Genomic DNA, 56,473 nt, shown 5'->3' on the forward strand with positions numbered 1-56,473 from the left:
AGCATAAAGCAGGTTGATAACATAAATAACACAATACAGATTTATTTGATCGTTATGCAGCCGGTTATTTGACCGCTTTTTTTATTCCTTCCCGAGCGCCATTGAAATTAAGCGTTCAGGGCTCGCGAACATTAGCAATTCATTTACATGCCAACCTCTGCACCCGGATGATACTTATGCAACACATTGCATAACCGGTGAATAGTTATTTATCAAAACCGGCATTTATGTGATTCTCATCACGATTTTCAGCGAATCTTGCGCTAAAATAGCGCCATCTTTTCACTCAGCAAGGTGGATTAGAAAATGGAAAACAATAACCGAAAAATGGCACACATCAGGCGTACAACCCATATTATGATGATGGCTCATCGCAGCTGCTTTAGCTTCGCATTCTTCAACTACAGATAACCCTCCCCTTCGCTCTTACGCCGTTGATAAGAGTGTCTTTGCGTTTCACTTTATTCTCCGCACTCCGGTGATAATGTCTCTTTCTCGCTAACCGGGAAGGACACGCAATGCATTTTTAATTTCGGCCAAGCGCATCCAAGCCAAATAAAACAACGAACACAGTTAATGCCTTTCGGCATCACTGGGTTCTCGCACACCTTTATTTTCGTGAAGGCGTTAACGGCAAATGGAATTATTTGCCGGCGGACTGCCTTTACCTGAAGAATGAGAAAAATGAAAAAATTAAAAATTGCCGCCAACACCCAAACCCTCGGCTGCTTTGAAACTGAACGCGACATCGTCGATGTGCATCACAGCGATTTCAATGACGTCGCCGCCATCGTGCTGTCGGTAGACGACGTCGCGCAAGGCATGGTGACGCGCATCGAAGAACACGGCCTGAACATCCCGCTGTTCGTCGCCGTCTGCTGCGAAGAAGAGCTGGATAACGCCGTCTTGCCGGCGCTGCACGGCGTGTTTGAACTGTGCGGCAAGAATACCCAGTTCTACGGCAAACAGCTGGAGGCCGCCGCCGCCAAATATGAGAGCGAGCTGCTGCCGCCGTTCTTCAACACGCTGACGCAATACGTAGAAATGGGCAACGCCACCTTCGCCTGCCCCGGCCACCAGGGCGGCGAGTTCTTCCGCAAACACCCGGCGGGCCGCCAGTTCTTCGACTTCTACGGCGAAACGCTTTTCCGCTCCGACATGTGCAACGCCGACGTCAAACTGGGCGACCTGTTGATCCACGAAGGCGCGCCTTGCGCCGCGCAGCAGCACGCTGCCAAGGTGTTCAACGCCGACAAGACTTACTTCGTGCTCAACGGCACCTCGGCCTCGAACAAGGTGGCGACCAACGCCCTGCTGACGCGCGGCGACCTGGTGCTGTTCGACCGCAACAACCATAAATCCAACCACCACGGCGCGTTGATCCAGGCCGGTGCCACGCCGGTGTATCTGGAAACCGCCCGCAACCCGTTCGGCTTTATCGGCGGCATCGACGCGCACTGCTTCGACGAACGCTACCTGCGCCAGCAGATCCGCGAAGTGGCGCCGGAACGCGCCAACGAGGCTCGCCCGTTCCGCCTGGCGATCATCCAGCTCGGCACCTACGACGGCACCATCTACAACGCCCGTCAGGTGGTCGACAAGATTGGCCACCTGTGCGACTACATCCTGTTCGACTCCGCCTGGGTGGGCTATGAGCAGTTCATTCCGATGATGAAAGACTGCTCGCCGCTGCTGCTGGAACTGAACGAAAACGATCCCGGCATCATCGTCACCCAGTNCATCTACAACGCCCGTCAGGTGGTCGACAAGATTGGCCACCTGTGCGACTACATCCTGTTCGACTCCGCCTGGGTGGGCTATGAGCAGTTCATTCCGATGATGAAAGACTGCTCGCCGCTGCTGCTGGAACTGAACGAAAACGATCCCGGCATCATCGTCACCCAGTCGGTGCACAAACAGCAGGCCGGGTTCTCGCAGACCTCGCAGATCCACAAAAAAGACAAGCACATCAAGGGGCAGAGCCGCTACTGCAACCACAAGCGCTTCAACAACGCCTTTATGCTGCACGCCTCCACCAGCCCGTTCTACCCGCTGTTTGCCGCGCTGGACGTCAACGCCAAGATGCACGAGGGCAAAAGCGGCCAGCGCCTGTGGCAGGAGTGCGTGCGCGTGGGCATCGAAGCGCGCAAAATGCTGCTGGATACCTGCACGATGATCAAACCGTTCGTGCCGGATCAGATCGACGGCAAGCCGTGGCAGGCCTATGACACCGCGGCGATGGCCAACGATCTGCGCTTCTTCAACTTCGTGCCCGGCGAGAAATGGCACGCCTTTGAAGGCTATGCCGAATCGCAGTATTTCGTCGATCCGTGCAAACTGCTGCTCACCACGCCGGGCATCGATACCGCCACCGGCAGCTACAGCGAGTTCGGCATCCCGGCGACCATTCTGGCCAACTACCTGCGCGAAAACGGCATCGTGCCGGAAAAATGCGATCTCAACTCGATCCTGTTCCTGCTGACGCCGGCGGAAGACATCGCCAAGATGCAGCACCTGGTGGCCCTGATCGCCCGCTTCGAGAAGCACATCGAGCAAAACTCCCTGCTCAGCGAGGTGCTGCCTGCGGTCTATAAAAACCACCAGCAGCGCTACAAAAACTACACCATCCGCCAGCTGTGCCAGGAAATGCACGACCTTTACGTCAGCTACGACGTTAAAGAACTGCAAAAAGAGATGTTCCGCAAAAGCTATTTCCCACGCGTGGTGATGAACCCGCAGGACGCCAATACCGAGTTCGTGCGCGGCAATGTGGAATTGGTGTCGCTGGCCAAGGCCGAGGGCCGTATCGCCGCCGAAGGCGCCCTGCCTTACCCACCAGGCGTGCTGTGCGTGGTGCCCGGTGAAATTTGGGGCGGCGCCGCGCAGCGTTATTTCCTGGCACTGGAAGAAGGCATCAACTTATTGCCGGGATTCGCACCGGAATTGCAGGGCGTTTATATCCAACAGGATGAGGATGGCTGGAACCGCGCTTACGGCTACGTCATGAAAAATTAATCACCTTACGGGGCGGCGATTATTCTCGCCGCCCGGATCGCATCCTAAAAGAGAAAATGATCATGAGTAAGTCCAATAATAAAATGGGGGTCGTGCAATTAACGATCCTGACCGCCGTGAATATGATGGGTTCCGGCATAATTATGCTGCCGACCAAGCTGGCCGAAGTGGGCACGATTTCGATCGTTTCCTGGCTGGTGACCGCCGTCGGCTCGATGGCGCTGGCCTACGCCTTCGCCAAATGCGGCATGTTCAGCCGTAAATCCGGCGGCATGGGCGGCTACGCCGAGTATGCCTTCGGTAAATCAGGCAACTTTATGGCGAACTACACCTACGGCGTTTCGCTGCTGATCGCCAACATCGCCATCGCCATTTCCGCCGTCGGCTACGGCACCGAGCTGTTCGACACCACGCTCAGCCCGCTCGGGATCTGCATCGCCACCATCGGCGTGCTGTGGCTGGCGACCGTTGCCAACTTCGGTGGCGCGCGCATCACCGGCAAAATCAGCGGCATTACCGTCTGGGGCGTGATCATTCCGGTGGTGGGCATCTCGATCGTCGGCTGGTACTGGTTCAGCGGCAGCGCCTACGTCGCCGCCTGGAACCCGCATCAGGTGCCGACCTTCGAAGCCATCGGCGCCTCCATCTCAATGACCCTGTGGGCGTTCCTGGGGCTGGAATCCGCCTGCGCCAACACCGACGTGGTGGAAAACCCGGAGCGCAACGTGCCGATCGCCGTACTGGGCGGCACCCTCAGCGCGGCGGTGATCTATATCGTTTCGACCAACGTGATCGCCGGCATCGTGCCGAACATGGATCTGGCCAACTCCACCGCCCCGTTCGGGCTGGCGTTCTCCCACATGTTCAACCCGACGGTCGGCAAGATCATCATGGCGTTGATGGTGATGTCCTGCGTCGGCTCGCTGCTCGGCTGGCAGTTCACCATCGCGCAGGTGTTCAAATCCTCCGCCGACAGCGGCTTCTTCCCGAAAATCTTCTCCAAGCTGAGCAAGGCCGATGCGCCGGTTAAAGGCATGCTGACCATCGTCGTCATCCAGAGCGGTTTGTCGCTGATGACCATCAGCCCGTCGTTGAACAAGCAGTTCAACGTGCTGGTGAACCTGGCGGTGGTGACCAACATCATCCCGTACATCCTGTCGATGGCGGCGTTGGTCATTATTCAGAAAGTGGCGAAGGTGCCGGACAACAAGGCGCGCATCGCCAATATCATCGCCGGCATCGGCGCGCTGTACAGCTTCTACGCGCTCTACAGCTCCGGTGAAGAAGCGATGATGTGGGGCGCCATCGCCACCTTCCTCGGCTGGACGCTGTACGGCATCGTTTCGCCGCGCTTCGAGCTGGCGGGAAAAAAGGGGTAAAGCGGTAAGGCACCGGCGGCCGGGGATGGGATTGTGATGGCGAACATGCCATCATACGCCGACCCTGGCCACCAAAACGGCGTACGATGACCGACACCTCCCCCACTCCCTGGCACCTCTATATGCTGCGTTTACCGAGCGGCATGCTGTATACCGGCATCACCACCGACGTGGCGCGCCGCCTGGCGCAGCATCAGGCCGGCAAAGGCGCCAAGGCGCTGCGCGGCAAAGGGGAGCTGACGCTGGCGTTTCACTGCCAGGTGGGGGATCGCTCAACGGCGCTGAAGCTGGAATACCGCGTCAAACAGCTGAGCAAAATACAAAAAGAGCGGCTGGTGAATCACCCGCCGCTGTCGTTGGAGTATTTGTTGCCGGTGGTTAAAAGCGATTAAACGGCGCCGAAAAAGCCACTTCGCCGCTGACGCCATTCAGGGCGTCTTCCGCCAGCGGATACACCTGAAACGCGCTTTCCGTGCCCGGCCAGCGGCAGTTCAAGCCATAGGAGGCAGCCGGTTTAAAGCCGAAGCGGCCGTAGTAGGCCGGATCGCCCAGCACCACCACCGCGGCGTAGCTGAATTCGTTCAGCGAATCCAAGCCTTCGTACACCAGCTTTTCAGCCAGCCCCTGACGGCGCAGGCTTTCGTCTACCGCCAGCGGCGCCAGCGCCACCCATTGGCGATCTTCGCCGGCCACATCCACCGGGCTGAACGCGGCGTAACCCACTACCCCGCCTTCGTCGTCAGTGGCGACCACGCCCAGCGTCAGCAGGCCGTCTTCGCGCAGCTGCTGCACCAGATCGGCTTCGTCGTCGCGGCCAAAGGCGCGGCGCAGCAAGGCGTCGATGCCCGCTGCGTCTACCGGGATCTCTACGCGGATCAGCATGATACCGCCACACGGGAAGCCGACGCCGTGCCCTCCTGCAGCCCTGCTTCGACAAAATCAGCCAACTGCAGCAACCCCATGCGCAGCGGCGCAGGCATGCTTTCCAGCTCGATGGCGTCCATCAAATTTTTCACATACAGGCCCAATTCGGTATCCCCTTCAATCTGCAGCCGACGCTGAAAGAACAGCGTATCCGGATCTTGCTTGCGCGCCGCGATCAGGATCAGATCGTTGGCGTCGCCGCTGAAGCTGACGTCCGCTTCGGCGTGCTGGCTGACTACCAGTTTGTCGTTTTCTACCGTCATAAACCAGTGTAGTGCCAGATCGCGAACTTCGATCTTCAACCAGCGCGATTCGAGAAATTCCAGATCGCCATCCGCCAACGCCTGGCGGAACTGCCAGCTCAGCACCTGCTGCAGCAGTTGGCGCTGCAGAGCGAACGGCGTGAATTTCAGCGGGACGCGCAGCAGCGACGGCCCCTGGCGCACAAGGCGTGCTCGTAGTTGTTCCAACACGGTCATCCACTCCTTTCAATACGGACTACCGCTATTTTGCCACACTGGCGCGCGGCTTCAGCGGTCTATATCAACAAATAGTGCATTTCACCGCCATGTTTATCAATACGCCATAAGCTGCCCCAAATCAAAACCTGTGCGTGCCCCTTTGCCTAAAATGGCCTCCCCAAATCGCGTTTGCCGGCGGAACACCGCCGTCGGCAACCTTTAAAGACAGCGTGCGCCCGGCCGGGCGTACGGCTAAGCCAGGATAAATCTATGGAGCTGCTTTGTCCCGCCGGCAACCTGCCGGCCCTGAAGGCCGCGGTGGATAACGGCGCCGACGCCGTTTACATCGGTCTGAAAGACGATACCAACGCGCGCCACTTCGCCGGCCTCAACTTCACCGAGAAAAAGCTGCAGGAAGCGGTTGATTACGTGCATCGCCACGGCCGCAAATTGCATATCGCCATCAACACCTTCGCCCATCCCGACGGCTACGCCCGCTGGCAGCGCGCGGTGGATATGGCGGCCCAACTGGGCGCCGACGCGCTGATTCTGGCGGATCTGGCGATGCTGGAATACGCCGCCCAGCGCTACCCACAGCTGGAGCGCCACGTTTCGGTGCAGGCTTCCGCCACCAACGAGGAGGCGATCCGTTTTTATCAGCGCAACTTCGAGGTGGGCCGGGTGGTGCTGCCGCGCGTGCTGTCGATGCATCAGGTGAAACAGCTGTCGCGCACCAGCCCGGTGCCGCTGGAAGTGTTCGCCTTCGGCAGCCTGTGCATCATGGCCGAGGGGCGCTGCTATCTCTCTTCCTACCTGACCGGCGAGTCGCCGAACACCGTCGGCGCCTGTTCGCCGGCGCGTTTCGTGCGCTGGCAGCAAACCCCGCAGGGCATGGAGTCGCGCCTGAACGACGTGCTGATCGATCGCTACCAGGATCATGAAAACGCCGGTTACCCGACGCTGTGCAAGGGCCGCTATCTGGTGGACGACGTGCGCTACCACGCGCTGGAAGAGCCCACCAGCCTCAATACGCTGGAGCTGCTGCCGGAGCTGCTGGCCGCCAACATCGCCTCGGTGAAGATCGAAGGCCGCCAGCGCAGCCCGGCTTACGTCAGCCAGGTGGCGCGTGTCTGGCGCCAGGCGATCGATCGTTGCCAGGCCAATCCCGCCGCCTACCGTGCCGACGCCGCCTGGATGGAGACGCTGGGCGCGATGTCCGAAGGCACCCAGACCACGCTGGGCGCCTATCACCGCAAATGGCAGTAGCCGGAGGAAACATGAAATACGCACTGGGGCCGGTACTCTACTACTGGCCGAAAACCGACATCGCGGCGTTCTATCAACAGGCAGCGGAGAGCAGCGCCGACATCATTTACCTCGGCGAGAGCGTCTGCACCAAACGGCGCGAGATGAAGGTCGGCGATTGGCTGGCGCTGGCGCGCGAAATCGCCCGCAGCGGCAAACAGGTAGTGATCTCCACGCTGGCGCTGCTGCAGGCGCCGTCCGAGCTGAATGAGCTGAAACGCTATGTGGAGAACGGCGAGTTCCTGCTTGAAGCCAACGATCTGGGCGCGGTGAACATGGCAGCGGAACGCGGTTTGCCGTTCGTCGCCGGCCATGCGCTGAACTGCTACAACGCCTATACGCTGCGCCTGCTGCGCCGCCAGGGCATGGTGCGCTGGTGCATGCCGGTCGAGTTATCCCGCGACTGGCTGGCCAACCTGCTGACGCAGTGCGACGAGCTGGGCTTCCGCCACGACTTCGAGGTGGAGGTGCTGAGCTACGGCCATCTGCCGCTGGCCTATTCGGCGCGCTGCTTCACCGCCCGCTCGGAGAACCGCGGCAAGGACGAGTGCGAAACCTGCTGCATCAAATATCCGCAGGGCCGCATGATGCGCTCCCAGGAGCAACAGCAGGTGTTCGTGCTCAACGGCATCCAGACCATGAGCGGTTACTGCTACAACCTCGGCAACGAGCTGCCGAGCATGCAAGGGCTGGTGGACATCGTGCGGCTATCGCCGCAGGGCGCCGAGACGCTGGCGCAAATCGACGCCTTCCGCGCCAACGAACGCGGCGAGCAGCCGCTGGCCTTGACCGATCACGCCGACTGCAACGGTTACTGGCGCCGGGTGGCAGGGCTGGAGTTGGTATCTTAGCAAAGACAATGCCGGCAGCAGACGCTGCCGGCATGGTTTATTTATCAAGAGGAATGCGATTATTCCCACCGTGGAACCACTGGAATAAGCTTACCCCCATCAGACAGCAGCTTCTGATACCAAAATATGTGAAAACCGCAATGGCCGCATCTGCCAAATGTTCTCCGTATGAAATAATATGCAGTGAGGAGAACGAAATAAGCAATATGCTCAATGTTAAGGCCACCATATTGCAAAGCAGGTTGACCAGCCGTTTATTGGCCATCATTCTAACCTCTATTTTGATGCCCCAGAAACGACACTCACATCACCGGCGACACTGCCCATTAACACTATTGGCATTTTTATTGCCTCCCAAAGCACCATCGTTATTCTTATTGCTTCTTGCTGGGCTGTTATCTGCGCAAGAAACTGCCCCCATCAAGCCGCCGGCAACTGCCATGCCTATCATCCCTGGCGGGCCGCCGGAAAAACCGGTAAATGCGCCAATGATAATGCCCATTCCAACCTGATTGGCACAAGAGTTTGGTGCACCTCTGCTTGGGCTGTCACGATCGCCGCCGTTATGCCCATCGCCACAACCGCCAATCAGTTTCATCTCGTCAAATGTAAGCGTTCTTATTGTTGACATATTATTCCATCCTTTAAATAACACGTTACAGATAAAATTAACGCCGACCATTAATTCCATAAATCTATCGGCAATTATAATTACCAAAGGAAAGATAAAAAATCAAAAAAAACCAGCAACCAACTAAACAAAACAAAACAAATTAAATACATAGATAATATGAAATAATAAAGGCACCGAAAATGGCGCCTTTATTTATCCCCTACACTCGCCGCTTCCTGAACATCCCGCGCAGCGCCACGCTGTTGCGCAAGAAACCCACGCCGAAGCCCAGCAGGGTATAGACCACGCCGAGTATCAACATCATCACCACGTCGCCCCACACTTCATTCAGCGACAGCCCCATCTGGTTGACGCCGGCGATCGCCTTGGTGCCCCAGGTGGAGGGAATGCTGTACGAAATGGCGCGCACCCAGGCCGGCATCGACTGCAGCGGCCAGATGGTGCCGGACAGGTAGAAGATCGGCGTGGTGATGAACGCCAGCGTCAGGTAGATCATCTCGACGCTGCGCAGGCACTCGGTTACCAGCTTGCCCAGCCCCAATACCGCCAGCAGGAACGGGAAGGTCAGCAGCAGCAGTTCGGCGATGTTCGCCGTCTGCCGATAGCCCAAGACCCACGGCCACAGCACGAACAGCACGATCGACAGGAACAGCCAGATCGGCAGCAGCGCCGTCAGCCCGCCGAGGTGCGCCGCCAGCGGCGCCTTGCCGCCGGGCATGCTCTTCATGGCGATATTGACGCGGATACAGGCGATCAGCAGCGAGTGCTGCAACAGCATCACCAGCAGGCCGGGGAAGATGATCGCCGCGAAGCTGATGCCGGGGTTGAACACGTCCAGCGTTTGCCCCAGTATCGGCGTCAGCAATATCTGCGCCTGCCGTTCGCTGAATCCACTGCGCAGCAGCAGCCCGTTGTTGTACTCCGTCAACAACTGCTGGTAGGCCGCCACCACGTCCTGTTGGATCTGGCCGTTAGCCAGGCGGTTGGTGGCGTCACCGTACATCGGCACCACGATGTTCTGCCCGCTGAGAATTTTCTTCTCCAGATCCACCGGCATGATGAGCACCGCAAACAGCTTGCGCCAGCCGAGATCGCGCTGCGCCTGCTCCAGGCTGTCGTAAGTTTCAATGGCGATCTTGGAGGTGGCGTCCAGTTGGCGGATCAGCTGGCGGCTGGCGGTGCTGTGATCCTGATCGATCACCCCCACCGGCAGATCCCACACCGTGCGGTTGGCGTACACCAGGCTCATGATACACAGCGACAGGATCAGCATCAGCCACACCGGCCGCTCCAGCATGCCGAGCAGCACCTTAACGAAGGTTTGCCAATAGAGCTTCATCCGGCGTTCCCCTCTTTTGCCAGCCGCGCCGGCAGGCGGTTGCGCACCAGCAGCGCGGCCACCAGCGGATAGACCGCCAGCAGCGCGCACACGCTGAAGATGGCGCTAGCGTGCACCTGGCGCAGGAACACGTCGAACATCGCGTACAGCGCGTGGGTCAACGGTTCGATGTTGGAAATGATGCGCGCCGGCAGCGGCATCGACAGCTCAGGCACCGCCATGCCGGAGAAAGTCATTGCGATACTGACCAAAATACCGATCAGGCTGTACGCGGTGATGGTGCTGCCGGTAAAGGTATACAGCAGCAGGCCGATGCTCTGCGCCGCCATCACGTAGAACAGGCCGATCATAAGCATAAACAGCGGATTGCCGCTGACGCGGGCGTCAAAGATGCCCACCAGCGCCGCGATCTCCACCATCAGCAGGGTGGTGAAACACAGCGTGTAGGGCGCCAGCTTGCCGAGCAGCGCCAGGCTGAACGGCTTGGCCTGCAGCAGCGACTTGCTGCGCGCCAGCACGTAGATCATACAGGTCACCACGAACAGCTGCAGCAGGTGGATAGTGGCGGCGAACTGCTGGTAGTAGATATAGCTGCCGCTGGCGTTGAACAGGCTGCCGTAGGAGAGCGTCACGTCCGCCAGCGGCGGCAGCGATTTGCCCATCTCGGTGGCGATGATGCTGCGGGTGCTGGCGTTGATTTCGTTCATCAGGCCGCCGAAGTCCTGGGTGGAGTACAGCCCGGCGCCGTAGAACAGCGCGTTGTAGTACATCACCACGCTCGGCTGCTTGCCCGACAGCGCGTTGGCCTCAAAGTCCGGCGGGATGTACAGCAACGCGTAATCCTGCGCGCTGCGCAGGCGGTTCAGCGACTCCGGCAATCCGCCGCCGTAAGCCTCGACGTGGGCGTGCGAACCCGCATCCAGCCGGCGCGTCAGCGATTTGGACAGCGGGCTGTGATCGCTATCCACCACCGATACCGGCAGATCGAGCAGCGTGCCTTCGGAGAAGTTGCTGCTGATCAGCACAAACAGGATCAGCGGAAAGATCCAGCTCAGCCAGTGCACCACCGGGCTGCGAAAGGCGACGCGGCACTCTTTGTCGAACGCGTGACTGAAGCAGCGCCAGCCGGCCCTTACTCTTTCCATTGCCATAAGGTGCTCATCCCCGGACGCAGGCCGTCCACCGGCTGTGACGGATACAGGCGCACTTCGAAGGTTTTCAGGTCGAAGTCGCCGGTGGCGCGGGTGGCGCGTTTAGTGGCGTAATCCCCCAGCGGCGCGATGTAACGCACCTCGGTGTCGATCATTTTGTCCTTCAGCGCCGGCACCCGCAGCTTGACCTTGTCGCCTTTGCGCACGTGGGCCAGGATGTCTTCGCGCAGGTTAAACACGAAGTAAGCGTCCGGCACCCGGATCAGCGTCACCAGCGGGCTGCCGGCGTTCAGCAGTTCACCCACTTCGGCCGGGATCGGCCCCACTTCGCCATCCACCGGCGCTTTTACCTGCAGGTCGTCGGTCTGCGCCTGGATCTGCAGCAGGTTCTCTTCCGCCGCCCGCAGCGCCGCCGCATATTGTTGCCGTAGCTCGACGCGATCGCCGTTGATGCCCTCATCCAGATTGGCTTTGGCCGCCTGTACCTGTTGGAAGGCGGTGTCGCGCGCGCGGCGCGAAGCGTCCAGCTCGGACCTCGAGATATAGCCTTTGCCGGCCACGCTCAGGTTGCGGTTGTAGTCATTTTGCGCATTGCGGTACTGCGCTTCGGCCTGCGCCAGGTTGGCGCGCAGGTTGCGGATACTCTCTTCACGAGTGCCGTTCAGCGACTGGTCGAGCTGCGCCTTGGCTTCGTCGCGCGTCGCCTGTGCGGAACGCAGTTGCGCTATCAATTCAGGGCTGTCGAGCTGGATGATCAGCTGACCACTTTTCACGTCGTCGCCGCGCTCAATCAGGCGTTCAACCACCCGGCCTTTCGCTTTGGAAGCGACGATCACTTCAGGTGCATCCACTTCACCCTGCAGCAACAAATCCTGGTTGTGCGCACGGAACAGGATCGCCAATGCGATCGCCACCATCATCAGCAATAGGGTAAACAACGTCTTTTTTTTCATTATGTCAGTTCCCGGAACGGTAAGCGGCGGGCGAGTATCATCATTTCCATATTTCAAATTGCTCCAAAAAACACCATTGCTCTCATGAGGATATCACAAGCACATATCTCCTCTTTTATAACTATAAATTGGATTATGCTTTTAACACTAAAAAGCATCATTTTCGGCTTTTTGGTATGCAGACCTCTGCAATCGCCCTTTAAGCGATCCACTCTCTGATGGACGATGTCATGACTGAAAACACTGCCGTACCGCTGTCGGTACTGGATTTATCGCCAATCCCGCAAGGGGCCAAAGCGCGCGACGCTTTCCACTGTTCGCTGGATCTGGCGCAACACGCCGAACGCTGGGGCTACCAGCGCTACTGGCTGGCCGAGCACCACAACATGACCGGCATCGGCAGCGCCGCCACCTCGGTGCTGCTGGGCTATCTGGCCGCCGGCACCCAAAGCATTCGCCTCGGCTCCGGCGGCGTAATGCTGCCGAACCATGCGCCGCTGGTGATCGCCGAGCAGTTCGGCACGCTGGAATCGCTCTACCCCGGCCGCATCGATCTGGGGCTGGGCCGCGCGCCTGGCACCGATCAGCGCACCATGATGGCCTTGCGCCGCCACCTGTCCGGCGACGTGGATACCTTCCCGCGCGACGTGCAGGAACTGCAAAACTACTTCTGCGATGCGCAGCCCGGCCAGCCGGTGCAGGCGGTGCCGGGCCAGGGGCTGCATGTGCCGCTCTGGCTGCTCGGCTCCAGCCTCTACAGCGCGCAGCTGGCGGCACAGCTCGGCCTGCCGTTCGCCTTCGCTTCGCACTTTGCCCCGGATATGCTGTTCCAGGCGCTGCAGCTGTACCGCGAGAACTTCAAACCGTCCAAACAGCTGGCGCAGCCGCACGCCATGGTGTGCGTCAACGTGATCGCCGCCGACAGCGACCGCGACGCGCGCTTCCTGTTCAGCTCGATGCAACAGCAGTTCATCAATCTGCGCCGCGGTTCGCCCGGCCCGCTGCCGCCGCCGGTGGATAACATCCACGCGCTGTGGACCGCAGGTGAGCAATACGGCGTCGAGCAGGCGCTGCGGATGTCGATCGTCGGCGACGAAAATACGGTGCGCCACGGGCTGCAAACGCTGCTGCGTGAAACCGATGCCGACGAGATCATGGTCAACGGCCAGATCTTCGATCATCAGGCGCGGCTGCGTTCGTTCGAGATTGTCGCCGGGGTGAAAGGCGACATCGTGAAGGGCTAAAAAGCGAAAAGGCGGTGGAAACCCCACCGCCTTGGCGTTAACGCTGAATCAGATAGCGGATGGTCGGCCCGTCCTGTTGAATATCCAGCACCTTGTAGCCGTGGTTGCGCGCATCGAGCGGGATGTTGTTGATCGACTGCGGGCAATCGCTGATCACCTCCAGGATCTCCCCCGGCTTCAGCTGCGGCATCGCCTCCAGCGTCGCCACCGCCGGGTACGGGCAAGGTTCGCCCAGCATGTCCAGCCGGTAGTCCGGCACTATCGTCGTCTCTTTCATGGCATGCTCCTCAAATTCACCACCTGCGCCTCAGGCCGGGCGCGGAAAAAGCGTTTCTCCCACCACAGCATGGCAGCGAAGGCCAGCGCCAGCAGCAGGTAAGTCACCAGCAGGCCGCCGATCGGGCCGAAGGTATCGAGCAGGTTAATCTTGTCGTAGTCGGTCGCCAGCGCCGGCGCCAGGTCGTCCCAGTAATAGGCCAGCAGCGTAGCGCCGATGATGTTGCCCAGCCCCACCCACCAGTAGTGCACCTGCCCTTCCACGGCGCGGTACATCCAGCCGGTCTCGCAACCGCCGGCCAGCACGATGCCGAAGCCGAACAGCAAACCGCCGAGCACCGCATTCGGGCCGGCCCACATGATCTTCGGCGCCACGCCCAGCTGCACATAGCTGAAGATACCGATGGCGCTCACCGCCATGCCGATGATGATGGCTTTCGCCATGTGGGTGCGGCCGGTGATCCACAGATCGCGGAACGCCGAAGTGAAGCAGATCTGCGCGCGCTCGATCAGCAGGCCAAAGCCGATGCCGAACAGCATGGCGATGCCGAGCTTCGGCGCATCGAACAGCGTCCACAACGACCAGGCCACCGCCAGGCCGAAGATCGCCATGCCCAGCCGGAAACGGCGACGCGCCTGCTCAGGCTTCTGCGTCAGCGGCGCGGCGGCCTTCACCTTTTGCAACTTGACCGGAATGCGGAACATCGGCAGCAGCGTGAATTTGGCGCCGAAGTAGGAGCCGGCGGCGGTCGCCAGCGCGAAGAACCAGGCGTGTAACGAGAACTGCGGAATGCCGGTGAAAAACGCCGCCAGGTTGCAGCCCATCGCCAGGCGTGCGCCGAAGCCGGCGATGATGCCGCCCAGCAGCGCCTGCACGATGCGAATGCGGTGCTGCGGCTGACGCAGTTTGATGTTGTTGGCCCATAGCGCGGCGGCGATACAGCCGGCGAACATGCCGATGATCATCCGCCCGTCGATGCGCTCCAGCGGCGTGCCCTGCAGGCCGATGACCTTGAAATAGCCCCACTGCTCGGGGTGCAGGCCGAACCACTGCAGCACATGGCCGCCCCAGCGGGTGAACTCGCCGGTCACCGCCCAGAAGGTGCCGGTCATGCCGAAGTAGTAGGTAGAAAGGATCCCGGCGGCGATCACCGCCGGCAGCGGCGCCCAAAAGCGCACCAGGTATTGAGATTTAAACTGCTGCCAACTCATGGCATCTCCCGTGCATATCATCCGTAAGAAAAAACCTTATGAATGATACGCCATTCAGGGGCGTTTGACGGCAACTTTCAGGCATAAAAAAACCAGCCCGCAGGCTGGTTTTTCAGAGCGCTTCACCGCGAACGGCGAATCAGCGATTACGCGTCGCCGAAACGACGACGTGGTGCTGCCGGTGCGCCGTCATCACGGCGTGGCGCTGGCTTGCCGTCACGGTTGTAGTTACCGCCACGACGCTCGCCGCCGTTACCGCCTTCACGACGTTCGCCGAAGGAGCGACGCGGGCCGCCTTCGCGACGTTCGCCGTTGAACGGACGACCGTTGCCGCGACGCTCGCCACCGTTGCCACCGTCACGACGCTCGCGACGTTCGAACGGCTGTGCATCGCCCAGCAGCTGCATGTTCATCGGCTTGTTCAGGATGCGAGTGCGAGTGAAGTGATTCAGGATCTCGCCCGGCATGCCTTTTGGCAGCTCGATGGTGGAGTGGGAAGCGAACAGCTTGATGTTACCGATGTAACGGCTGCTGATGTCGCCTTCGTTAGCGATGGCGCCAACGATGTGACGAACTTCAACGCCATCGTCACGGCCCACTTCGATGCGGTACAGCTGCATCTCGCCAACGTCACGACGTTCGCGACGCGGACGATCGCCATCACGGCTGTCACGACGGTCGCCACGATCACCGCGACGATCGTCACGGTCGTTGAACTCGCGGCGCTGACGCGGCTTGAAGACCGGATCCGGCGGCAGGATCAGCGGACGTTCGCCCTGTGCCATTTTCAGCAGCGCTGCGGCCAGAGTTTCCATATCCAGCTCTTCTTCCGGCTGCAGTTTGGTCAGCAGTGCGCGGTACAGGTCCAGATCGCTGCTTTCCAGCTGCTGCTGAACTTTCGCGGCGAACTTGGCCAGACGACGCTCGCCCAGCAGTTCTGCGTTCGGCAGTTCCACTTCAGGGATGGTCAGCTTCATGGTGCGTTCGATGTTGCGCAGCAGGCGGCGTTCGCGGTTTTCCACGAACAGCAGCGCGCGGCCGGCGCGGCCCGCACGACCGGTACGGCCGATACGGTGAACGTAAGACTCGGAGTCCATCGGGATGTCGTAGTTGACAACCAGGCTGATGCGCTCAACGTCCAGGCCACGGGCCGCAACGTCGGTCGCGATCAGGATATCCAGACGACCGTCTTTCAGACGCTCCAGAGTCTGCTCACGCAGCGCCTGGTTCATGTCGCCGTTCAGCGCGGCGCTGCTGTAACCGCTGCGCTCCAGCGCTTCGGCCACTTCCAGGGTCGCGTTCTTGGTACGAACGAAGATGATCGCCGCGTCAAAGTCTTCGGCTTCCAGGAAACGCACCAGCGCTTCGTTTTTACGCATGCCGTAGACCGACCAGTAGCTCTGGCTGATGTCTGGACGGGTGGTCACGCTGGACTGGATGCGCACTTCCTGCGGCTCTTTCATGAAGCGGCGGGTGATGCGACGGATCGCTTCCGGCATGGTAGCAGAGAACAGCGCGGTCTGATGTTCAGCCGGGATCTCAGCCATGATGGTTTCTACGTCTTCGATAAAGCCCATGCGCAGCATTTCGTCGGCTTCATCCAGCACCAGGCCGCTCAGGTTAGAGAGGTTCAGGGTGCCGCGCTTCAGGTGGTCCAGCAGACGGCCTGGGGTACCCACAACGATTTGCGGGCCCTGGCGCAGAGCGCGCAGCTGCACGTCGTAACGCTGGCCGCCGTACAGGGCTACCACGTTGACGCCGTTCATGTGTTTGGAGAAATCGGTCATCGCTTCAGCAACCTGAACCGCCAGTTCGCGGGTCGGTGCCAGCACCAGGATCTGAGGTGCTTTCAGGTCTGCCTGCAGGTTGTGCAGCAGCGGCAGCGAGAACGCTGCAGTTTTACCACTACCGGTCTGTGCCATGCCCAGCACGTCGCGGCCGTTCAACAGGTGAGGAATACACTCAGCCTGGATCGGAGATGGTTTTTCATAGCCCAGATCGTTCAGGGCGGAAATGATTGGAGCAGACAGCCCCAGATCAGCAAAAGAGGTTTCAAACTCAGTCGTCATGTACACGTGCCTCATTAATAATGGCAGCCAGTCTACATAACTCGTCGAGAAAATTTTCAGTCATTTTCATTGAAAAGTGTGAACCGGCTCAAATTAGATTATAAAACGAACAAAAAAGCCCTCGCCCGTTAAGGCGATAACTTTGGTTAAAAACCAATGTCCATCAGGCTGATAGGTGTTCGTCAGCTATTGCTGGTCCGATTCCGATAGGTCGTCTTGTTCTTGGCCCAAAAGCGCCAATTCCAACAATGCATAGCGGTGCTCAACGAAGTTGTGAACGTTGTTAGACACCGTCAGTTTGAACAGCGCCGAAGCGGTGTCCTTGTCCCCCAGACTCAGGTAGTGTTTACCCAAATAGAAGTCAGTTTCACTGAGATGCTCAGCGAGCGAAGTGTTATCCGTTGCATCTGCCTTGAGGCGTTCCATCAGCGTTTTTTCGCTGATCTTGCCCAGGTAGAATTCGACAATATTCCATCCCCATTGCCCTCTGTCCGCTTTGTCATAGCGCTGCTGAAGCGCTACCTCGGCCTTCTTGGGATCGATTTCTCGCTCCACCAGATACAGCCATAACGAACGGAAGGGATCGTTTGGGTCGTCTTGATAAAACGCCTGCAGATCATCCTGCGCCAACGGGAAGCGGCCGCCATAATACAGTGCGATGCCCCGGTTTAAACGCGCGTAATTGTAAGTTGGATCAAGCTCTAGTACAGAATCAAACGCTTCATAGGCAGCATCAAAATTGCCTGCCTGCGTTAAGTAAATGCCCAGGTAGTTGAAAACTTCCGGCATGTCGGGACGTATCGCCAGCGCCTGCGAGAAATCATTGCGCGCTAATGCACGTAACCCGAGGCTATCATACAGCACACCGCGCTCATATAAAAGCTGTGCGCGTTCGTCATCCGTCAGTGCCCGGCTGGCAAGAATTTGTTCCATGCGCGCCAGGATCACTTCCTGCTGCAACGTTGGCTGCAACGGGATTGCCAAAACTTCGTCTTTACGCCAATCATGGTTGCTGCATCCTGCCAGCATGAGTGCTGTCGCAACGTAACACCAGCGCAAGAAAGGCTTCATTTCCCACTCCCGAAGACAAACATTGGATGAACGTCCTGTCCTCCGTTTGCTAAAACGCGGGCATCCTACCCGCGCGATACGAACAGCTCCCAACCCCATGGCGGGGAGCTGTAAAACTATCTATACAGTTATTCTGCTTCAGGCGCAGGTGAACCTGCTTCCGGCGCCATCGCTTCTTTGATGCTCAGACGCACGCGGCCCTGACGGTCAACTTCCAGTACCTTAACCGGCACTTCCTGACCCATCTGCAGATAGTCGGTCACTTTCTCGACGCGCTTGTCGGCGATCTGAGAAATGTGCACCAGACCTTCTTTACCACCGCCGATAGCGACGAACGCGCCGAAATCAACGATACGGGTCACTTTACCCTGGTAAATACGGCCCACTTCGATCTCTGCCGTGATCTCTTCGATACGACGGATAGCGAATTTCGCCTTCTCACCGTCGGTCGCTGCGATTTTAACTGTACCATCATCTTCAATTTCGATGGTAGTGCCAGTCTCTTCGGTCAGCGCGCGGATAACGGAACCGCCCTTACCGATCACGTCTTTAATCTTATCCGGGTTGATGCGGATAGTATGAATACGCGGTGCGAATTCGGAGATATCGCCGCGCGGGGTGCTGATAGCCTGTTCCATTACGCCCAGGATGTGCAGACGCGCGCCCTTGGCCTGGTTCAGAGCCACCTGCATGATTTCGCGGGTGATGCCTTCGATTTTGATGTCCATCTGCAGCGCGGTGATACCGTCGCGGCTACCGGCCACTTTGAAGTCCATGTCGCCCAGGTGATCTTCGTCACCCAGAATGTCGGACAGAACCACAAAGTTATCGGCCTCTTTCACCAGGCCCATCGCGATACCCGCAACGGCGGCCTTGATTGGCACACCGGCGTCCATCAGCGCCAGAGACGCGCCGCACACGGAAGCCATGGAAGAAGAACCGTTGGATTCGGTGATTTCAGACACCACGCGAACCGTGTACGGGAAATCTTCCGGTTTAGGCATCATAGCCAATACGCCGCGTTTCGCCAGGCGACCGTGACCGATTTCACGACGCTTAGGAGAACCGACCATGCCGGTTTCGCCTACGGAGTACGGAGGGAAGTTGTAGTGGAACAGGAAGCTGTCGGTCTTCTCGCCCATCAGCTCGTCCAGGTTCTGGGCGTCGCGCGCGGTGCCCAGGGTCGCGGTAACCAGCGCCTGAGTTTCGCCACGGGTGAACAGCGCGGAACCGTGGGTGCGCGGCAGTACGCCGGTGCGCACGTCCAGGCCACGGATCATGTCTTTTTCACGGCCGTCGATACGCGGCTCGCCACGCAGTACGCGGCTGCGCACCACGTTCTTCTCGACGTTGCCCAGGATGTCCTGGATTTCGCCGGCGTCCAGCGTTTCGTCCTGCGCCAGCAGGGTTTCAACTACGCTGTCTTTGATCGCGTCAACCTGAGCGTAACGCTCTTGTTTTTCGGTGATGTGGTAAGCGTCGCCCAGGCGAGCTTCGGCCAGTTCAGCCACGCGCGCGTGCAGCGCTTCGTTGACCGCTGGCGCCTGCCAATCCCACTTCGGTTTGCCGGCTTCGGCAACCAGAGCGTTGATGTTCTCGATAACCACTTGCTGCTGGTCGTGGCCGAATACCACGGCGCCCAGCATCTGATCTTCGCTCAGCACGTCCGCTTCGGATTCAACCATCAGCACCGCACCGGCAGTACCGGCAACCACCAGGTCCAGACGGCTTTCTTTCAGCTCGTCGGTCGTCGGGTTCAGCACGTACTGATCGTTGATGTAACCTACGCGCGCTGCGCCGATTGGGCCGTTGAACGGAATACCGGACAGGCTCAGGGCGGCAGAGGCACCGATCATCGCAACGATGTCCGGGTTCACCTGCGGGTTAACGGAAACCACGGTCGCGATCACCTGAACTTCGTTCAGGAAGTTGTCCGGGAACAGTGGACGGATCGGACGGTCAATCAGACGGGAAGTCAGGGTCTCGCCTTCGCTCGGACGGCCTTCGCGACGGAAGAAGCTGCCCGGGATACGACCAGCGGCGTAGGTACGCTCTTGGTAGTTAACGGTCAGCGGGAAGAAGCTCTGGCCCGGCTTGGCTTTTTTCTGGCCAACAACGGTAACGAAGACGGCGGTGTCATCCATGCTCACCATAACGGCGGCGGTGGCCTGACGAGCCATCATACCAGTTTCGATGGTGACGGTATGCTGGCCATACTGGAATTTGCGAATGATCGGTGTCAGCAAAATTATATCCTTGATTAGCGGCGCGCAATCGCATTGACGACTCGACACGCCTGTGACTCGATTTGCCTTCTCACTACATCCTCGCGACTAATGACAATCCTTATCTCAGGCGGGAGATAAAGCCTCTCATTAGCCGCGCGAACCTCTGTAACGGAAGAACCTGTTTGGAAACATCAGTAATACATTAACCTGATTTGCTTATGCTTCCTAGAAGAAAGGGGCCAAAATAGGCCCCTTTCCACTGAAACTTGCTAGATTAGCGACGCAGACCCAGACGCTCGATCAGGCTGGTGTAACGTGCTACATCTTTACGCTTCAGGTAGTCCAGCAGCTTACGACGCTGAGAAACCATACGCAGCAGACCACGACGGCTGTGGTGATCTTTTTTGTGCTCGGAGAAGTGGCCTTGCAGATGGTTGATCTGCGCAGTCAGCAGGGCAACCTGAACTTCGGTAGAACCGCTGTCGTTAGTACCACGACCGAAATCAGCTACGATTTGAGCTTTAGCTTCAACACTTAGAGACATTGTAATACTCCAGATTATAGATAATAAAAACAGGCGCCGATCTCTAATTCAGCAACCCAATGCATAAGCTGCGCCATTCTACTCTTAGCGCAGTGCGATCGCAAGGCGACGCAGTGCCCCGCCGTCAGTCGAAATGTTCGACCACCAGGCGGCGCGGCGCCACGCGACCATCCTCGGCGATGTCGCCAACGCCGATGAATTTCCGCTCTTCACCCTCGGTGATACGCACCATACCGGAGGCCGGCGCACCGGCCACCTGCACCGGCTGCCCCTGCTTGACGTAGCCCGCCACCACCGGCAGCAAATTCACTTCCGGATAGTTCTCAACCGGGCTGTCCATCGGCATCAGCAGCGGATCGAGCAGCTCGCCGGGGGCGATCGCTTGTTCCTGCGCCTGCGCCAGCAAGGCGTTCAGCTGTTCCAGCGTCACCATGCGCGCGATCGGGTAAGTCGCCACCTGCAGGCGACGCAGATAGATCACGTGCGCGCCGCAGCCCAGCAGCTCGCCGAGATCGTCGGTGATGGTGCGGATGTAAGTGCCTTTCGAGCAGTGAATCTCCAGCTCCAGCTCATCCCCTTCCCAACGGATAAACTGCAGCTCGTACACCGTGATGCTGCGCGCTTCGCGCGGCACTTCAATCCCCTGGCGCGCATACTCGTAGAGTTTCTTGCCCTGGTATTTCAGCGCCGAATACATCGACGGCACCTGCTGGATGTCGCCGCGGAAGGTGTCCAGCGCCGCGTCGAGCTGCGCCTGGGTGAAGTTCACCGGGCGCTCCTGCACGATCTGACCGTCGGCGTCCGAGGTATCGGTACGCTGCCCCAACTTGGCGATCACCCGATAGCGCTTGTCGGAATCGAGCAGATATTGCGAAAACTTGGTCGCTTCACCCAGGCAGATAGGCAGCATGCCGGTCGCCAGCGGATCGAGCGCGCCGGTGTGACCCGCCCGGTTGGCGTTGTACAGGCGCTTTACTTTTTGCAGCGCATCGTTGGACGACAAACCCTGCGGCTTGTCCAGCAACAGCACGCCGTGGATATCACGGCCGCGGCGACGAGGGCGACTCATCAGTCCTCCTTGTCATCGCCTGAGGCGGAACGGCGCTCGGCGTCGTTCTTCACCACGTTGGTCACCAGGTTGGACATGCGCATGCCTTCCACCAGGGAGTTATCGTAGGCGAAGGTCAGCTCCGGCACCACGCGCAGGCGCATCGCTTTGCCCAGCAGGGTGCGGATGTAACCGGAAGCGTCTTGCAACGCTTTGATGCCGTTGTTGACCAGATCCGGATCGTGGTTCTCGGTCAGCACGTTCAGGAAGGTGACGTAAACCTTGGCGTACGCCAGATCACGGGACACTTCCACGCCGGAAACGGTCGCCATGCCGACGCGCGGATCTTTCACTTCACGCTGCAGAATGATCGCAATCTCTTTCTGCATCTCTTGCGCCACGCGTTGACCGCGGCTGAATTCTTTTGCCATTTTGGATTCTCCAGACAAATCGGGGGGCACAAAGGCCCCCCGTAAACAGATATAAGCAGATGTGCAATCGTTAAGCGATGGTGCGTTGGATCTCAATGATCTCGAACACTTCGATCATGTCGCCGACGCGCACGTCGTTATAGTTCTTAACGCCGATACCACATTCCATGCCGTTACGGACTTCGTTAACGTCATCTTTGAAGCGGCGCAGGGATTCCAGCTCGCCTTCATAGATAACCACGTTGTCGCGCAGTACGCGGATTGGGTTGTGACGCTTGATGGTCCCTTCGGTAACCATACAGCCGGCGATAGCGCCGAACTTAGGCGATTTGAACACGTCGCGCACTTCGGCCAGGCCGATGATCTGCTGCTTGTATTCCGGCGCCAGCATACCGCTCATCGCCTGCTTCACTTCGTCGATCAGGTTATAGATCACGGAGTAGTAACGCAGATCCAGGCTTTCCGCTTCGATCACGCGGCGCGCAGAAGCGTCGGCACGCACGTTGAAGCCCAGGATGATGGCGTTGGAAGCCGCAGCCAGCGTCGCGTCGGTTTCGGTGATACCACCTACGCCGGAGCCGACAATCTTCACCTTCACTTCGTCGGTGGAGAGTTTCAGCAGCGAGTCGCTGATCGCTTCGCAAGAACCCTGAACGTCGGATTTCAGTACGATGTTCAGCTCGGACACTTCGCCGTCGGTCATGTTGGCGAACATGTTTTCCAACTTGGACTTCTGCTGACGCGCCAGTTTGACTTCGCGGAACTTGCCCTGACGATACAGCGCCACTTCACGCGCTTTCTTCTCGTCACGCACTACGGTCGCTTCGTCACCCGCTGCAGGCACGCTGGACAGACCCAGGATTTCCACAGGGATAGACGGACCGGCGGAGGTCACTTCACGGCCCAATTCGTCGCGCATCGCACGCACACGGCCGTATTCGAAGCCACACAGGACGATGTCGCCCTTGTTCAGCGTACCTTCCTGAACCAGCACGGTAGCCACTGGGCCACGGCCTTTATCCAGGAAGGACTCGATCACTACGCCGCTCGCCATGCCGCTGCGTACCGCTTTCAGTTCCAGAACTTCGGCCTGCAGCAGGATAGCCTGCAGCAGTTCGTCGATACCGGTACCGGCTTTCGCGGATACGTGGACGAACTGCGCTTCGCCGCCCCACTCTTCCGGCATAACGCCGTACTGAGACAGTTCCTGCTTAACGCGGTCCGGATCGGCTTCCGGTTTGTCGATTTTGTTAACCGCAACCACCAATGGCACCTGCGCCGCTTTCGCGTGCTGGATAGCTTCGATGGTCTGTGGCATCACGCCGTCATCAGCCGCCACCACCAGAACCACGATGTCAGTTGCCTGAGCACCGCGAGCACGCATCGAGGTAAACGCGGCGTGACCCGGGGTATCCAGGAAGGTGATCATGCCGTTCTCGGTTTCTACGTGGTAGGCACCGATGTGCTGGGTAATGCCGCCGGCTTCGCCCGCCGCCACTTTAGTGGAGCGGATGTAGTCCAGCAGAGAGGTTTTACCGTGGTCAACGTGGCCCATGATGGTCACGACCGGCGCACGCGGTTCAGCCGCAGCGCCCGTATCACGGTCGCTCATCAGCGCTTCTTCCAGCTCGTTTTCACGACGCAGGATAACTTTGTGGCCCATCTCTTCGGCAACCAGCTGTGCGGTTTCCTGGTCGATAACCTGGTTGATGGTGGCCATGGCGCCCAGCTTCATCATCACTTTGATGACCTGAGAACCTTTTACCGCCATCTTGTTGGCCAGCTCGGCTACGGTGATGGTTTCACCGATCACCACGTCGCGGTTAACCACCTGCGCCGGCTTGTTGAAGCCCTGCTGCAGAGCGCTAGGCTTGCGTTTGCCGCCTTTACCGCCACGGGTAACGGCGCGCGCTTCTTCGCGATCCGCTTTGGATTCGGACAGCTTGTTGCCTTTCTTCTGCTTGGTGGCTTTGCCGCCGCGGGTGCGGCTGCGACGATCGCCTTCAACTTTGGCGTCGTTTTCGTCTTCAGCGGCACGGGCATGCTGAGAGGTGGTCACGTGATAGTCGGCGCTTTCAACCGCAGCGCTTGCCGCGTCGGCCTGGGCCCACTTCTCGCCGTTCTCTTCGGCCATGCGACGGGCTTCTTCCGCCACGCGCTTGGCTTCCTCTTCAACCTTGCGGCGCACTTCCTCTTCCGCTTTGCGTTTCAGTTCAGCGGCTTCGGCTTCACGGCGTGCTTTTTCCGCCTGAGCTGGCTTGGTCATTTCGTCGGTATGTTGATTGGTCACTTTTTCTTTTTCCGCTGAATTACGCTTAGCAATCTCCGCGGCCTCACGTTTGGCTTGCTCTTCGGCTGCGCGCTTCGCTTCCGCTTCGCGTTTTGCGAGCTCTTCCGCTTCGCGCCGTGCCTGCTCTTCCGCTTCACGCTGTGCCTGCTCTGCCGCTTCAGCCAACTGGGCTTCCTGCGTATCGCGATTTACATAAGTGCGTTTCTTGCGGACCTCAATTTGCACCGATTTACTTTTACCGCCGGTGCTCGGGATATTCAAGGTGCTGCGCGTTTTGCGCTGCAAAGTGAGTTTACCCGGCGCGCTGCCGTGTTCACGGTTCAGGTGCGCCAGCAATGTTTCTTTTTCTTGCTGGGTAACAGAGTCCGACTCGGACTTGTTGATCCCTGCATCAGCAAACTGCTGTACCAGGCGATCAACCGGAGTCTGAATCTCTGCTGCCAGCGATTTTACGGTTACATCTGTCGTCATGCTGTTCCTTCCTGCTACAGTTATTACGCGTTGTCGCCAAACCAACAGATATTGCGTGCAGCCATGATCAGCTCGCCGGCTTGCTCATCGCTAAGCCCTTCAATATCAGCCAGATCGTCAACACCCTGCTCGGCAAGATCTTCCAGCGTACAAACCCCACGCGCGGCCAGTTTAAAGGCCATGCTGCGCTCAAGACCCGGCAGGTTGAGCAAATCGTCGGCCGGTTTGTTGTCGCCCAGGCTTTCTTCTTGTGCCAGGGCCAGCGTGGTCAATGCAGCTTTGGCGCGTTCGCGCAATGCTTCAACCGTATCTTCATCCAGACCGTCGATTTCCAACAGCTCTTTGATCGGCACGTAGGCCAGCTCTTCCAGCGTGGAGAAGCCTTCTTCAACCAGTACGGTGGCGAAATCTTCGTCGATATCAAGATACTTGGTGAAGGTATCAATAGCGGCATGAGCCTCGGCCTGGTGCTTGGCCTGCAGGTCGTCCGCCGTCATCACGTTCAGTTCCCAACGATCGTCGCCGCGGTGTTGTTTCAGCAGCTGGGAAGCCAAACGCACGTTTTGGCCGTTACGGCCGATCGCCTGCGCCAGGTTGCTGGCTTCAACGGCGATATCCATGGTGCAGTTATCTTCGTCTACCACGATCGACGCGACGTCGGCCGGCGCCATGGCGTTGATGACGAATTGCGCAGGGTTGTCATCCCACAGGATGATGTCGATACGTTCGCCGCCGAGCTCGCTCGACACGGCCTGAACGCGCGCACCGCGCATGCCTACGCAAGCGCCGACCGGGTCGATGCGCTTGTCGTTGGTTTTCACTGCAATTTTCGCGCGGGAGCCAGGATCGCGGGCTGCCGCTTTAATTTCAATCACTTCTTCGCCGATTTCCGGCACTTCGATGCGGAACAGTTCTTTCAGCATTTCCGAGCTGGAACGGCTGACGAACAGCTGCGCGCCGCGAGCTTCAGGACGCACGGCGTACAATACGCCGCGAATGCGGTCGCCCGGACGGAAGTTTTCGCGCGGCAGCATGTCTTCACGGCCAATCACCGCTTCGGCGTTGTTGCCCAGATCCAGCGCGATGCTGTCGCGGTTCACTTTCTTCACCACGCCGGTGACGATCTCGCCTTCGTGTTCACGGAAAGCGTCGACCACCATCGCACGCTCGGCTTCGCGCACTTTCTGCACGATAACCTGCTTGGCGGTTTGGGTGGTGATACGGTCGAAGGTCACGGATTCGATCTGATCTTCGACGTAGCCGCCGAGCTCGATGCTCGGATCTTCAAACTGAGCGGCTTCCAGCGTGATTTCACGCGTTGGCTGAGTCACTTCGTCTACGGCGACCCAACGGCGGAAGGTATCGAAATCGCCGGTTCTGCGGTCAATGCTGACGCGCACGTCGATTTCCTGCTCGTATTTTTTCTTGGTTGCGGTGGCTAATGCAGTTTCCAGCGCTTCGAAAATCTTCTCGCGCGGAAGGGATTTTTCATTGGAAACTGCTTCAACAACAGCCAGAATCTCTTTGTTCATCCTAGTTGCCTCTTCCAAACTTTAAAAGTGGGGTACCAGGTTCGCTTTCTGGATGTTGCTCAGCGCGAACACTTCATCTTTCCCTTCCACAGTAACCGTGATCATCTCGCCTTCGACAGACTTGATAATACCCTGCCACTTGCGACGGTTCTGTACCGCCATGCGCAGGACCAGGCTGACTTCTTCACCGAGGTAACGCGTATAGTGTTCTGCGGTGAACATCGGGCGATCAAGGCCAGGAGAGGAGACTTCCAAGTTGTAAGCGACCGTGATTGGATCTTCGACGTCCAATACAGCGCTGACCTGGTGGCTGACATCAGCGCAATCATCAACATTGATGCCGTTGTCACTATCAATATAGATGCGGAGCGTCGATTGGCGCGCACGAATGAATTCGATGCCTACAAGCTCAAAGCCCAACGCTTCTACGGGTGCCGAAAGCATCTCTGTTAACTGTTGCTCTAATGTGGACAAGCCCACCCCCAAGACATAAAAAAAGGGCTAAATAGCCCAGTGATTCTGTTGCCAAATAACAAAAAACCCCGAAAAATCGGGGCTTTATGCAACTGGACCCTGTTTGCCGCTAGGCGGCCTCGGTACAACTTTCGAGCAAGTGTCATTTTCAAATGTTGATCGAGAAAAGCGGGTTTCAATCGAAAAGTGTATTTGAAAATAAACACTTAAAGGAAAGTGGTTGCGGGGGCCGGATTTGAACCGACGACCTTCGGGTTATGAGCCCGACGAGCTACCAGGCTGCTCCACCCCGCGTCCGAAAACGTGGCAAATACTACGCCGATAATCGCAAAATTGCAAGTTATCTCTGGGATTTGGTACCGAGGATGGGACTCGAACCCACAAGCCCGTTAGGGCACTACCACCTCAAGGTAGCGTGTCTACCAATTCCACCACCTCGGTACTGATTCTTACTGCTAACGGCCGTTGTTCTTTCGAGTTCACAACCACCGTTTTCAAACTCTGTTGCGGCTTACTGCGGGATATCGCTGCTCGGTTTGGCTGGTGCCGCCGGCGCGGTTGTCTGCTCAGTTTTCACTGGCTGACCCAGGTTTTCCCACTCGCTGCCTTTCTTGCTTTGGTTGCTGCTGAGGTTGCCCAGAATCAGGCTGATGACGAAGAACAGCGTCGCCAGCACAGCAGTCATGCGGGTCATAAAGTTACCGGAACCACTCGAACCGAACAACGTGCCTGATGCACCTGCTCCGAAAGAGGCTCCCATATCAGCGCCTTTACCTTGCTGCAGCATAATCAGAGCAACCAGCCCGATTGAGATCAGCAGGAAAATTACCAGAAGAGCTTCGTACATAGTAGTACCCGTATCCTTGCGGCCTAACCGCATGCCAAATGCTTCACACTCATCAAGCAGGCGCTTTTACAAACTGCCTACTGAAGCGGGTGTGAATACTAACCAAAGCCGCCAACCCGCGCAAGGGCAATTTGCAGCCGCCGGCGCGTTTGCGGAAAAAAACGCCAACAATCGCCTGTTCGGGCTCAGCGTTGCCGAGCCCGGCGGCTAACTGTCTGTTTTAACCTGCGGATTTCACCGCGTCGGCGATGCGATGCGCCAGCGCGGTCACCTGCTGCTCGTCCTCGCCTTCCACCATCACGCGGATCAGCGGTTCGGTGCCCGATTTGCGCAGCAGCACCCGGCCGCGACCGGCCAGCTCGGCTTCCACCTGCTCGGTGACTTTACGCACCGCTTCGGATTCCAGCGGATTATGCTCGCCGGCGAAGCGCACATTGACCAGGATCTGCGGCAACAGCTTCATGCCGCTGCACAGATCGTGCAGGCTCATGTGGTTGCGCACTATGGCGGTCAGCACCTGCAGCCCGGCCACGATGCCGTCGCCGGTGGTAGTTTTGTCCAGCAGGATCACATGGCCGGAGTTTTCCGCGCCGATGCGCCAGCCCAACTCCTGCAGCTTCTCCAGCACATAGCGGTCGCCCACCTTGGCGCGGGCGAACGGAATGCCCAGCTGCTTCAGCGCCAGCTCCAGCCCCATGTTGCTCATCAGGGTGCCGACCGCGCCGCCGCGCAGCTGGCCTTGACGCAGGCCTTCACGCGCGATGATGTACAGGATCTGATCGCCGTCCACCTTGTTGCCCAAATGGTCCACCATCATCACGCGATCGCCGTCGCCGTCGAACGCCAGGCCCACGTGCGCTTTTTCTTTGAGTACGCGCTCCTGCAGCTGACGCACGTCGGTGGCGCCGCATTTTTCGTTGATATTCATGCCGTCCGGCTCAACGCCGATGGCGATCACCGTGGCGCCCAATTCGCGCAGCACGCTCGGCGCAATGTGGTAAGTGGCGCCGTTGGCGCAGTCGACCACGATCTTCAGCCCTTTCAGGCTCAGCTCGCTCGGGAAGGTGCCTTTACAGAATTCGATATAGCGGCCGGCGGCGTCGATGATGCGGCTGGCTTTACCCAGTTCGGCGGACTCCACGCAGGTCAGCGGTTTTTCCATCTCGGCTTCAATCGCCTCTTCGACGTTGTCCGGCAGTTTGGCGCCGTCTATCGAGAAGAATTTGATGCCGTTGTCGTAGAACGGGTTATGCGAGGCGGAGATGACGATACCCGCTTCGGCGCGGAAGGTGCGCGTCAGATAGGCTACCGCCGGCGTCGGCATCGGCCCGGTGAAAGAGGCAGAAAGCCCCGCGGCTGCCAGGCCGGCTTCCAGCGCGGATTCCAGCATGTAACCGGAGATGCGCGTGTCCTTGCCGATGATGATCTTGCGCGAACCGTGGCGCGCCAGCACCTTACCGGCCGCCCAACCCAGCTTCAGCACGAAGTCCGGGGTGATGGGGCTGTCCCCGACTTTGCCGCGGATGCCGTCGGTGCCGAAATATTTGCGCTCGCTCATGTCTTACTGTCCCTTTGCTGAAAGTGTTGCCTCGACGACACGCATCGCCTCGACGGTTTCTTTAACGTCATGCACTCTGACAATCTGCGCACCCTGCATTGCCGCGATCACTGCACAGGCCACGCTGCCGATAACCCGTTGATCCGGCGGCACGTTCAGCAGTTGTCCAATCATCGATTTGCGCGACATGCCGACCAGCAGCGGCAAACCGAACCGATGAAACTCCGACAACCGAGCCAGAAGCTGATAGTTGTGCGCCAAATTTTTACCGAAACCGAAGCCGGGGTCGAGCAGCAATTTCTGATTTGTTATCCCCGCCTCATTGCAGCGCCGGATATGGTGTTCAAAAAACGTCTGAACATCGGCGATCAGATCGTCGTAGTGCGGCGCCTGCTGCATGGTGCGCGGCTGCCCCTGCATGTGCATCAGGCAGACCGGCAGGCCGCTTTCCGCCGCCGCCGTCAGAGCGCCCGGCTCCTGCAGAGAACGGATGTCGTTGATCAGATGTGCGCCGGCCTGCGCCGATTCGCGGATCACGCCCGCCTTCGAAGTATCGACCGAGATAAAGACCTCGAAGCGCTGCGCCAGCGCTTCCACCACCGGCACGACCCGTTCCAATTCTTCCTCTTCGCTCACCTCCGCCGCCCCCGGCCTTGTCGATTCGCCGCCGACGTCGATCATCGTGGCGCCGGCTGAAATCAGCGCGTGCGCGTGCAGCAGAGCCTGGTTCAGGGTGTTGTGACGGCCGCCGTCTGAAAACGAATCCGGCGTCACGTTGAGGATACCCATCACCTGCGGATGGGAGAGATTGAGCGTCATGTCGCGCACGGTTAACTGCATGGTTGATCCACCTTACTGTTGCCTGGTTCACTGCCCGCCGGGCAAAAAAAAACCCCGGCTTACCGGGGTTTGATGTTATTACACAGCCGTTGTTACTTGTCGAGCTGTTCGGACATGGTGTTGCCCGGCGTTGGGGTGCGCGGCTCATCTACCGGCGTCGGGGCTTTCGGGGTGCCACCGTTGTCGGAGCTGTTGCCTTTGTTCGCATCGTCCCAGCCTGCCGGCGGACGCACGTCTTTGCGGTTCATCAGATCGTCGATCTGCGGCGCATCGATGGTTTCATACTTCATCAGCGCATCCTTCATCGAATGCAGGATGTCCATGTTTTCCATCAGCAGCGAGCGAGCACGCGTGTAGTTGCGTTCGATCAGCGACTTCACTTCCTGGTCGATGATACGCGCGGTCTCATCCGACATGTGCTTCGCCTTGGCCACGGAACGGCCCAGGAACACTTCACCCTCTTCTTCCGCATACAGCAGCGGCCCCAGCTTCTCGGAGAAGCCCCATTGGGTCACCATGTTGCGGGCGATGGAGGTCGCCACTTTGATGTCGTTCGACGCGCCGGTAGACACTTTTTCCGGCCCGTAGATGATCTCTTCCGCCAGACGGCCGCCGTACAGGGTGGAGATTTGGCTCTCCAGCTTCTGACGGCTGGCGCTGATCGCATCCCCTTCCGGCAGGAAGAAGGTCACGCCAAGCGCACGGCCACGAGGAATGATGGTGACCTTGTGCACCGGATCGTGTTCAGGAACCAAGCGACCAATGATGGCGTGGCCCGCTTCGTGATACGCGGTCGACTCTTTCTGCGCTTCGGTCATCACCATGGAGCGACGTTCCGCACCCATCATGATCTTGTCTTTGGCTTTCTCGAACTCCACCATCGACACCACGCGCTTGTTGCCGCGGGCGGCGAACAGCGCCGCTTCGTTGACCAGGTTAGCCAGGTCAGCACCGGAGAAGCCCGGCGTACCGCGCGCAATGACGGAGGCGTCGATGTCGGCGGCCAACGGCACGCGGCGCATGTGCACCTTCAGAATCTGCTCACGGCCACGCACATCCGGCAGCCCGACCACGACCTGACGGTCGAAACGGCCTGGACGCAGCAGCGCAGGGTCAAGCACGTCCGGACGGTTGGTAGCCGCGATGACGATGATGCCCTCGTTGCCTTCAAAACCGTCCATCTCAACCAGCATCTGGTTCAGGGTTTGCTCGCGCTCATCGTGACCGCCACCCAGGCCGGCGCCACGCTGGCGACCGACGGCGTCGATTTCATCGATGAAGATGATGCACGGCGCAGCTTTTTTCGCTTGTTCGAACATGTCACGCACACGGGATGCACCCACGCCGACGAACATTTCGACGAAGTCAGAACCGGAAATGGTGAAGAACGGCACCTTCGCTTCGCCGGCGATCGCTTTCGCCAACAGCGTTTTACCGGTCCCCGGCGGGCCAACCATCAGCACGCCTTTCGGGATCTTGCCGCCCAGCTTCTGGAAACGGCTCGGTTCGCGCAGGTATTCCACCAGTTCGCTCACCTCTTCTTTCGCTTCGTCACAACCGGCAACGTCGGCGAAAGTGGTCTTGATTTGGTCTTCCGTCAGCATGCGGGCCTTGCTCTTGCCGAAGGACATCGCGCCCTTGCCGCCGCCGCCCTGCATTTGCCGCATAAAGAAGATCCAGACCCCGATCAGCAACAGCATCGGGAACCACGAGATAAAGATAGAAGCCAGCAGGCTCGGCTCTTCAGGCGGCTCGCCGACAACTTTTACATTCTTCGTTAACAACGTATCCAGCAACTTCGGATCGTTGACAGGGATGTAGGTCGTGTATTTGTTACTGTCTTTCTTGGTAACGTTAATTTCACGCCCGTTGATTCGCGCTTCGCGAACCTGGTCCTGGGTCAGTTCGGACATGAAGGTAGAGTAATCCACCCTACGGCCATTCGACTCGCTGGGCCCAAAGCTCTGGAATACAGACATCAACACTACTGCGATGACTAACCAGAGAATTAGGTTTTTCGCCATGTCACTCAAGGGATTAACCTCATCTTACAACTGTGTTAACAAACAGCGTTAGGGTACTACAGTTTGCGCCCTGTCGCTACAATGTACACTTCGCGCGAACGGGCGCGGGAAGCGTCTGGCTTACGAATCTTAACCTTCGTAAACAGGGAGCGAATTTCCCGTAGGTACTCGTCAAAGCCATCTCCCTGGAACACCTTCACCAGGAAACTTCCGCCTGGTGCGAGGACATCACGACACATATCCAGCGCCAACTCCACCAGATACATCGACCTTGGAATATCGACGGCCGGGGTGCCACTCATATTCGGGGCCATATCGGACATGACCACCTGAACCTTACTCTCGCCTACTCGTTCCAACAGTGCCTTCAGCACCAGTTCATCACGAAAATCGCCCTGAAGGAAATCGACGCCAACGATAGGATCCATTGGCAAAATATCACAGGCGATGATGCGACCGGTACCGCCGATTTGGGTGACCACATACTGCGACCAACCGCCCGGCGCGGCGCCCAGGTCAACCACGGTCATGCCCGGCTTGAACAGTTTGTCGCTCTGCTGTATTTCATCAAGTTTAAACCAGGCACGGGATCGCAGTCCCTTTTTCTGCGCCTGCTGCACATATTTATCGCTAAAGTGTTCTTGTAACCAGCGACTGGAGCTAGCCGAACGCTTTTTATTAGCCATCTCGTTTTCCAACTATCATAAAAAGAGTCTTATGTCAGGGTCGCTGCTCACGTAGACTCACACCGGTGAAGACCGATTTGGTGATATACATGAGATGGCGGTAGAATGTACCGTTTTCAATCCCAACTTAAGCAAAAAAGACAATGAATCTGAATAATAAACAAAAACAGCACCTGAAAGGCCTGGCGCATCCGTTAAAACCGGTGGTGATGCTGGGCAATAACGGTCTTACCGAAGGGGTGCTGGCTGAAATTGAACAGGCTCTGGAGCATCATGAGCTGATCAAGGTAAAAATCGCCGCTGAAGATCGCGAAACCAAGACCCTGATCGCCGACGCTATCGTGCGCGAAACGGGCGCCTGCAATGTGCAGGTTATCGGCAGTACGCTTATTCTTTACCGCCCTTCGAAAGAGCGCAAGATCAGTCTACCGCGTTAATAACCATCAGGTTAAAGAAAAGGTGCCATGCGCCTGACGAAGATAAAAGGCCGCTTGCGGCCTTTTTCCTATCTTTACAAAACGTTGGCGCATTAATGACCAACGGCCTCGATCAGAGATACTCAACCTTCAGGATCTCATACTCGACGTCGCCGCCTGGGGTTTTGATCACCACCACATCGTCTTGCTCTTTGCCGATCAGTCCGCGCGCCATCGGCGAGTTTACCGAAATCAGATTTTTCTTGAAATCGGCCTCATCGTCGCCAACGATGCGGTAAGTCACTTCTTCTTCACTATCCAGATTCATCACCGATACGGTGGCGCCGAAGATCACCCGGCCGGTGTTCGGCATTTTGGTGATGTCGATCACCTGAGCATTGGACAGCTTGGCTTCGATTTCCTGAATGCGGCCTTCGCAGAAACCCTGCTGTTCGCGGGCGGCGTGGTACTCGGCGTTCTCTTTCAGATCGCCGTGTTCGCGCGCTTCAGCGATATCCGCAATGATTTTCGGGCGGCGCACGCTTTTCAGATATTCGAGCTCTTCGCGCAGTTTTTCAGCGCCAAACAAGGTCATCGGAATTTGGTTCATCGTATAAATACCTCTAAATCTTTCCTGTTCAAATAACCGTCATCCTGACGTATTCGTATGAAAACACGGTTGGCATAGCGCCACCCGCCTCCAGGCGACAAACAAAAGAAACCTGACTCGGAACGGGGCCCAAGCCAAGATCGGTTTTGCATTTTGATACGCATTTTAGCCTAGAGTTCCTTGAGGGTCATCGTTTACTTTTTCCCTGATTGCACCGTAGTATGACGGCACGTTATCCAGCTGTTATCCCGAGATTATGCGTTTTTCACGAATTGTCAGTGCATTGGCTTGCGCATTTGTTCTGAATGCGAATGCGGCCCCGGTTGAAGAGTACACACAATATCTGCCTGATGGGGCCAACCTTGCCCTGGTCGTTCAGAAGATCGGCGCCGGCTCGCCGACGATCGATTACCACTCTCAGCAAATGGCGCTGCCGGCCAGTACCCAAAAAGTGCTGACGGCGCTGGCGGCATTGCTGCAACTCGGGCCCGATTACCGTTTCACCACCACGCTGGAGAGCCAGGGCGATATCCGCGACGGCGTACTGCGCGGCAACCTGATCGCCCGCTTCAGCGGCGATCCGACCTTCAAACGTCAGAGCCTGCGCAATATGGTCGCCGTCCTGAAGAAACAGGGCGTGCGCCAAATCAGCGGCGACGTGCTGGTCGATACCTCGGTCTTCGCCAGCCATGACAAAGCGCCCGGCTGGCCGTGGAACGATCTGACGCAGTGCTTCAGCGCGCCGCCGGCCGCCGCCATCGTCGATCGCAACTGTTTCTCGGTCTCGCTGTACAGCGCGCCGAACCCGGGCGACATGGCGTTTATCCGCGTCGCCTCCTATTATCCGGTCAATATGTTCAGCCAGGTGCGCACTCTGGCGCGCGGTTCCGCAGACGCGCAGTACTGCGAGCTGGACGTGGTGCCGGGCGAACTGAACCGCTTTACCCTGACCGGCTGCCTGACGCAGCGCAGCGAACCGCTGCCGTTGGCCTTCGCCATCCAGGACGGCGCCAGCTATGCGGGTGCGATCCTGAAAGACGAACTGACGCAGGCCGGCATCCAGATCGACGGGCATTTGAAACGCCAGACGCGTCCCGGCATCACCGGCACGGTGATCGCGCAAACCCAGTCGGCGCCGCTGCACGATCTGTTGAAGATCATGTTGAAGAAATCGGACAACATGATCGCCGATACCGTCTTCCGCACCATCGGCCACGAACGCTTCGGCGTGCCGGGCACCTGGCGAGCGGGGTCCGACGCGGTTCGGCAGGTGCTGCGCCAGAAGGCCGGTATCGATCTGGGCAACACCATCATCGCCGATGGCTCCGGCCTGTCGCGCCACAACCTGCTGGCGCCGGCGACCATGATGCAGGCGCTGCAGTACATCGCGCAGCACGACAACGAGCTGAACTTCATCTCGATGCTGCCGCTGTCCGGTTATGACGGCACGCTGCGCTACCGCGGCGGCCTGCACGAAGCCGGTGTCGACGGTAAAGTGTCGGCCAAGACCGGCGCGCTGCAGGGCGTGTACAACCTGGCGGGCTTCATCACCACCGCCAGCGGCCAGCGCATGGCCTTCGTGCAGTATCTCTCCGGCTACGCCGTGCCGCCGGAAGATCAAAAGCAGCGCCGCGCGCCGCTGGTGCGCTTCGAAAGCCGCCTGTATCGGGATATTTACCAAAACAACTGAGGATCGTCATGAAGCTGCTGGTCGTTGAGGATGATGAACTGCTGCAACAGGGGCTGGCGCTGGCGCTGACCGGCGAAGGCTATGTCTGCGACTGCGCCGCCACGGCGGCGGAGGCCAACAGCCTGCTCATCACCAGCCAATACAGCATGGTGATCCTGGATCTCGGCCTGCCGGACATGGACGGCGCCGCACTGCTGCGGCAGTGGCGCCGCCAGCAGATCGATCTGCCGGTGCTGATCCTGACCGCCCGCGACGCCCTGGAAGACCGGGTCGACGGGCTGGACGCCGGCGCCGACGACTACCTGGTCAAACCCTTCGCATTGGTTGAGCTGCAGGCACGCGTGCGCGCCCTCCTGCGCCGCTACCAGGGCCACAGCGACAATCTGATGCAGGTGGACGACCTGCAGCTGAACCTGTCCAGCCAGCAAGTCTACCTGCAACAGCAGCCGGTGGAGGTCACGCCGAAAGAGTTCGCCATCCTGGCGCGCCTGATCATGCGCGCCGGGCAGACGGTTAACCGTGAGCTCCTGCAGCAAGATCTCTACACCTGGCAAGACGATTTGGGTTCCAACACGCTGGAAGTGCACATCCACAACCTGCGCCGCAAACTGGGCAAGGATCGTATCCGCACCGTGCGCGGCATCGGCTACCGTTTGGAACCTTCGTCATGATCAGCATGCGCCGCCGCCTGCTGTTGATGCTGGCGCTGATCCTGCTGGTCACGCAACTCATCAGCGCCTTCTGGCTGTGGCACGAAAGCCAGGAACAGATCAGTTTCCTGGTGGACGAAACCCTGTCTGCCAAAGTGCGCAGCGAACGCGTCGATACCGAGATCGCCGAGGCCATCGCGTCGCTGTTGGCGCCTTCGCTGATCATGATGATCGTCACGCTGCTGGCGTCGTTCTGGGCCATCAGCTGGATCACCCGTCCGCTCAACCAATTGCAGCAGCGGCTGGAAAAGCGCTCTGCCGATAACCTGACGCCGCTGCCGATCAACAGCGACAGTCTGGAGATGGTGGCGGTCACCAATGCGCTCAATCAGCTGTTCTCACGGCTGGACAACACCATTCAACAGGAACGCCTGTTTACCGCCGACGCCGCCCATGAGCTGCGCACGCCGCTGGCCGGCATTCGCCTGCATCTGGAACTGATGGAAAAACAGGGGGTCAAGGGCAGCCAGGCGCTGATCGCCCGCATCGATCTGCTGATGCACACCGTCGAGCAACTGTTGATGCTGTCGCGCGCCGGGCAAGACTTCGCCAGCGGCCATTACCAGCATTTCGATTGGGTGGCCGATGTGATCCAGCCGCTGCGCGAAGAGCTCGGCGAAATGACCGCTCAACGCGGGCAGACGTTGGACTGGCGATTGCCGGCCGCCGCGGCGGTGAACGGCGATCCGGTGCTGCTGCGGCTGCTGCTGCGCAACCTGGTCGAAAACGCCCACCGCTACGGCCCGGAAGGCGGCGCGATACTGGTACAGTTAACGCCACAGGACAACGGCTATCTGCTGCAGGTCATCGACGATGGCCCGGGGATCAAGGAAGAGATGGTCGGGGAGCTGACGCAGGCGTTTCGCCGCATGGATCAACGCTACGGCGGCAGCGGGCTGGGGTTGAATATCGTGATCCGCATCGTGCAGCTGCACCAGGGGCGTTTGACGCTGGAAAACCGCCGCGATGCACGCGGCCTGAACGCCCAGTGCTGGCTGCCGGAAAAAGCGCTCAAATAACAAGGGCCCAGCGTTGCTGAGCCCTTGATCACCGAATTACTTCTGGTAAATGATTTCGACGCCTTCGTCGTCGTCCTCGTCCCAGTCGTCATCCCAGTCATCTTCCGCTTCGGCTTCCACTTCCGCGATTTGCTCACGGTGGTAGTCATCCCACATGAATTCGACTTTTTCCGGTGCGCTTTCTTCGATCGCCATCGCTTTCGGCTGGGTGTTGATGAAGTTCATCACGTCCCAGCACAGCGCGTTGACGCCTTCGCGGTTGGCGGCGGAGATCATGTAGTACTTCCCTTCCCAGCCCATGCCTTCCACAATCGCCTTGGCGCGTTCGGCGGCTTCTTCCTCACCAATCACATCAATTTTGTTGAACACCAGCCAGCGTGGCTTCTGCGCCAGATTTTCGCTGTATTGGTTCAATTCGTTGATGATGACTTTGGCGTTTTCCACCGGATCGGATTCGTCGATCGGCGCGATGTCCACCAGGTGCAGCAGCACGCGGCAACGCTCCAGGTGTTTCAGGAAGCGAATGCCCAGGCCCGCGCCTTCGGATGCGCCCTCGATCAGCCCCGGGATGTCGGCGACCACAAAGCTCTGCTCGTGGTCCATGCGCACCACGCCCAGGCTCGGCACCAGGGTGGTGAACGGATAGTCGGCCACCTTCGGTTTGGCGGCGGACACCGCGCGGATGAAGGTCGATTTGCCGGCATTCGGCAGACCCAGCATGCCCACGTCGGCCAGCAGCAACAGTTCCAGCAGCAGATCGCGCGCTTCGCCGGCGGTGCCCAGCGTCTTCTGACGCGGCGCACGGTTGACCGAAGATTTGAAACGGGTGTTGCCCAGACCGTGCCAGCCGCCCTTGGCGACCATCAGCTTCTGCTCGTGACGGGTCATGTCGCCGAGGATCTCGCCGGTGCCCTGATCCTTCACGCGCGTGCCGACCGGCACCTTGATGATGACGTCTTTACCGCGTTTACCGGTACAGTCGCGGCTCTGGCCGTTCTGGCCACGCTCGGCGCGGAAAGACTTCTCAAAACGGTAGTCGATCAGGGTGTTGAGGTTTTCGTCCGCCAGCAGGTAGACGTCGCCGCCGTCGCCGCCGTCGCCGCCGTCAGGCCCACCGTTGGGGATATATTTTTCGCGGCGGAAGCTGACGCATCCGTTGCCGCCGTCGCCTGCAACGACCAAAATCGCTGCTTCATCTACAAACTTCATTTACCGTCTCCGTAAATCATTCACCGGGCTGCTTCAAAGGAGCAACCTGGGGGGGTTCTGCCCGTCGCGGCCACCACCGGTGACCAATTGCGGAAAACATAGCGCCCGCCACAACCACAAACGCGCCAACATAGCCGACGAGGTTCAACGTCGGCGCGGCGAACGCCTGAGGCCAGGCCATCGCCAATAAATCTGAAAACAGCAGGGTAAACAGCGGGGTCAGCGTCACCAACGCGCTCACCTGCGCCGCCTGCCATCGCGCCATCGCTTCCGCCAGCGCGCCATAGCCGATCAGCGTATTGGCGCCGCAAAACAGCAGGCACGCCAATTGCCAGCCGCTAAGCTGGAAAATCACCTCGGGCTTGGCCAGAGGAAACAACGCTATCGCACATAAAGTGTACAACATAACCAGGATCTGCGGCGACGCCAGCCGGCGCAACAACACCTTCTGCGCCACGCCGTAGCTCACCCAGACCATCGCCGCGCACACGCCCAGCATGACGCCCAGCGTATAGTCCGTCAGCCGGGTGAAGATCTCAACCAGGCTGACGTTGAAGAACAGCATCAAGCCGCCGATCAGCATCAGCGCGCCGATCGCCTGGGTAACCCGCATGCGCTCTTTTAAGATCAGCACGCTGGCGAACATCATGCCGACCGGCGACAGCTGGCCAATCACCTGCGACGCCGTCGGGCTCAGGTATTGCAGCGATGAGCTGAACAACACGAAGTTGCCCAGCAGCCCTGCCGTGGCGATCGCCAACAGCAGCAGCCAGCGCGGCTGGCGGAACATCGTCAGCGGCGGCAGCTTGCCGCGCACCGCGAGGATGACGCCCAAACCGATCGCGGCCATGGTAAAGCGGTACCAGACGACGGTAAACGGCTCCATTACCGCCAGCACTTCTTTCATCGCGATCGGCAACGCGCCCCAGCAAACCGCCGTAGTTAACGCCAGGGAAATGCCAACGCCGACCTGCTGCTTCGTATCCATATCACCTTCGCCAACGCTGACGGGGCCGCACCTGAGCAGCCCATAAATGTAAAAAGCCCCGCAACGAATTGCGGGGCTTACATCTATTTCGTAAGGCTCGAAAAATTATTCAGCTTCGATGCTGATGAATTTACGATTGCTCGGGCCTTTAACTTCGAATTTGACTTTACCGTCTTTCAAAGCAAACAGAGTGTGGTCTTTGCCGCAACCCACGTTGGTACCAGCGTGGAATTTGGTGCCGCGCTGACGAACGATGATGCTGCCTGCCAGTACTGCTTCGCCGCCAAAGCGTTTTACGCCCAGACGTTTAGCTTCTGAATCGCGACCGTTACGAGTCGAGCCGCCAGCCTTTTTGTGTGCCATTAATCCGCTCTCCTAACTTAAGCGCTGATGCCGGTGATTTTAACGTCAGTGAACCACTGACGGTGGCCCTGCTGCTTACGGTGGTGTTTACGACGACGAAACTTAACAATCTTAATTTTCTCGCCACGACCGTGAGCAACGACTTCAGCTTTGATCTTGCCGCCATCGACGAAAGGAACGCCGATTTTGATATCTTCGCCATTAGCGATCATCAGAATCTGGTCAAACTCAACCGCTTCACCAGTTGCGATGTCCAGCTTTTCCAAGCGAACGGTCTGACCTTCGCTTACTCGGTGTTGTTTACCACCACTTTGGAAAACCGCGTACATATAAAACTCCGCTTTCCGCGTGCCCGACTGTGTTAGTTCAGAGCGCGCTATAAATATTCACAATAGGGCGCGAATTCTACGCAAAAAAGCGGCGCATGACAAGAGCAGAATAAGACCAGATGAACAAAAAAGAAGAAAAAAAACACAGTTTCTTTCGTGGCGTTTATCTGAACCGTTTTTCAAGTACAATCATAGGGACAGTTACCGCCATGTACCGATGTGAGCAGCGATCTCAACGCGGTGAAGAGAAACACAGCTGAAAAAAATACAATGAACCTAGAGCAAATTACCGAGTTAACCGCGCAAGATATGGCGGCCGTGAACGCAACAATTCTCGAACAGCTGAATTCCGATGTCACGCTCATCAATCAGCTTGGCTATTACATTATCAGCGGTGGCGGTAAGCGCATCCGGCCGATGATCGCCGTCCTGGCGGCGCGAGCGTTGGGGTATGAAGGCAACAAGCACGTCACCGTCGCCGCCCTGATCGAGTTCATTCATACCGCCACGCTGCTGCATGACGACGTCGTCGACGAATCGGACATGCGCCGCGGCAAAGCCACCGCCAATGCCGCGTTCGGCAATGCGGCCAGCGTGCTGGTCGGCGACTTTATCTACACCCGCGCCTTCCAGATGATGACCAGCCTGGAATCACTGCGCGTGCTGGCGTTGATGTCGGAGGCGGTCAACGTCATCGCCGAAGGTGAAGTGCTGCAGTTGATGAACGTGCACGATCCTGACATCAGCGAAGAAAACTATATGCGGGTGATCTACAGCAAAACCGCCCGTCTGTTTGAAGCGGCGGCGCAATCGTCGGCGATCCTGTCCGGCGCCAGCGCCGAGCAAGAGCAGGCGCTGCAAGATTATGGCCGCTACCTCGGCACCGCTTTCCAGCTGATCGACGATCTGCTCGATTACAGCGCCGACGGCAGCACCCTCGGTAAAAACACCGGCGACGATCTGAACGAAGGGAAACCGACCCTGCCGCTGCTGCACGCGATGCACAACGGCGACGACGCGCAGCGTGAGATGATCCGAGGCGCGATTGAGCAAGGCAACGGCCGCCACCTGCTGGAGCCGGTATTGCAGGCGATGCAGCAATGCGGTTCGCTGGAATACACCCGCCAACGCGCCGAAGAGGAAGCCGACAAGGCGATCGCCGCGCTGCAGGTCTTGCCGGCCTCGGAGCACCGCACGGCGCTGGAAGGCCTGGCCCATCTGGCGGTACAGCGCGAATTTTAAGAAACCTGGGTTTCTTAACGTTCTCATCAGGCCCGCGCCCACGGGCCTGACTACCTCTCGTTTTCTTCGTCGATGCGCGCCAGCAGGCCGCCGATCCCTTCCCGCATCAGGAAAGCCACCATTTTTTCGCGCTCGCTTTCCGTCAGATGGTAGTAATACTCGATCCAAACCGCCAACGGATCCTGGCGCTCCAGGTCATATGCCGCCCCGTCTTCCCTCAGCATCAGCAGATTGCGCGCGCCTGCCGGCAGGCTGTCGATATGATACTCCAACGCTTTTCCCTGCACGCCTTGGCGCCTGCGGCTGATCCAGCCTTCGCGCCGGGCCATCAGATTGATTCCCTGTGGTGAGGAAGGTAATCCTGCGATGCCTGTCAGCTCCTTGGCGGCAAACCACTCGTTTTTCATAGCCATTATCTCTGGGCAGTAGTGGGCAAAGTCATTTATTTGGAAACTGTTTAGGTCATTTTTTGGAAATTTAATGGTATTCTGATTTCCGAATAAGCGTTTCACGTTGTTCAAACGCCTAACCTTGACCCGTTAGTTATACCACTAACGCAACTTTGGCTAATCAGAAAAGGAATGTAAACATGAATTCAAGGAAGCAGGACTGGCACACGGCAGATATCATCGCGGCGTTACGCAAGCAGGGCACCACGCTGGCGGCGGTATCACGCAAGGCAGGATTAAGCTCATCAACGCTGGCCAACGCGCTGTCGCGCCCATGGCCGAAAGGAGAATGGCTGATCGCCGAAGCGATAGGCGTTCACCCCTCGGAGATCTGGCCAAGCCGCTATTATGATCCGCACAGCGATTGCCTGCTGGATCGCAAAGCGCGCATCAAGTCGTGAACGCAGGGCAAAAAAAAACCGCCGGAACAGCGTCCGGCGGCGTTTATCGGCTGACTCGCGGCGACGATCAGTTATTGATGAACTTCTCGCCCAGCTCGATATCTTTGTGCAGCACGTCCAGCATCTCATTCAGCGCTTTTTGTTCAAAGGCGCTCAGGGTGCCGATATCTTTGCGTTCTTCAACGCCGTTTTTGCCCAGCACCAGCGGCTGCGCGAAGAAGCGAGCGTATTTGCCGTCGCCTTCAACGTAAGCGCATTCCACCACGCCTTTCTCACCCTGCAGCGCACGCACCAGAGACAGGCCGAAACGTGCGGCCGCCTGGCCCATGGACAGCGTTGCAGATCCGCCACCGGCTTTGGCTTCCACCACTTCGGTGCCGGCGTTCTGAATGCGTTTGGTCAGATCCGCCACTTCCTGATCGGTGAAGCTCACGCCTGGGATCTGCGACAGCAGAGGCAGGATGGTCACGCCAGAGTGGCCGCCGATCACCGGCACGTTCAGTTCTTCAGGCTGCTTGCCTTTCAGCTCGGCCACGAAGGTGTTGGAACGAATGATATCCAGCGAGGTCACGCCGAACAGTTTGTTTTTGTCGTAAACGCCGGCTTTTTTCAGCACTTCCGCCGCGATGGCGACCGTGGTGTTTACCGGGTTGGTGATGATGCCGATGCAGGCTTTCGGGCAGGTTTTCGCCACTTGCTCAATCAGGTTACGCACGATGCCGGCGTTAACGTTGAACAGGTCGGAGCGATCCATGCCTGGCTTACGGGCCACGCCGGCGGAAATCAGCACCACGTCCGCGCCGTGCAGAGCCGGGGTCGCGTCTTCGCCGCTGAAGCCTTTGATTTTAACTGCGGTTGGGATGTGGCTTAAGTCGACGGCAACGCCTGGGGTAACGGGGGCAATGTCGTAGAGAGAGAGTTCAGAACCTGAAGGAAGCTGGGTTTTGAGTAGAAGGGCGAGGGCCTGGCCGATACCGCCAGCAGCACCGAGAACTGCAACTTTCATCCTATACTCCTTTATTATCTTAAATATATAAAGCACCGTGAATGTGTTGGTTACGGACCTTAAATTATTACACCTTTAAAAACAATAAATTAGCCAATTCTTGCCTGCCAGTGTAATAAAATGGCCGCTGTCGCGCCCATTTTAGATTAAATCGCTTACGCATGAAGGGCATAGCGCACACTAATCAAAAATAATGCGAGGTTATTCACGAGCAAGTTAACCGGCCGTTACATTACACCCTTACGCAACATCAGAACAACATCATTTTAATAACATTTTATTTACTACTGCGGGCCGATTTTCCGTCGTCAAAAGGGCATATTCATCGCGGCCGGATTTTGTTAAAATGCCGCCCTTTCCTCGCCGCCCGGTCATGTTTATTTTCTTTGGGTCGGCCTCTGTTGCATAAAAATTCATCTATATGCATAATCATGGCTTCCACTATCAACTTTCCACGGTGCAAAATGCGTAATCCCGCAAAACAGGAAGATCTGATCAAGACGTTCAAAGCGTTATTGAAAGAAGAAAAATTCAGTTCTCAAGGCGAGATCGTTTTGGCGCTGCAAGAAGAAGGCTTCGAAAACATTAACCAATCCAAAGTATCGCGCATGCTGACCAAGTTCGGTGCGGTACGTACGCGTAATGCCAAAATGGAAATGGTGTATTGCCTTCCGGCCGAACTCGGCGTGCCGACCACTACCAGCCCGCTAAAGAACCTGGTGCTGGACGTCGACCATAACGACGCCGTCGTGGTGATCCACACCAGCCCCGGCGCCGCACAGCTGATCGCCCGCCTGCTCGACTCATTGGGCAAATCCCAGGGCATCCTTGGCACTATCGCCGGCGACGACACGATTTTCGTCACCCCGTCCAGCGGCTTTACCGCTCAGAAGCTGCATGAAGCGATCCTGGGCGTGTTCGAGCAAGAGCTGTGAAACCTGGCGCTAACAAAGTGCGGCTACCGTTCGCATTTTGTTAGCGCTTCTTTAACCCCTGCGTTACCTTCTCGGCCCTCAACCGCGTTTAACACTGCTTTTTTATCCCGCCACAACACATTTCCATGACATCTCCATGTAGCCAGCAGTACCCACTGTGATCTTCCGCACTTTTGGTCAAAAGCACTTACCTCATTGAAATTACATAAAATTAACATCGAAAGATCGTTTTATAAGCGTTTTTTATTCCTTACGGTTATAAAAAAGAAGGTTCACCGGTTTAAAGTTTCACTAGCAACTGTTAGCGAACTATTAATTTTTCGCGTTACTAGCTGTATACTCATTTCCGTGAACTAAGTCACAGTTCGTTGGAACTGATAAAAGAATACGATGAGGTGAGATGATGAAAATTAAAGCTACCGTTGCAACCCTGAGCGTTCTGTCCATGCTTTCCTTCGGCGCATTCGCAGCACAATCTGTTGATGCAACCCAGGCCGCAAAACTGCAGCCCGCCGGTGTGATCACCGTGAGCGGCGTCGCCGCTGCACCTTCCGACATTCGTCAGGCGCTGTCCGATAAAGCCGACGCCAAAGGGGCGACCGCTTACCGCGTGATCGAAGCGCGTAACGACGGCAACTTCCACGCGACCGCTGAAATCTACAAATAAGTACCGGCATTACCCGGCAACGGGCAATACATCTCTGGAACCAAACGCTGTCATAACGGCCTTCAAGAATAAAAATCGCGGCCAAGCCCTTCCAGGCTGTTATGACCAAGGATCGCTATCATGAACATGAAAACTACTGTTGCTGCACTCGGTTTGCTGTCCGTCATCTCCTTCGGCGCCTCCGCCGCCCAGTTGGTGACTAACGATCAGACCGCCAATCTGCAATCTATCGGCACCATTACCGTCAGCGGCATCGACGGCGCGCCGACCGACATTCGCCAGGCGTTGTCGGAGAAAGCCGACGCGAAAGGCGCGACCGCCTACCGCGTAATCGAAGCGCGTAACGAAGGCAACTACCACGCCACCGCCGAGATTTACAAATAACAACTCTGGGAACGGCTTTGCAGAGCTGATTACCCTCGTCACTGCCACTGCCGAGTTCTGACGCAAACGCCGATTTCCCAGAGACCCTCTCGTCGTCCTATCCGACGAACCCCGTTGCCCTCGCTCGCGAGGGCTTTTTTATGGGCGTAAAAAAGGCCGCGAATGCGGCCCTTGTGTTGGCTGATGCGGCTAAGCGATCAGTAGGTCACCTTCGGTTCCTGCTTTTTCGCCAGCGCGTCCAGCAGGCGATCGTGAATGCCGCCAAAACCGCCGTTGCTCATCACCAGAATGTGATCGCCCGGCTGTGCGGTTTTCACCACCATGTCCACCAGCGTGTCGAGATCCGCACTCCAGTGCGCCGGTTGCACACAGGCATCCGCCACTTCCGCCACCTGCCACGGAATGTGATGCGGCTGGAACAGGAACACCTCGTCGGCGCGGCCGAGCGAAGGCGCCAGATCGTTTTTGCTGATGCCCATTTTCATGGTGTTGGAGCGCGGTTCCAGCACCGCCAGAATGCGCGCCGTGCCGCCTACCTTGCCGCGCAGCGCGGCCAGGGTGGCCAGGATCGCCGTCGGGTGGTGCGCGAAGTCGTCGTAAACGGTGACGCCGTTGGCTTCGCCGCGCAGCTCCAGGCGGCGGCGGGCATTGATGAAATCGCCCAATGCGCGGCAGGCGTCCGCCGGCTGCACGCCGACGTGGCGGGTAGCGGCGATGGCCATCAGACCGTTATGCATGTTGTGCTCGCCCACCAGCGCCCAGTTCACTTCGCCGACCTGCTCGCCGTCGAGGAACACCGCGTAATGGCTGGCGTCCGGCGTCAGCTTCTGCGCGCGCCAGGTGCCCTCTTCCCCCACCAGCTCCTGCTCGCTCCAGCAGCCCATCGCCATCACCTGTTTCAGGTGGCTGTCGTTGTCCGGCAGAATGATCTTGCCTTTGCCCGGCACCAGACGCACCAGATGGTGGAACTGTTTCTGGATGGCTTTCAGATCGTCGAAGATGTCGGCATGGTCGAACTCCAGGTTATTCATGATCAGCGTGCGCGGGCTGTAATGCACGAATTTGGAGCGCTTGTCGAAGAACGCGCAGTCATACTCGTCGGCTTCAATGACGAAGAACGGGCTGCCGCCGAGGCGGGCCGAAACCTCGAAGTTGCCCGGCACGCCGCCGATGACGAAGCCGGGCTGGTAACCGCAGGCCTCGAGGATCCAGGTCGCCATGCCGGCGGTGGTGGTTTTGCCGTGGGTGCCGGCGACCGCCAATACCCAGCGATCGCGCAACACGGCGTCGTGCAGCCACTGCGGACCGGAAACGTAAGGGATGCCACGCTCCAGCACCGCCTCCACGCACGGGTTGCCGCGCGTCATGGCGTTGCCGATGATCACCAGATCCGGCGCCGGATCCAGCTGGGCTGGATCATAACCCTGAATAAGATCGATCCCCTGGTTCTCCAGCAGCGTGCTCATCGGCGGATAGACGTTGGCGTCCGAACCGGTGACGTCATGCCCCAGTGAGCGCGCCAGCATCGCCAACCCGCCCATAAAGGTGCCACAGATCCCAAGAATGTGAATGCGCATAGGTTTCTCATGTGAGTGCATCGAATGTCGGCATATTCTAACGCTCAGAATCGTCCAGAAGAAATGGATTTGCCTATGAATGGCGCGCATCTTTGGGCTACACTGCACGCGAAAACGTTGGCGGTTTGTTAACAGGCCGCTATCCATCCGTAGATTCAGGGATTGTGTCATGAAAACGTTAGGCGAATTTATCGTCGAGAAACAGCACGACTTCTCGCACGCCACCGGCGAGCTGACCGCGTTACTTTCTGCCATTAAACTGGGCGCCAAAATCATCCACCGCGACATCAACAAGGCTGGCCTGGTTGATATTCTGGGAACCAGCGGGGTGTCCAACGTACAGGGCGAAGTTCAGATGAAACTGGACCTGTACGCGAACGAAAAACTGAAAGCGGCGTTGAAAGCGCGCGGTGAAGTTGCGGGTATCGCTTCCGAAGAAGAAGATGAAATCGTGATATTCGACGGCGAGCGTGCTGAAAATGCCAAGTATGTCGTATTGATGGATCCGTTGGACGGTTCGTCCAACATCGATGTCAACGTCTCGGTCGGTACGATTTTCTCTATCTACCGTCGCATCACGCCGGTCGGCACGCCGGTGACCGAAGAAGACTTCCTGCAGCCGGGCAGCGCCCAGGTCGCAGCGGGTTATGTGGTTTACGGTTCGTCCACCATGCTGGTGTACACCACCGGTTACGGCGTCCACGCCTTCACTTACGACCCGTCTCTGGGCGTGTTCTGTCTCTCTCACGAGAAAGTGCGCTTCCCGGCGAGCGGCAACATGTATTCCATCAACGAAGGCAACTACATCAAGTTCCCTCTCGGCGTGAAGAAATACATCAAGTACTGCCAGGAGCAGGACGAAGCGACGCAGCGCCCTTATACCTCGCGCTACATCGGTTCTCTGGTGGCGGACTTCCACCGCAACCTGCTGAAAGGCGGCATCTACATCTACCCAAGCACCGCCAGCCACCCACAGGGCAAGCTGCGCCTGCTGTACGAATGCAACCCGATGGCGTTCCTGGCCGAACAGGCCGGCGGTAAGGCCAGCGACGGTAAAAACCGCATTCTGGACATCACGCCGGTGAAACTGCACCAGCGCGCGCCATTCTTCGTCGGCACTAAGTCGATGGTAGAAGACGCAGAACGCTTCATCGCCGAAAACCCGGACGAGTAACGCGTTTTTTGTAGGGTTCGGCGCCTTGCCGAACCCTTATCGCCTTACAGCTTGAACGCCGCCATGCTCTGCGCCAGCAGCTGAGCCTGATCTTCCAGCGAGCGCGTCGCCGCCGCAGACTCCTCCACCAGCGCCGCATTCTGTTGCGCCACCTGATCCATCTGCGCCACCGCCAGGTTCACCTGTTCGATACCGCTGCTTTGTTCGCGCGTCGCCGCCGAGATCTCACGCATCAACGCCGTCACCCGGCCCACTTCGCCGGTGATGCCGCTCATGGTCTGCGCCGCCGACTCCACCATCTGCTCGCCTTCCTGCACCCGGTTCTGCGACGCTTCGATCAGCCCTTTGATCTCTTTCGCCGACTGGGCGCTGCGCTGCGCCAGATTGCGCACTTCGCCGGCCACCACCGCGAAGCCGCGGCCCTGTTCACCGGCGCGCGCCGCTTCTACCGCCGCGTTCAGCGCCAGGATATTGGTCTGGAAGGCGATGCCGTCCATCACGCTGATGATATCGGCGATGCGGCGTGAACTGTCGGTGATCGCCTGCATCTTGCTCATCACCTGGCTGACCACGTCGCTGCCCTGGTTGGCGATATCGGACACGCTCAGCGCCAGTTGGTTGGCCTGTTCGCAGTTCTCGGCGTTCATTTTCACCGTCGAGGTCAGTTGCTCCATGCTGGCGGCGGTCTCTTCCAACGAGGCGGCCGATTCTTCGGTGCGCTGCGCCAGGTGCAGGTTACCGGCCGCCAGTTCGCGTGAACCGGTGTCGATCTGGCTGCTGGCGTCGCGCACTTTGCTGACCGAACTGGCCAACGCCCGCTGCATGCGCTGCATCGCGCGTATCAGGCGCCCCATTTCGGTATCGCCCTCGCCGTGGATCTCATGGGTCAGATCGCCGCCGGCGATGTGTTCCAGCTGCGCGATGGACTCGTCCAACGGGCGCAGAATGATCACGCGCAGCGCGAACCAGGCCAGAACCGCCAGCAGCACACTCAGCAGGCCCGCCACCACGATCAGCGAGATCTTGGTGCTGGCGTTGCTTTCCGCGTCATGCACCTGCTGGGCGCCGAGCTTCATGGCGAAGCTGCGGAAATCGGTGAGATCCTTTTCAAACGCGATGCTCAATGCGGAGATGCGCGTCTCCTGGATATGATAATACTCATCAATCTTGCCGGCCTTGATGGCGGCGGCCATCGGCTTCACGCCCTGTTCCAGATAGGCGCGATAGCTGTTTTGCAGGCGGTTGGAGAGTTCGCGGCCGCGATCGGTCACGGTGCCGACGCCGACAAAGCGCGCCATTTCCTTGTTCGACTGCTCGAGGTAGCCGTAGATGCGGCCGACGGTCGCGTCGGAGACATCAGTCTGGCCGATCTCCCGTTGGCGCACCGCCAGCGAGGCAGCGGTTCGGGCGCGCAGCGTCAGGTTGGAGCTGTTGGCCAGCGAGCCCAGCTCTTCGCCAAGGATCTGGTTTAAGGTATGGATCGAGCGCGATCCTTCGTTAATCGCGTTGACGCCAATAATGCTGACCATGATCAGCAGCATGGTCATCAGGCTCAGCAGGGCGATCAGCCCAGCCTTCACCGTAATCTTTTTTAGCATGAGTTCTTCCCGGCTTCAGAATAGTGAGATCAGACGTAGTAGGGGTGGCAAAACGCGGAGCCAGCTTTGCTGGCTCATTATTGTTTGTTGAAGTTATCGGCAGCCGCAGGCAAAACTTCATGCCGTGGCGGGATTAATCTGGAAATTCTCCGCGCACAGAGGCACTGGGTTTTCGACGATGAAAAGGGCAGGAAATCGCAAAAGAGTCCGCTATAATAGCCGCCACTCCATTTCTGGTTTGATGATTAAAGGAAACCGACATGAGCTTGAATCTGGTCCCTGCTGGCAAAGACCTGCCGGAAGACATCTACGTAGTAATCGAAATCCCGGCCAACGCCGATCCAATCAAATACGAAATCGACAAAGAAACCGGCGCGCTGTTCGTTGACCGTTTCATGTCCACCGCAATGTTCTACCCGTGCAACTACGGCTACATCAACCACACCCTGTCTCTGGACGGTGACCCGGTTGACGTGCTGGTCCCAACGCCATATCCGCTGCAGCCGGGTTCCGTGATCCGCTGCCGTCCGGTTGGCGTGCTGAAGATGACCGACGAAGCCGGTGAAGACGCCAAGCTGGTTGCGGTACCGCACAGCAAGCTGACTAAAGAGTACGATCACGTGAAAGACGTGAACGACCTGCCGGAGCTGCTGAAAGCTCAGATCGCTCACTTCTTCGAGCACTACAAAGATCTGGAAAAAGGCAAATGGGTGAAAGTGGAAGGCTGGGCAGACGCTGCCGCGGCTAAAGCGGAAATCATCGCCTCCTTCGAACGCGCCGCCAAGAAGTAATTCTCGCCGCCGTCCGATGAAAAAACACCGCTCAATGAGCGGTGTTTTTTTTCTTACTGTTCTTCGAGACGCTTCAGCCAGTCACCGCTGGTAATTCGCGGGTAACCGTCCACGCTGTGTTTGTACAGGTAGATCCACGCACTCCCATAAGGCGTCTGAATCAGCTCGCGCTTATAGTCCTTGGTGTTGCTTTTCAGTTCGTCCAGCTCTGCCAGAATCGATGAGTTAATACGATACACCTCGCAATGTATCGTGCCCTCTCCAGGGATCGCCGCCGGGTAATGGCCCAGATTATAAATCTGATAGCCTTCGAGCTCGTGCTCGCCGAGCCATTGGGCGTTGGTCATCCAATGGCTGTTTCCCTGTTTGCGTCGTAAACTGCCGTAGACAATTATTCGCATCGCTAAAACTCAAACTGATAGAGCAAATCTAATGCCTGGTCGAGACCAGACACCGCTTCAAGATACAACTTAGGCATCAGGCGATAACGCAACGTCAGCGTGGCCAGCGAGTCGAAAATGCCCACCCCATATTTTACTTGTAAGCCTGGGAGGACATAGCCGCTCACGACAACCTGGGAATTGTCGCCAACCCCCTGAGTGTCCAGGGCCAAATTACTCACGCCGAATGCCTCGCCGATTTTACCCACAAGTTGACCACTTTGTGCAACCCCCATGCCGATTAACATCGACGTCATGGCGTTGCCGTCGGCGCCGGAACTGCTCAAACCCTGGCCGCGCAGCAGATAAGACAAGGCTTCCTGCTGCGATTTGGCCGGATCGGAGAACACTTCCAGCTTCGGCGCATCCGCCAGGCCGGTCACGCGCACGCCGGCGGTCACGTCGTCCTCGGTGGATTCCGGGTTGCGGATCGCCTCGATGTTGAGCAGCGGCTGATCCGGCGGACCGGAGAACATCAGCTGCCCTTTACGCACGATCAAATCCTGACCATAAGCATGGAATCGACCGGAAGGGATGTCAATCTGGCCGTTGAGGCCCAGCCCTTTCTTGTCCTGCACCACCTTCAGGTCGCCCTTCAGGCGGGCTTTGAGGCCGAAAGCATCCAGCCGCACGTCGTTGCCGACGTGAATCATCAGGTTGCTGTTAATGGGGATCGATGCCGTCTTCGGTTGAATCGGCTTCAGCTGATCGTCCAGCATCACCTCGTCGGAAGAGACGCCCACCGCGCTTTCCGGCAGCTCCTGCACCGTGATGCGCGCCCAGGGAATATCGACCTTGCCGTTGAGCGAGAACAGCTGCGGCGTGGCTTCGAACACCAGATCCGGCGACACGTCGATGCGGATCATCGGCGGCACCGTCACCCGCAGCTTGTCGCCCTTGGCGGCGATGCGCGCACGCCAGGCATTGATGTCACGCCAGTCGGCGTCGCCCGCCAGATTCAGCTGACCGCGCGTGGTGCTGAGCAGCCCCTCGAGCGTCGAGGTCATGCCGTTGAAATTCACCGCCAGCCGCGCATCGGTCATGTCGAACGGCATCCAGTGCCCCTGCACCTTCGCCCGATCCAACGCCAGGCGGCCGAACACCAGCGGCTTCTGCGCGCTGCCGCCCAGGCGCAGGTTGGCGTTCAGCATGCCCGCCGCGCTTTCGCCCTTCATCAGCGCCGGGTTGATCAGCGCCAGCGAGATGTTGGTGATATTGACGTTGCCGCTGATGGTGCGCCGCACCTGCGGATCCGCCACCTGGATGTTGCCGTCGAACTGGCCGTTGTTGGTCAGTTTGATCCGCCAGTCGGCCTGCGCGCGGCCGTTGTTCAGCCCGGCGTTGAGGGTCAGCGTATCGAAGGCGATCGGCAGCGCGTTGCCCTGTACCTGCTGCACCACCTTGACGCCGTTGCCGGCCAGCGTGACTTTCGCCTCCGGCAGCGCGCCGCCTGGTTTCCAGCTGACGTCGGCACGGCCGGTGAACACGCCGCTGAGGGCGGTTTCCGGACCGAGGAACGGTTTGATCATCGCCAGGTCGAACCGGTTAAGCACCACGCTGGCCTGGCCGCTCTGGCCGGCTTCAATGGTCTTCGGCACACACAGTTCGGCATTCGGGTTCTGCCAGCAGTGCGGCCCGACGCTGATCTTCTGCTCGGTGTTCAGGTAGTCCAGCGCGATGGCGCGCGTCAGGCGCCACTCCCCGACCGGCGTATCGAAGCGGGTGTTGTTCAGATTGCCGCGCCAGCGCTGCTGTTGACGATCGAAGCTGCCCTGCAGCGCCAGCTGGCCGGAGACCGGTTTGCCGTCGATCTTCAACTGCAGCTGATGCTGTTTCTCGCTGCCTTTGGCGTCGAGGGTCAGCAGGCTGACCTCCAGCGCGTCCTGCTTCAGCTGCTCGACGCGTACCGCCAACTGCCCCTGGATCTGATCCGTGGAGCGCACATCACCATCGATCTTCACGCGGTTGATGCGCAGCGCCTGCCACTGCAAGCCGGAGGCGGTCAAATCCGCCAGCAGCTGCGGTGCCTGCAGATTGCCGCGCAGTTTCAGCAGCCCTTTGGCGGTGCCGCCCAGGCCCGGCAGCGCGCCGTCCAGACGCGGCGCGTCGATGTTAGCGTCCAGATTCCAGCTCTTCTCGTCCAGCTGCCCTTTGACGTTCAGCTGGTTACGCCCCAGCGTCAGATCGATGCCGGGGATCTTCCACTGCCCGGCGGCGTTGCCGCTCAGCGTGCCGCGCGCCGTGACCTTGTTCTGCTTCACGTTGCCGTCCAGCTGCAACACCGGCACCTGCAACTGCCAGCTGCCGCCGTGCAGGCTGCCGCGCGTAACTATCTTGCCGTCGAGCTTCGCCGGCCATTCCGGCCACTGCTTGGCGGTATTGATGCCGCTCAGCGTCAATTGCGAGTTCCAACTGATGGCCTTGCTCCAGTCCACCAGCGCGGTGAGGTCGGTATTGCCCTGCAGCGCCGCCAGGCGCAGGCGCTCCAGCTTGAACTGCTCGACGTTGCCTTTGCCGTCCAGCGTCAACACCGCCGGCGGCAGATCCTGGCCTTTCAGATTGGCGCGCGTCGACAGCGCGTAGTCGGTCGCCTTGCCGTTAAAGCGCAGGCGGAAATCGTTGACCTGATACTGCGCCTCGCCGCTCAGCGGCCATTTCAGCTGCTTGCTCTGCAGCGTCAGCGCCAGCGGCAGGCCGGCTTCGGCCAGCCGGGTTTGCACATCGAGTTGGGCCCCGACCGGGCCGGACAGGTTCAGCGCCACCTTCAGCTCGTCACGCAGTCCGCCGCCGATGTTCAGCTTCACTTTCTCGCCCTTCAGCGGCTCGATATTCAACGCGCTGTTGGCGGTCAGGGCCACCGGCCAGTCGCCAGTCAGGGTCGCCTGTCCCTGCACCGACAGCGTGCCCTGCGGCGATTTCACGTCGAAGTTGTCCAGCTGGATATGCTGGTCCTGCGTGCTGGCCTGCAGCAACAGGCTCGTGATCAGCACGTCGGTATCGCCGGTCAAGCGCAGCTGCTCGCCGCTGATCTCTTTGACGGTGATATCCAGCGGCAGGCGGATGTCCGGCAGATCCGGCAACAGCGGTTTGGCGAACAGTTCCTTCAGCGTTTCGCCGAGCGGCTTCTCTTCCGGCTGCGGCGCCGGTTTCGCCGCTTCGGTAACCTGCTCGCCGACCTTTTTCGCCACCTCTACCGCCGGTTGCACCGCTTCCGGCAACGGGTTTTGCGGGGTTTTCGGCAACGCGATCAGCAGCGAGCCGATCTTGGTGGGCATCAGCGTCAGCGCGCGCTCCTGCCAGTGTGCACCGGTGCGGAACTCGGCCAGAGAGATGGCGGTGTCGTCGACGGTGACCTTGACGTTATTCAGCGCCAACAGGCGCAGCGTGATCGGATAAGGCGTGCTGAGATTGGTGGTCGGCTCACTGCTCTCCTCCACCGGCGCGGCAGGCGCCATCTCTTTGGTGTTCACCGCCACGTCCACGTCCTGAGCGGTCAAGGCGTTGACGCACAGCGAACTGCGTTTAAAGCAGGACAGATCGAGGGAGAGGTGGAACTGCCCGGCGTTGACCGTCACGCCCGGCATCTGATACTTCACGCCCTTCAGCGTCAAATCGCGCCAACCGCCGCTGACGCCGGCGATCTCCAGCCCAGGCACCCAGCGCGCCGCGCCGTTGATGACCATATGCAAACCGGTGGTGGTGCCCACCAGGAAGGCCAGACCGCCGATCAGCAACAGCAAGACGACCAGAAATCCGAGACAAATCTTTTTAACCAGGCTCATAGTTCAGGCCCCAAACCGATGTAGAACTGCATCCCGTGGGTGTCCTTGTCCCCCACGGGCGCGGCGATATCCAGCTTCACCGGCCCCACCGGCGACTGCCAGCGCACGCCGACACCGGCGCCGGTTTTGAAGTTGCTCTGCTTGATATCGTTCACCGCTTCACCGGAGTCGACGAACATCGCCCCCCACCATTTGCCGGTCACGTTGTATTGGTACTCCAGCGATCCGGTCAGCATCTTGGAGGCACCGGTCAGCTTGCCGTCGTTATCACGCGGCGAAATGTCTTTGTACTTGTAGCCGCGAATGCTGCGGTCGCCACCGGCGAAGAAACGCAGATCCGGCGGCACCTTGTCGAAATCGTTGGTTTCAATCCATCCCACCTGCCCGCGCGCCACGAAACGGTGCTTGTCGGCCAGGGTGCGGATCCAGACGTTCTGCGCCTGCATCAGCGCGAAGTCCACGCCGGAGCCCCAAGTGGTGTCGGACACGTCGATGGAGTAGCGCTGGCTGTCGCCCCAGGTCGGCATCAGGCCGCCGCGCGAACGGGTGCGGTTGAAGCTGACGCCGGGATACAACAGCATGGTGGTGTTGCTGACGTTACCCTGGGTAAAGTTATCCCAGCGCCAGGTCAGGTTGATCGCCCGCTGCCAGCCGCTGGAGAGATCCCAGTTGCGCGAGGCCACCACTTTGGAGGTGACGGATTTGGTGTCGTTGAGATTGACGTTCTTGAGCCCGCCCTGCAGCAGGTAATACTGCTCCAGCGGATTCTTCAGCAGCGGGATCTTGTAGGTCAGATCCAGCTGCTGCTCCGGCGCCGACACGCTGGCGCTGGTTTCCAGGCTATGCCCGCGATCGTTGAGCCAGGGCTTTTTCCAGGTGCCTTTCACCCGTGGGCCGACGTCGGTGGAGTAACCGATACCGGTTTCGACGGTGTTGCGCGTGCGCGGCGTCACCAGCGCGTCCAACGGCAAAATCTTGTTCTCTTTGGCATCGTTGAAATCAGGGGACACCACCACCGAGTTAAACCAGTTGGTGGCGGACAAACGGCGGTTCAGCTCGGCCAAATCCTCTGAACTGTAGTAATCCCCCTGATGAAAGGGCACCAGATTTTGCAGATAGTCTTCGCGGATTTGCGAACCGGTGAATTTCACCTTGCCGAAGCGATAACGTTCGCCGCTGTTGAAATCGATATCCCAAAACGCCTTGTGCAGATCTTCGGCCACGCCGAGCTGGCTTTTGGTCATGTCGGCGTCGAAGTAGCCTTTGCGCAGCGCCAGGCCGGTGAGCGAGCCTTTGAAACTGTCATACTTGCCGTGGTTGAGGATCTCACCGATGGTCGGCCGGTCCTTCTTTACCAGCGCCAGGTAGTCCTCATCGGTCTTTGCGCCGCCTTCCAGCACGATGTTGGCACCGGCGATGCGCACCGGCTCGCCCGGATTGACCTTGGCATGCAGCACCGGGCGCGACATCCCCGGCCTGTCGTCCAACGTAAACTCGATGGTCGGCTGATAATAGCCGAGCGCGCGCAGCCCCTGGCGCACCGCCTCATCCACCCGCGCGCGAAAACGGCCGTCGGTGCCGACTTCTTCAGGCGTGATCGACGACAGCCGCACCCGGACGTTTTTTTCCAATTCTCCGCTTAACCCTTCCACCTGCAACCGCACGTTCGCCGCGTAGGCTGCAGGTGTTGCAAGCAACACAGCTATCAAGCACATGACCGGGTACTTTGGCACGTGTTCTCCTTATTGATTTTACTTTCCTGTTATGGTGTTCGCTCCGGGGCCAGGGCAGACTCCGCGCTATCATGACGGCAGCCCTCTTCAGCCTAGTTCCGGA

54 protein-coding genes and 2 tRNA genes are annotated in these 56,473 nt (G+C 58.7%); 18 read left to right on the forward strand and 38 right to left on the reverse strand.

Features of this window, described 5'->3' with window-relative positions; genetic code table 11:
- The first annotated feature begins 306 nt into the window (after positions 1–306).
- The 4 genes from speFL (at position 307) to GKN89_RS13770 (ending at position 4,786) form a co-directional block, all read left to right on the forward strand.
- Complete coding sequence (gene speFL / locus GKN89_RS13755; RefSeq protein ID WP_004933443.1) at positions 307–411, forward strand: leader peptide SpeFL; 105 nt, start codon at positions 307–309, stop codon at positions 409–411.
- Positions 412–684: 273 nt separating this feature from the next.
- A complete protein-coding gene (locus GKN89_RS24520; protein WP_195934012.1) occupies positions 685–3,015 on the forward strand; it encodes an ornithine decarboxylase in 2,331 nt (776 codons plus the stop codon).
- A 62-nt stretch (positions 3,016–3,077) separates the two neighbouring features.
- Entirely contained in the window at positions 3,078–4,394 is a 1,317-nt protein-coding gene (potE, locus tag GKN89_RS13765) for a putrescine-ornithine antiporter (RefSeq protein ID WP_154747197.1), read from the forward strand.
- Between the two features lie 86 nt (positions 4,395–4,480).
- Positions 4,481–4,786: a GIY-YIG nuclease family protein gene (locus GKN89_RS13770; RefSeq protein WP_139291246.1), complete on the forward strand. Its 306-nt coding sequence runs from the start codon at positions 4,481–4,483 to the stop codon at positions 4,784–4,786.
- On the opposite strand, the gene GKN89_RS13775 is transcribed toward GKN89_RS13770, so the two are convergent.
- Positions 4,773–5,276 carry a GNAT family N-acetyltransferase gene (locus tag GKN89_RS13775; RefSeq protein WP_154747198.1) on the reverse strand — a complete coding sequence of 168 codons (504 nt, stop codon included), beginning with the start codon at positions 5,274–5,276 and terminating at the stop codon, positions 4,773–4,775. The two genes, GKN89_RS13770 and GKN89_RS13775, sit on opposite strands and share 14 nt — an antisense overlap.
- The gene (locus GKN89_RS13780; protein ID WP_019453327.1) at positions 5,270–5,797 is read right to left on the reverse strand and encodes an SCP2 domain-containing protein; all 528 of its coding nucleotides are present in this window, start codon (positions 5,795–5,797) and stop codon (positions 5,270–5,272) included. Before GKN89_RS13780 ends, GKN89_RS13775 begins: the two co-directional genes overlap by 7 nt.
- A 252-nt stretch (positions 5,798–6,049) precedes the next feature.
- On the opposite strand from GKN89_RS13780, the gene GKN89_RS13785 reads away from it, so the two are divergent.
- Positions 6,050–7,045, forward strand: coding sequence for a peptidase U32 family protein (locus GKN89_RS13785; RefSeq protein ID WP_154747199.1), 996 nt, complete (start codon positions 6,050–6,052; stop codon positions 7,043–7,045).
- A gap of 11 nt (positions 7,046–7,056) precedes the next feature.
- The gene (locus GKN89_RS13790; RefSeq protein ID WP_063918029.1) at positions 7,057–7,935 is read left to right on the forward strand and encodes a U32 family peptidase; all 879 of its coding nucleotides are present in this window, start codon (positions 7,057–7,059) and stop codon (positions 7,933–7,935) included.
- Between the two features lie 37 nt (positions 7,936–7,972).
- Here GKN89_RS13790 and GKN89_RS13795 read toward each other — a convergent pair whose 3' ends face one another.
- The 5 genes from GKN89_RS13795 to GKN89_RS13815 all read right to left on the reverse strand — a co-directional run bounded on the left by GKN89_RS13795 (position 7,973) and on the right by GKN89_RS13815 (position 12,012).
- Positions 7,973–8,203 carry a hypothetical protein gene (locus GKN89_RS13795; RefSeq protein ID WP_154747200.1) on the reverse strand — a complete coding sequence of 77 codons (231 nt, stop codon included), beginning with the start codon at positions 8,201–8,203 and terminating at the stop codon, positions 7,973–7,975.
- Positions 8,204–8,242: 39 nt separating this feature from the next.
- Positions 8,243–8,626 (reverse strand): hypothetical protein, encoded by a 384-nt coding sequence (locus GKN89_RS13800; protein WP_154747201.1) that lies wholly within the window; start codon positions 8,624–8,626, stop codon positions 8,243–8,245.
- A 142-nt stretch (positions 8,627–8,768) separates the two neighbouring features.
- Positions 8,769–9,908 carry an ABC transporter permease gene (locus GKN89_RS13805; RefSeq protein ID WP_154747202.1) on the reverse strand — a complete coding sequence of 380 codons (1,140 nt, stop codon included), beginning with the start codon at positions 9,906–9,908 and terminating at the stop codon, positions 8,769–8,771.
- On the reverse strand, positions 9,905–11,059 hold the full coding sequence (locus GKN89_RS13810; protein WP_025159593.1) for an ABC transporter permease: 1,155 nt from the start codon (positions 11,057–11,059) through the stop codon (positions 9,905–9,907). The genes GKN89_RS13805 and GKN89_RS13810 overlap by 4 nt, the downstream gene beginning before the upstream one ends.
- Positions 11,041–12,012, reverse strand: coding sequence for an HlyD family secretion protein (locus GKN89_RS13815; protein WP_154747203.1), 972 nt, complete (start codon positions 12,010–12,012; stop codon positions 11,041–11,043). The genes GKN89_RS13810 and GKN89_RS13815 overlap by 19 nt, the downstream gene beginning before the upstream one ends.
- Positions 12,013–12,242: 230 nt before the next feature.
- Here GKN89_RS13815 and GKN89_RS13820 point away from each other — a divergent pair, with 230 nt between their 5' ends.
- On the forward strand, positions 12,243–13,256 hold the full coding sequence (locus GKN89_RS13820) for a luciferase-like monooxygenase (protein WP_175565696.1): 1,014 nt from the start codon (positions 12,243–12,245) through the stop codon (positions 13,254–13,256).
- A 37-nt stretch (positions 13,257–13,293) separates the two neighbouring features.
- On the opposite strand, the gene yedF is transcribed toward GKN89_RS13820, so the two are convergent.
- The 19 genes from yedF to rlmE form a co-directional block, all read right to left on the reverse strand.
- On the reverse strand, positions 13,294–13,533 hold the full coding sequence (yedF, locus tag GKN89_RS13825; protein ID WP_004933486.1) for a sulfurtransferase-like selenium metabolism protein YedF: 240 nt from the start codon (positions 13,531–13,533) through the stop codon (positions 13,294–13,296).
- Complete coding sequence (gene yedE / locus GKN89_RS13830) at positions 13,530–14,744, reverse strand: selenium metabolism membrane protein YedE/FdhT (protein WP_004933488.1); 1,215 nt, start codon at positions 14,742–14,744, stop codon at positions 13,530–13,532. Before yedE ends, yedF begins: the two co-directional genes overlap by 4 nt.
- A 146-nt stretch (positions 14,745–14,890) precedes the next feature.
- A complete protein-coding gene (locus GKN89_RS13835; protein WP_004933492.1) occupies positions 14,891–16,813 on the reverse strand; it encodes a DEAD/DEAH family ATP-dependent RNA helicase in 1,923 nt (640 codons plus the stop codon).
- A complete protein-coding gene (yrbN, locus tag GKN89_RS24525; RefSeq protein ID WP_099032700.1) occupies positions 16,803–16,883 on the reverse strand; it encodes a protein YrbN in 81 nt (26 codons plus the stop codon). The genes GKN89_RS13835 and yrbN overlap by 11 nt, the downstream gene beginning before the upstream one ends.
- A 116-nt stretch (positions 16,884–16,999) precedes the next feature.
- The gene (gene nlpI, locus GKN89_RS13845) at positions 17,000–17,884 is read right to left on the reverse strand and encodes a lipoprotein NlpI (protein WP_004933495.1); all 885 of its coding nucleotides are present in this window, start codon (positions 17,882–17,884) and stop codon (positions 17,000–17,002) included.
- Positions 17,885–18,012: 128 nt separating this feature from the next.
- The gene (gene pnp / locus GKN89_RS13850; RefSeq protein WP_019453336.1) at positions 18,013–20,130 is read right to left on the reverse strand and encodes a polyribonucleotide nucleotidyltransferase; all 2,118 of its coding nucleotides are present in this window, start codon (positions 20,128–20,130) and stop codon (positions 18,013–18,015) included.
- 256 nt (positions 20,131–20,386) lie between these two features.
- Positions 20,387–20,656 (reverse strand): 30S ribosomal protein S15, encoded by a 270-nt coding sequence (gene rpsO, locus GKN89_RS13855; RefSeq protein WP_004933502.1) that lies wholly within the window; start codon positions 20,654–20,656, stop codon positions 20,387–20,389.
- A gap of 124 nt (positions 20,657–20,780) precedes the next feature.
- Positions 20,781–21,725, reverse strand: a complete 945-nt coding sequence (gene truB, locus GKN89_RS13860) for a tRNA pseudouridine(55) synthase TruB (RefSeq protein WP_004933505.1) — start codon at positions 21,723–21,725, stop codon at positions 20,781–20,783.
- Positions 21,725–22,135, reverse strand: a complete 411-nt coding sequence (gene rbfA / locus GKN89_RS13865; protein ID WP_019453338.1) for a 30S ribosome-binding factor RbfA — start codon at positions 22,133–22,135, stop codon at positions 21,725–21,727. Before rbfA ends, truB begins: the two co-directional genes overlap by 1 nt.
- 70 nt (positions 22,136–22,205) lie before the next feature.
- Positions 22,206–24,896, reverse strand: a complete 2,691-nt coding sequence (infB, locus tag GKN89_RS13870) for a translation initiation factor IF-2 (RefSeq protein ID WP_019453339.1) — start codon at positions 24,894–24,896, stop codon at positions 22,206–22,208.
- Positions 24,897–24,919: 23 nt separating this feature from the next.
- Positions 24,920–26,428, reverse strand: coding sequence for a transcription termination factor NusA (gene nusA / locus GKN89_RS13875; RefSeq protein WP_019453340.1), 1,509 nt, complete (start codon positions 26,426–26,428; stop codon positions 24,920–24,922).
- 21 nt (positions 26,429–26,449) lie between these two features.
- Positions 26,450–26,902: a ribosome maturation factor RimP gene (gene rimP / locus GKN89_RS13880; protein ID WP_004933515.1), complete on the reverse strand. Its 453-nt coding sequence runs from the start codon at positions 26,900–26,902 to the stop codon at positions 26,450–26,452.
- 217 nt (positions 26,903–27,119) lie between these two features.
- Positions 27,120–27,196: transfer RNA gene (locus GKN89_RS13885), tRNA-Met, on the reverse strand.
- A gap of 60 nt (positions 27,197–27,256) precedes the next feature.
- Positions 27,257–27,343, reverse strand: a tRNA-Leu gene (locus GKN89_RS13890).
- 70 nt (positions 27,344–27,413) lie between these two features.
- Positions 27,414–27,749 (reverse strand): preprotein translocase subunit SecG, encoded by a 336-nt coding sequence (gene secG, locus GKN89_RS13895; protein WP_004933519.1) that lies wholly within the window; start codon positions 27,747–27,749, stop codon positions 27,414–27,416.
- Between the two features lie 220 nt (positions 27,750–27,969).
- On the reverse strand, positions 27,970–29,307 hold the full coding sequence (glmM, locus tag GKN89_RS13900; protein WP_019453344.1) for a phosphoglucosamine mutase: 1,338 nt from the start codon (positions 29,305–29,307) through the stop codon (positions 27,970–27,972).
- 3 nt (positions 29,308–29,310) lie between these two features.
- Positions 29,311–30,147 carry a dihydropteroate synthase gene (folP, locus tag GKN89_RS13905; RefSeq protein ID WP_019453345.1) on the reverse strand — a complete coding sequence of 279 codons (837 nt, stop codon included), beginning with the start codon at positions 30,145–30,147 and terminating at the stop codon, positions 29,311–29,313.
- Between the two features lie 92 nt (positions 30,148–30,239).
- Positions 30,240–32,171, reverse strand: coding sequence for an ATP-dependent zinc metalloprotease FtsH (gene ftsH, locus GKN89_RS13910; RefSeq protein ID WP_004933529.1), 1,932 nt, complete (start codon positions 32,169–32,171; stop codon positions 30,240–30,242).
- A gap of 56 nt (positions 32,172–32,227) precedes the next feature.
- On the reverse strand, positions 32,228–32,857 hold the full coding sequence (gene rlmE, locus GKN89_RS13915; RefSeq protein ID WP_004933533.1) for a 23S rRNA (uridine(2552)-2'-O)-methyltransferase RlmE: 630 nt from the start codon (positions 32,855–32,857) through the stop codon (positions 32,228–32,230).
- Between the two features lie 143 nt (positions 32,858–33,000).
- Between rlmE and yhbY the strand changes: the two genes are divergently transcribed.
- Positions 33,001–33,294 (forward strand): ribosome assembly RNA-binding protein YhbY, encoded by a 294-nt coding sequence (yhbY, locus tag GKN89_RS13920; RefSeq protein ID WP_004933536.1) that lies wholly within the window; start codon positions 33,001–33,003, stop codon positions 33,292–33,294.
- A gap of 112 nt (positions 33,295–33,406) precedes the next feature.
- Here the strand turns inward: yhbY and greA are convergent, their stop codons facing one another.
- Complete coding sequence (greA, locus tag GKN89_RS13925; protein WP_004933539.1) at positions 33,407–33,883, reverse strand: transcription elongation factor GreA; 477 nt, start codon at positions 33,881–33,883, stop codon at positions 33,407–33,409.
- Positions 33,884–34,139: 256 nt separating this feature from the next.
- On the opposite strand from greA, the gene dacB reads away from it, so the two are divergent.
- The 3 genes from dacB to pmrB are packed head-to-tail and all read left to right on the forward strand — an operon-like array spanning position 34,140 to position 37,302.
- On the forward strand, positions 34,140–35,573 hold the full coding sequence (gene dacB, locus GKN89_RS13930) for a serine-type D-Ala-D-Ala carboxypeptidase (protein ID WP_025159591.1): 1,434 nt from the start codon (positions 34,140–34,142) through the stop codon (positions 35,571–35,573).
- An 8-nt stretch (positions 35,574–35,581) separates the two neighbouring features.
- The gene (gene pmrA, locus GKN89_RS13935; RefSeq protein ID WP_019453348.1) at positions 35,582–36,244 is read left to right on the forward strand and encodes a two-component system response regulator PmrA; all 663 of its coding nucleotides are present in this window, start codon (positions 35,582–35,584) and stop codon (positions 36,242–36,244) included.
- Positions 36,241–37,302, forward strand: a complete 1,062-nt coding sequence (gene pmrB, locus GKN89_RS13940) for a two-component system sensor histidine kinase PmrB (RefSeq protein WP_019453349.1) — start codon at positions 36,241–36,243, stop codon at positions 37,300–37,302. Before pmrA ends, pmrB begins: the two co-directional genes overlap by 4 nt.
- Before the next feature lie 36 nt (positions 37,303–37,338).
- Here pmrB and cgtA read toward each other — a convergent pair whose 3' ends face one another.
- From cgtA to rplU, 4 genes are all read right to left on the reverse strand, one after another.
- On the reverse strand, positions 37,339–38,511 hold the full coding sequence (cgtA, locus tag GKN89_RS13945) for an Obg family GTPase CgtA (RefSeq protein WP_004933553.1): 1,173 nt from the start codon (positions 38,509–38,511) through the stop codon (positions 37,339–37,341).
- 16 nt (positions 38,512–38,527) lie between these two features.
- Positions 38,528–39,499: a DMT family transporter gene (locus GKN89_RS13950; RefSeq protein WP_154747204.1), complete on the reverse strand. Its 972-nt coding sequence runs from the start codon at positions 39,497–39,499 to the stop codon at positions 38,528–38,530.
- Between the two features lie 105 nt (positions 39,500–39,604).
- Positions 39,605–39,862, reverse strand: a complete 258-nt coding sequence (gene rpmA, locus GKN89_RS13955; protein ID WP_004933559.1) for a 50S ribosomal protein L27 — start codon at positions 39,860–39,862, stop codon at positions 39,605–39,607.
- 17 nt (positions 39,863–39,879) lie between these two features.
- Positions 39,880–40,191, reverse strand: coding sequence for a 50S ribosomal protein L21 (gene rplU / locus GKN89_RS13960; RefSeq protein WP_004933561.1), 312 nt, complete (start codon positions 40,189–40,191; stop codon positions 39,880–39,882).
- A gap of 270 nt (positions 40,192–40,461) precedes the next feature.
- Between rplU and ispB the strand changes: the two genes are divergently transcribed.
- Positions 40,462–41,433 carry an octaprenyl diphosphate synthase gene (gene ispB / locus GKN89_RS13965; RefSeq protein WP_019453351.1) on the forward strand — a complete coding sequence of 324 codons (972 nt, stop codon included), beginning with the start codon at positions 40,462–40,464 and terminating at the stop codon, positions 41,431–41,433.
- A 50-nt stretch (positions 41,434–41,483) separates the two neighbouring features.
- On the opposite strand, the gene GKN89_RS13970 is transcribed toward ispB, so the two are convergent.
- Positions 41,484–41,840, reverse strand: coding sequence for a DNA-binding protein (locus GKN89_RS13970; protein ID WP_025159590.1), 357 nt, complete (start codon positions 41,838–41,840; stop codon positions 41,484–41,486).
- 182 nt (positions 41,841–42,022) lie between these two features.
- Between GKN89_RS13970 and GKN89_RS13975 the strand changes: the two genes are divergently transcribed.
- The gene (locus GKN89_RS13975; RefSeq protein ID WP_019453353.1) at positions 42,023–42,283 is read left to right on the forward strand and encodes a helix-turn-helix transcriptional regulator; all 261 of its coding nucleotides are present in this window, start codon (positions 42,023–42,025) and stop codon (positions 42,281–42,283) included.
- Positions 42,284–42,350: 67 nt separating this feature from the next.
- Here GKN89_RS13975 and mdh read toward each other — a convergent pair whose 3' ends face one another.
- Positions 42,351–43,289, reverse strand: coding sequence for a malate dehydrogenase (mdh, locus tag GKN89_RS13980; protein ID WP_004933569.1), 939 nt, complete (start codon positions 43,287–43,289; stop codon positions 42,351–42,353).
- 464 nt (positions 43,290–43,753) lie between these two features.
- On the opposite strand from mdh, the gene argR reads away from it, so the two are divergent.
- From argR to yhcN (GKN89_RS13995), 3 genes are all read left to right on the forward strand, one after another.
- Positions 43,754–44,224 carry a transcriptional regulator ArgR gene (argR, locus tag GKN89_RS13985; protein WP_016929335.1) on the forward strand — a complete coding sequence of 157 codons (471 nt, stop codon included), beginning with the start codon at positions 43,754–43,756 and terminating at the stop codon, positions 44,222–44,224.
- A gap of 403 nt (positions 44,225–44,627) precedes the next feature.
- On the forward strand, positions 44,628–44,891 hold the full coding sequence (gene yhcN, locus GKN89_RS13990) for a peroxide/acid stress response protein YhcN (protein WP_004933574.1): 264 nt from the start codon (positions 44,628–44,630) through the stop codon (positions 44,889–44,891).
- A gap of 120 nt (positions 44,892–45,011) precedes the next feature.
- Complete coding sequence (gene yhcN / locus GKN89_RS13995) at positions 45,012–45,275, forward strand: peroxide/acid stress response protein YhcN (RefSeq protein WP_004933578.1); 264 nt, start codon at positions 45,012–45,014, stop codon at positions 45,273–45,275.
- 197 nt (positions 45,276–45,472) lie between these two features.
- On the opposite strand, the gene mpl is transcribed toward yhcN (GKN89_RS13995), so the two are convergent.
- Entirely contained in the window at positions 45,473–46,852 is a 1,380-nt protein-coding gene (mpl, locus tag GKN89_RS14000) for a UDP-N-acetylmuramate:L-alanyl-gamma-D-glutamyl-meso-diaminopimelate ligase (RefSeq protein ID WP_019453356.1), read from the reverse strand.
- A 169-nt stretch (positions 46,853–47,021) separates the two neighbouring features.
- On the opposite strand from mpl, the gene fbp reads away from it, so the two are divergent.
- Positions 47,022–48,026: a class 1 fructose-bisphosphatase gene (gene fbp, locus GKN89_RS14005; protein ID WP_004933587.1), complete on the forward strand. Its 1,005-nt coding sequence runs from the start codon at positions 47,022–47,024 to the stop codon at positions 48,024–48,026.
- A 44-nt stretch (positions 48,027–48,070) separates the two neighbouring features.
- On the opposite strand, the gene GKN89_RS14010 is transcribed toward fbp, so the two are convergent.
- Complete coding sequence (locus GKN89_RS14010; RefSeq protein ID WP_154747205.1) at positions 48,071–49,624, reverse strand: methyl-accepting chemotaxis protein; 1,554 nt, start codon at positions 49,622–49,624, stop codon at positions 48,071–48,073.
- A 260-nt stretch (positions 49,625–49,884) separates the two neighbouring features.
- Here GKN89_RS14010 and ppa point away from each other — a divergent pair, with 260 nt between their 5' ends.
- Complete coding sequence (gene ppa, locus GKN89_RS14015) at positions 49,885–50,415, forward strand: inorganic diphosphatase (protein WP_004933594.1); 531 nt, start codon at positions 49,885–49,887, stop codon at positions 50,413–50,415.
- Between the two features lie 53 nt (positions 50,416–50,468).
- Here ppa and GKN89_RS14020 read toward each other — a convergent pair whose 3' ends face one another.
- From GKN89_RS14020 to GKN89_RS14030, 3 genes are read right to left on the reverse strand one after another with little or no spacing between them, the layout of a single operon-like run.
- Positions 50,469–50,816 (reverse strand): gamma-glutamylcyclotransferase, encoded by a 348-nt coding sequence (locus tag GKN89_RS14020; RefSeq protein WP_025159589.1) that lies wholly within the window; start codon positions 50,814–50,816, stop codon positions 50,469–50,471.
- Between the two features lie 2 nt (positions 50,817–50,818).
- Complete coding sequence (locus GKN89_RS14025) at positions 50,819–54,637, reverse strand: translocation/assembly module TamB domain-containing protein (protein WP_019453359.1); 3,819 nt, start codon at positions 54,635–54,637, stop codon at positions 50,819–50,821.
- Entirely contained in the window at positions 54,634–56,352 is a 1,719-nt protein-coding gene (locus tag GKN89_RS14030) for an autotransporter assembly complex family protein (RefSeq protein ID WP_195934014.1), read from the reverse strand. Before GKN89_RS14030 ends, GKN89_RS14025 begins: the two co-directional genes overlap by 4 nt.
- Positions 56,353–56,473: the final 121 nt, after the last annotated feature.

Source organism: Serratia sp. YC16, from assembly GCF_009707615.1.
In the GTDB taxonomy this organism is placed as follows: Bacteria; Pseudomonadota; Gammaproteobacteria; order Enterobacterales; family Enterobacteriaceae; genus Serratia; species Serratia surfactantfaciens.

Bases quoted from the DNA above. Each gene is read 5' to 3' on its own strand.
- cgtA (WP_004933553.1), bottom strand. From the start codon at position 38,511: ATGAAGTTTGTAGATGAAGCAGCGATTTTGGTCGTTGCAGGCGACGGC.
- GKN89_RS13785 (WP_154747199.1), top strand. From the start codon at position 6,050: ATGGAGCTGCTTTGTCCCGCCGGCAACCTGCCGGCCCTGAAGGCCGCG.
- secG (WP_004933519.1), bottom strand. From the start codon at position 27,749: ATGTACGAAGCTCTTCTGGTAATTTTCCTGCTGATCTCAATCGGGCTG.
- GKN89_RS13815 (WP_154747203.1), bottom strand. From the start codon at position 12,012: ATGAAAAAAAAGACGTTGTTTACCCTATTGCTGATGATGGTGGCGATC.
- yedE (WP_004933488.1), bottom strand. From the start codon at position 14,744: ATGAGTTGGCAGCAGTTTAAATCTCAATACCTGGTGCGCTTTTGGGCG.
- nusA (WP_019453340.1), bottom strand. From the start codon at position 26,428: ATGAACAAAGAGATTCTGGCTGTTGTTGAAGCAGTTTCCAATGAAAAA.
- rbfA (WP_019453338.1), bottom strand. From the start codon at position 22,135: ATGGCAAAAGAATTCAGCCGCGGTCAACGCGTGGCGCAAGAGATGCAG.
- speFL (WP_004933443.1), top strand. From the start codon at position 307: ATGGAAAACAATAACCGAAAAATGGCACACATCAGGCGTACAACCCAT.
- infB (WP_019453339.1), bottom strand. From the start codon at position 24,896: ATGACGACAGATGTAACCGTAAAATCGCTGGCAGCAGAGATTCAGACT.
- glmM (WP_019453344.1), bottom strand. From the start codon at position 29,307: ATGAGCGAGCGCAAATATTTCGGCACCGACGGCATCCGCGGCAAAGTC.
- GKN89_RS13975 (WP_019453353.1), top strand. From the start codon at position 42,023: ATGAATTCAAGGAAGCAGGACTGGCACACGGCAGATATCATCGCGGCG.
- GKN89_RS13790 (WP_063918029.1), top strand. From the start codon at position 7,057: ATGAAATACGCACTGGGGCCGGTACTCTACTACTGGCCGAAAACCGAC.
- rplU (WP_004933561.1), bottom strand. From the start codon at position 40,191: ATGTACGCGGTTTTCCAAAGTGGTGGTAAACAACACCGAGTAAGCGAA.
- yhcN (WP_004933578.1), top strand. From the start codon at position 45,012: ATGAACATGAAAACTACTGTTGCTGCACTCGGTTTGCTGTCCGTCATC.
- GKN89_RS13950 (WP_154747204.1), bottom strand. From the start codon at position 39,499: ATGGATACGAAGCAGCAGGTCGGCGTTGGCATTTCCCTGGCGTTAACT.
- GKN89_RS13775 (WP_154747198.1), bottom strand. From the start codon at position 5,276: ATGCTGATCCGCGTAGAGATCCCGGTAGACGCAGCGGGCATCGACGCC.
- potE (WP_154747197.1), top strand. From the start codon at position 3,078: ATGAGTAAGTCCAATAATAAAATGGGGGTCGTGCAATTAACGATCCTG.
- GKN89_RS13835 (WP_004933492.1), bottom strand. From the start codon at position 16,813: ATGACGACTGAGTTTGAAACCTCTTTTGCTGATCTGGGGCTGTCTGCT.
- GKN89_RS13770 (WP_139291246.1), top strand. From the start codon at position 4,481: ATGACCGACACCTCCCCCACTCCCTGGCACCTCTATATGCTGCGTTTA.
- yhbY (WP_004933536.1), top strand. From the start codon at position 33,001: ATGAATCTGAATAATAAACAAAAACAGCACCTGAAAGGCCTGGCGCAT.
- GKN89_RS13800 (WP_154747201.1), bottom strand. From the start codon at position 8,626: ATGGAATTAATGGTCGGCGTTAATTTTATCTGTAACGTGTTATTTAAA.
- GKN89_RS14030 (WP_195934014.1), bottom strand. From the start codon at position 56,352: ATGTGCTTGATAGCTGTGTTGCTTGCAACACCTGCAGCCTACGCGGCG.
- fbp (WP_004933587.1), top strand. From the start codon at position 47,022: ATGAAAACGTTAGGCGAATTTATCGTCGAGAAACAGCACGACTTCTCG.
- yrbN (WP_099032700.1), bottom strand. From the start codon at position 16,883: ATGAAAATGACTGAAAATTTTCTCGACGAGTTATGTAGACTGGCTGCC.
- mdh (WP_004933569.1), bottom strand. From the start codon at position 43,289: ATGAAAGTTGCAGTTCTCGGTGCTGCTGGCGGTATCGGCCAGGCCCTC.
- GKN89_RS13795 (WP_154747200.1), bottom strand. From the start codon at position 8,203: ATGATGGCCAATAAACGGCTGGTCAACCTGCTTTGCAATATGGTGGCC.
- GKN89_RS13805 (WP_154747202.1), bottom strand. From the start codon at position 9,908: ATGAAGCTCTATTGGCAAACCTTCGTTAAGGTGCTGCTCGGCATGCTG.
- yhcN (WP_004933574.1), top strand. From the start codon at position 44,628: ATGAAAATTAAAGCTACCGTTGCAACCCTGAGCGTTCTGTCCATGCTT.
- dacB (WP_025159591.1), top strand. From the start codon at position 34,140: ATGCGTTTTTCACGAATTGTCAGTGCATTGGCTTGCGCATTTGTTCTG.
- yedF (WP_004933486.1), bottom strand. From the start codon at position 13,533: ATGAAAGAGACGACGATAGTGCCGGACTACCGGCTGGACATGCTGGGC.
- rlmE (WP_004933533.1), bottom strand. From the start codon at position 32,857: ATGGCTAATAAAAAGCGTTCGGCTAGCTCCAGTCGCTGGTTACAAGAA.
- rpsO (WP_004933502.1), bottom strand. From the start codon at position 20,656: ATGTCTCTAAGTGTTGAAGCTAAAGCTCAAATCGTAGCTGATTTCGGT.
- nlpI (WP_004933495.1), bottom strand. From the start codon at position 17,884: ATGAAGCCTTTCTTGCGCTGGTGTTACGTTGCGACAGCACTCATGCTG.
- truB (WP_004933505.1), bottom strand. From the start codon at position 21,725: ATGAGTCGCCCTCGTCGCCGCGGCCGTGATATCCACGGCGTGCTGTTG.
- GKN89_RS13810 (WP_025159593.1), bottom strand. From the start codon at position 11,059: ATGGCAATGGAAAGAGTAAGGGCCGGCTGGCGCTGCTTCAGTCACGCG.
- pmrB (WP_019453349.1), top strand. From the start codon at position 36,241: ATGATCAGCATGCGCCGCCGCCTGCTGTTGATGCTGGCGCTGATCCTG.
- mpl (WP_019453356.1), bottom strand. From the start codon at position 46,852: ATGCGCATTCACATTCTTGGGATCTGTGGCACCTTTATGGGCGGGTTG.
- folP (WP_019453345.1), bottom strand. From the start codon at position 30,147: ATGCAGTTAACCGTGCGCGACATGACGCTCAATCTCTCCCATCCGCAG.
- GKN89_RS14025 (WP_019453359.1), bottom strand. From the start codon at position 54,637: ATGAGCCTGGTTAAAAAGATTTGTCTCGGATTTCTGGTCGTCTTGCTG.
- ftsH (WP_004933529.1), bottom strand. From the start codon at position 32,171: ATGGCGAAAAACCTAATTCTCTGGTTAGTCATCGCAGTAGTGTTGATG.
- ppa (WP_004933594.1), top strand. From the start codon at position 49,885: ATGAGCTTGAATCTGGTCCCTGCTGGCAAAGACCTGCCGGAAGACATC.
- GKN89_RS13780 (WP_019453327.1), bottom strand. From the start codon at position 5,797: ATGACCGTGTTGGAACAACTACGAGCACGCCTTGTGCGCCAGGGGCCG.
- greA (WP_004933539.1), bottom strand. From the start codon at position 33,883: ATGAACCAAATTCCGATGACCTTGTTTGGCGCTGAAAAACTGCGCGAA.
- ispB (WP_019453351.1), top strand. From the start codon at position 40,462: ATGAACCTAGAGCAAATTACCGAGTTAACCGCGCAAGATATGGCGGCC.
- GKN89_RS14010 (WP_154747205.1), bottom strand. From the start codon at position 49,624: ATGCTAAAAAAGATTACGGTGAAGGCTGGGCTGATCGCCCTGCTGAGC.
- rpmA (WP_004933559.1), bottom strand. From the start codon at position 39,862: ATGGCACACAAAAAGGCTGGCGGCTCGACTCGTAACGGTCGCGATTCA.
- argR (WP_016929335.1), top strand. From the start codon at position 43,754: ATGCGTAATCCCGCAAAACAGGAAGATCTGATCAAGACGTTCAAAGCG.
- GKN89_RS13820 (WP_175565696.1), top strand. From the start codon at position 12,243: ATGACTGAAAACACTGCCGTACCGCTGTCGGTACTGGATTTATCGCCA.
- pmrA (WP_019453348.1), top strand. From the start codon at position 35,582: ATGAAGCTGCTGGTCGTTGAGGATGATGAACTGCTGCAACAGGGGCTG.
- GKN89_RS13970 (WP_025159590.1), bottom strand. From the start codon at position 41,840: ATGAAAAACGAGTGGTTTGCCGCCAAGGAGCTGACAGGCATCGCAGGA.
- GKN89_RS14020 (WP_025159589.1), bottom strand. From the start codon at position 50,816: ATGCGAATAATTGTCTACGGCAGTTTACGACGCAAACAGGGAAACAGC.